The 42,598-nt window shown below is 52.0% G+C and carries 39 protein-coding genes and 1 pseudogene (1 of these 40 running past the window's edge); 24 read left to right on the forward strand and 16 right to left on the reverse strand.

Annotated features, from left to right (window positions below; translation table 11 throughout):
* Window positions 1-394: the 3' portion of a phosphomannose isomerase type II C-terminal cupin domain gene (locus GEI7105_RS0117930; RefSeq protein WP_017661813.1), read on the forward strand. Its footprint begins 35 nt before the window's first position; 394 of the gene's 429 nt are visible here — the last part of the coding sequence; its start codon lies off the left edge, out of view; its stop codon occupies window positions 392-394.
* Between the two features lie 119 nt (window positions 395-513).
* On the opposite strand, the gene GEI7105_RS0117935 is transcribed toward GEI7105_RS0117930, so the two are convergent.
* Window positions 514-1,383, reverse strand: coding sequence for an Npun_R2479 family HD domain-containing metalloprotein (locus GEI7105_RS0117935; RefSeq protein ID WP_017661814.1), 870 nt, complete (start codon window positions 1,381-1,383; stop codon window positions 514-516).
* Window positions 1,384-1,590: 207 nt separating this feature from the next.
* Between GEI7105_RS0117935 and GEI7105_RS0117940 the strand changes: the two genes are divergently transcribed.
* Window positions 1,591-3,204 carry a PQQ-binding-like beta-propeller repeat protein gene (locus tag GEI7105_RS0117940; RefSeq protein WP_017661815.1) on the forward strand — a complete coding sequence of 538 codons (1,614 nt, stop codon included), beginning with the start codon at window positions 1,591-1,593 and terminating at the stop codon, window positions 3,202-3,204.
* A 9-nt stretch (window positions 3,205-3,213) separates the two neighbouring features.
* Here the strand turns inward: GEI7105_RS0117940 and GEI7105_RS0117945 are convergent, their stop codons facing one another.
* Window positions 3,214-3,606 (reverse strand): RidA family protein, encoded by a 393-nt coding sequence (locus GEI7105_RS0117945; protein ID WP_017661816.1) that lies wholly within the window; start codon window positions 3,604-3,606, stop codon window positions 3,214-3,216.
* Window positions 3,603-3,797, reverse strand: coding sequence for a hypothetical protein (locus GEI7105_RS0117950; RefSeq protein WP_144053854.1), 195 nt, complete (start codon window positions 3,795-3,797; stop codon window positions 3,603-3,605). The genes GEI7105_RS0117945 and GEI7105_RS0117950 overlap by 4 nt, the downstream gene beginning before the upstream one ends.
* A 141-nt stretch (window positions 3,798-3,938) precedes the next feature.
* Between GEI7105_RS0117950 and GEI7105_RS0117955 the strand changes: the two genes are divergently transcribed.
* Window positions 3,939-5,387 carry an aminotransferase-like domain-containing protein gene (locus GEI7105_RS0117955; protein ID WP_017661818.1) on the forward strand — a complete coding sequence of 483 codons (1,449 nt, stop codon included), beginning with the start codon at window positions 3,939-3,941 and terminating at the stop codon, window positions 5,385-5,387.
* A gap of 134 nt (window positions 5,388-5,521) precedes the next feature.
* Here the strand turns inward: GEI7105_RS0117955 and GEI7105_RS0117960 are convergent, their stop codons facing one another.
* The 4 genes from GEI7105_RS0117960 to GEI7105_RS38610 form a co-directional block, all read right to left on the reverse strand.
* On the reverse strand, window positions 5,522-7,024 hold the full coding sequence (locus GEI7105_RS0117960) for a TM0106 family RecB-like putative nuclease (RefSeq protein WP_017661819.1): 1,503 nt from the start codon (window positions 7,022-7,024) through the stop codon (window positions 5,522-5,524).
* 212 nt (window positions 7,025-7,236) lie between these two features.
* Window positions 7,237-8,622 carry a Sll1247 family protein gene (locus tag GEI7105_RS0117965; protein WP_017661820.1) on the reverse strand — a complete coding sequence of 462 codons (1,386 nt, stop codon included), beginning with the start codon at window positions 8,620-8,622 and terminating at the stop codon, window positions 7,237-7,239.
* A 297-nt stretch (window positions 8,623-8,919) separates the two neighbouring features.
* Window positions 8,920-9,912, reverse strand: coding sequence for a ribose-phosphate pyrophosphokinase (locus GEI7105_RS0117975; protein ID WP_026097758.1), 993 nt, complete (start codon window positions 9,910-9,912; stop codon window positions 8,920-8,922).
* Window positions 9,913-9,990: 78 nt separating this feature from the next.
* Entirely contained in the window at window positions 9,991-10,140 is a 150-nt protein-coding gene (locus tag GEI7105_RS38610; RefSeq protein ID WP_158413226.1) for a hypothetical protein, read from the reverse strand.
* A gap of 4 nt (window positions 10,141-10,144) precedes the next feature.
* Between GEI7105_RS38610 and GEI7105_RS0117985 the strand changes: the two genes are divergently transcribed.
* From GEI7105_RS0117985 to GEI7105_RS0117995, 3 genes are all read left to right on the forward strand, one after another.
* Window positions 10,145-10,603 carry a GatB/YqeY domain-containing protein gene (locus GEI7105_RS0117985; protein WP_017661824.1) on the forward strand — a complete coding sequence of 153 codons (459 nt, stop codon included), beginning with the start codon at window positions 10,145-10,147 and terminating at the stop codon, window positions 10,601-10,603.
* 362 nt (window positions 10,604-10,965) lie between these two features.
* Window positions 10,966-11,571 carry an alpha/beta fold hydrolase gene (locus GEI7105_RS0117990; protein WP_017661826.1) on the forward strand — a complete coding sequence of 202 codons (606 nt, stop codon included), beginning with the start codon at window positions 10,966-10,968 and terminating at the stop codon, window positions 11,569-11,571.
* Window positions 11,572-11,695: 124 nt separating this feature from the next.
* The gene (locus GEI7105_RS0117995; protein ID WP_017661827.1) at window positions 11,696-12,895 is read left to right on the forward strand and encodes a glycosyltransferase; all 1,200 of its coding nucleotides are present in this window, start codon (window positions 11,696-11,698) and stop codon (window positions 12,893-12,895) included.
* Window positions 12,896-12,910: 15 nt separating this feature from the next.
* On the opposite strand, the gene GEI7105_RS0118000 is transcribed toward GEI7105_RS0117995, so the two are convergent.
* On the reverse strand, window positions 12,911-13,948 hold the full coding sequence (locus tag GEI7105_RS0118000; RefSeq protein ID WP_017661828.1) for an Npun_R2821/Npun_R2822 family protein: 1,038 nt from the start codon (window positions 13,946-13,948) through the stop codon (window positions 12,911-12,913).
* Window positions 13,949-14,236: 288 nt separating this feature from the next.
* Between GEI7105_RS0118000 and GEI7105_RS31155 the strand changes: the two genes are divergently transcribed.
* Together GEI7105_RS31155 and GEI7105_RS37530 are read left to right on the forward strand one after the other, a co-directional pair.
* Window positions 14,237-15,694: a hypothetical protein gene (locus tag GEI7105_RS31155; RefSeq protein WP_144053855.1), complete on the forward strand. Its 1,458-nt coding sequence runs from the start codon at window positions 14,237-14,239 to the stop codon at window positions 15,692-15,694.
* A 241-nt stretch (window positions 15,695-15,935) separates the two neighbouring features.
* Complete coding sequence (locus GEI7105_RS37530) at window positions 15,936-16,118, forward strand: hypothetical protein (protein WP_144053856.1); 183 nt, start codon at window positions 15,936-15,938, stop codon at window positions 16,116-16,118.
* Between the two features lie 410 nt (window positions 16,119-16,528).
* Here the strand turns inward: GEI7105_RS37530 and stpA are convergent, their stop codons facing one another.
* From stpA to GEI7105_RS0118030, 4 genes are all read right to left on the reverse strand, one after another.
* Window positions 16,529-17,830, reverse strand: coding sequence for a glucosylglycerol 3-phosphatase (gene stpA, locus GEI7105_RS0118015; protein WP_017661831.1), 1,302 nt, complete (start codon window positions 17,828-17,830; stop codon window positions 16,529-16,531).
* A gap of 541 nt (window positions 17,831-18,371) precedes the next feature.
* Window positions 18,372-19,502 carry a GNAT family N-acetyltransferase gene (locus GEI7105_RS0118020; RefSeq protein WP_017661832.1) on the reverse strand — a complete coding sequence of 377 codons (1,131 nt, stop codon included), beginning with the start codon at window positions 19,500-19,502 and terminating at the stop codon, window positions 18,372-18,374.
* A gap of 5 nt (window positions 19,503-19,507) precedes the next feature.
* Complete coding sequence (locus GEI7105_RS0118025) at window positions 19,508-20,794, reverse strand: aminotransferase class I/II-fold pyridoxal phosphate-dependent enzyme (RefSeq protein ID WP_017661833.1); 1,287 nt, start codon at window positions 20,792-20,794, stop codon at window positions 19,508-19,510.
* Window positions 20,795-20,991: 197 nt separating this feature from the next.
* Complete coding sequence (locus GEI7105_RS0118030; RefSeq protein ID WP_017661834.1) at window positions 20,992-22,083, reverse strand: aromatic ring-hydroxylating dioxygenase subunit alpha; 1,092 nt, start codon at window positions 22,081-22,083, stop codon at window positions 20,992-20,994.
* Between the two features lie 111 nt (window positions 22,084-22,194).
* Here GEI7105_RS0118030 and GEI7105_RS31160 point away from each other — a divergent pair, with 111 nt between their 5' ends.
* On the forward strand, window positions 22,195-23,367 hold the full coding sequence (locus tag GEI7105_RS31160) for an MFS transporter (protein WP_017661835.1): 1,173 nt from the start codon (window positions 22,195-22,197) through the stop codon (window positions 23,365-23,367).
* Window positions 23,368-23,564: 197 nt separating this feature from the next.
* On the opposite strand, the gene GEI7105_RS0118040 is transcribed toward GEI7105_RS31160, so the two are convergent.
* Window positions 23,565-24,122 carry a pentapeptide repeat-containing protein gene (locus tag GEI7105_RS0118040; protein WP_051044208.1) on the reverse strand — a complete coding sequence of 186 codons (558 nt, stop codon included), beginning with the start codon at window positions 24,120-24,122 and terminating at the stop codon, window positions 23,565-23,567.
* A gap of 200 nt (window positions 24,123-24,322) precedes the next feature.
* Between GEI7105_RS0118040 and GEI7105_RS0118045 the strand changes: the two genes are divergently transcribed.
* Complete coding sequence (locus tag GEI7105_RS0118045; protein WP_017661837.1) at window positions 24,323-24,883, forward strand: Uma2 family endonuclease; 561 nt, start codon at window positions 24,323-24,325, stop codon at window positions 24,881-24,883.
* Window positions 24,884-25,008: 125 nt separating this feature from the next.
* On the opposite strand, the gene GEI7105_RS0118050 is transcribed toward GEI7105_RS0118045, so the two are convergent.
* The gene (locus GEI7105_RS0118050; RefSeq protein ID WP_035493332.1) at window positions 25,009-26,595 is read right to left on the reverse strand and encodes a photosystem II high light acclimation radical SAM protein; all 1,587 of its coding nucleotides are present in this window, start codon (window positions 26,593-26,595) and stop codon (window positions 25,009-25,011) included.
* Window positions 26,596-26,654: 59 nt separating this feature from the next.
* On the opposite strand from GEI7105_RS0118050, the gene GEI7105_RS37535 reads away from it, so the two are divergent.
* The 4 genes from GEI7105_RS37535 to GEI7105_RS0118075 all read left to right on the forward strand — a co-directional run bounded on the left by GEI7105_RS37535 (window position 26,655) and on the right by GEI7105_RS0118075 (window position 28,770).
* Window positions 26,655-26,849, forward strand: coding sequence for a hypothetical protein (locus tag GEI7105_RS37535; RefSeq protein WP_144053857.1), 195 nt, complete (start codon window positions 26,655-26,657; stop codon window positions 26,847-26,849).
* Window positions 26,850-27,140: 291 nt separating this feature from the next.
* Window positions 27,141-27,530: a DUF1830 domain-containing protein gene (locus GEI7105_RS0118065; RefSeq protein ID WP_017661840.1), complete on the forward strand. Its 390-nt coding sequence runs from the start codon at window positions 27,141-27,143 to the stop codon at window positions 27,528-27,530.
* A 197-nt stretch (window positions 27,531-27,727) separates the two neighbouring features.
* Window positions 27,728-28,165, forward strand: a complete 438-nt coding sequence (locus tag GEI7105_RS0118070; protein ID WP_026097759.1) for a DUF4079 domain-containing protein — start codon at window positions 27,728-27,730, stop codon at window positions 28,163-28,165.
* 41 nt (window positions 28,166-28,206) lie between these two features.
* Entirely contained in the window at window positions 28,207-28,770 is a 564-nt protein-coding gene (locus GEI7105_RS0118075; protein ID WP_017661842.1) for a hypothetical protein, read from the forward strand.
* Window positions 28,771-28,824: 54 nt separating this feature from the next.
* Here the strand turns inward: GEI7105_RS0118075 and GEI7105_RS0118080 are convergent, their stop codons facing one another.
* Window positions 28,825-29,208: a calcium-binding protein gene (locus GEI7105_RS0118080; RefSeq protein WP_017661843.1), complete on the reverse strand. Its 384-nt coding sequence runs from the start codon at window positions 29,206-29,208 to the stop codon at window positions 28,825-28,827.
* Window positions 29,209-29,313: 105 nt separating this feature from the next.
* On the opposite strand from GEI7105_RS0118080, the gene GEI7105_RS0118085 reads away from it, so the two are divergent.
* The 10 genes from GEI7105_RS0118085 (at window position 29,314) to GEI7105_RS0118135 (ending at window position 40,251) form a co-directional block, all read left to right on the forward strand.
* Window positions 29,314-30,000 (forward strand): lecithin retinol acyltransferase family protein, encoded by a 687-nt coding sequence (locus tag GEI7105_RS0118085; RefSeq protein WP_017661844.1) that lies wholly within the window; start codon window positions 29,314-29,316, stop codon window positions 29,998-30,000.
* A gap of 407 nt (window positions 30,001-30,407) precedes the next feature.
* Window positions 30,408-30,950, forward strand: coding sequence for a cytochrome b6-f complex iron-sulfur subunit (gene petC / locus GEI7105_RS0118090; RefSeq protein WP_026097760.1), 543 nt, complete (start codon window positions 30,408-30,410; stop codon window positions 30,948-30,950).
* A gap of 89 nt (window positions 30,951-31,039) precedes the next feature.
* Window positions 31,040-32,029 carry a cytochrome f gene (gene petA / locus GEI7105_RS0118095; protein ID WP_017661846.1) on the forward strand — a complete coding sequence of 330 codons (990 nt, stop codon included), beginning with the start codon at window positions 31,040-31,042 and terminating at the stop codon, window positions 32,027-32,029.
* A gap of 415 nt (window positions 32,030-32,444) precedes the next feature.
* A complete protein-coding gene (locus GEI7105_RS0118100; RefSeq protein ID WP_017661847.1) occupies window positions 32,445-33,299 on the forward strand; it encodes an alpha/beta fold hydrolase in 855 nt (284 codons plus the stop codon).
* Between the two features lie 24 nt (window positions 33,300-33,323).
* Window positions 33,324-33,593 (forward strand): YciI family protein, encoded by a 270-nt coding sequence (locus GEI7105_RS0118105; protein WP_223307636.1) that lies wholly within the window; start codon window positions 33,324-33,326, stop codon window positions 33,591-33,593.
* Between the two features lie 230 nt (window positions 33,594-33,823).
* Window positions 33,824-34,411, forward strand: a complete 588-nt coding sequence (locus GEI7105_RS0118110; RefSeq protein ID WP_017661849.1) for a DUF1997 domain-containing protein — start codon at window positions 33,824-33,826, stop codon at window positions 34,409-34,411.
* Window positions 34,412-34,479: 68 nt separating this feature from the next.
* Window positions 34,480-35,793, forward strand: a complete 1,314-nt coding sequence (locus tag GEI7105_RS0118115) for an ABC transporter substrate-binding protein (protein ID WP_017661850.1) — start codon at window positions 34,480-34,482, stop codon at window positions 35,791-35,793.
* Window positions 35,794-35,908: 115 nt separating this feature from the next.
* Entirely contained in the window at window positions 35,909-38,023 is a 2,115-nt protein-coding gene (locus GEI7105_RS33665) for a pentapeptide repeat-containing protein (protein ID WP_017661851.1), read from the forward strand.
* A gap of 129 nt (window positions 38,024-38,152) precedes the next feature.
* Entirely contained in the window at window positions 38,153-39,400 is a 1,248-nt protein-coding gene (locus tag GEI7105_RS0118125) for a bifunctional sterol desaturase/short chain dehydrogenase (protein WP_017661852.1), read from the forward strand.
* Window positions 39,401-39,684: 284 nt separating this feature from the next.
* Window positions 39,685-40,251 (forward strand): Uma2 family endonuclease, encoded by a 567-nt coding sequence (locus GEI7105_RS0118135; protein ID WP_017661854.1) that lies wholly within the window; start codon window positions 39,685-39,687, stop codon window positions 40,249-40,251.
* Between the two features lie 349 nt (window positions 40,252-40,600).
* Here GEI7105_RS0118135 and GEI7105_RS31170 read toward each other — a convergent pair.
* A pseudogene (locus GEI7105_RS31170) lies at window positions 40,601-42,149 on the reverse strand (IS1634 family transposase).
* Window positions 42,150-42,598: the final 449 nt, after the last annotated feature.

Below are 42,598 nucleotides of genomic sequence, written 5' to 3' on the forward strand. Positions count from 1 at the left end.
TGCTACTCTTCCCGAAGCACTGACGGCAAGCGTCGCCGCCACCGAACTTCGCCCTTGGGGATCGTTTACGGTTCTCGAAGAAGGTTCCCAATATAAAATCAAACGAATCGAAGTGAAACCCGGTCATCGCCTCAGCTTGCAAATGCACCACCACCGCAGCGAGCATTGGATCGTGGTTTCGGGAACTGCTCGCGTTATTTGCGACGATAAAGAGCAGATGGTTTACAGCAACCAATCGACTTACGTTCCCCAGGGAACGAAGCACCGTCTGGAGAACCCCGGCGTAATTCCCTTGGTGTTGATCGAAGTCCAGAACGGGGAATATCTCGGAGAAGACGATATTATCCGTTTCCAAGACGATTACGCGCGATCGAACAACGGAAATGGTAAGTAATGGTTTGAAACGCCTCTTTTTGCAACTTCTTTAATTGAAACGTTGGAAACGAGTCCCCCAGAATCTTGAAGGTTCTGGGGGGCTTTCTGGAATTTACCCCAAGGCGACTCTTGACAAAATCAACGTTTTTTGATAATACCAGAGGGCGACATGGCTTGACTGGTATCGTGTTCGACGACGAAGACGTTGGCGTAGAGATTGGCGATAATCTGTTTGCCTTCTTGGGTGAGGGAGAGGTATTCGAGGGCGTTTTCGATCGCCGGATAAATCACGCCCCAATACTGTTTCGAGTGGCTGCGGCGCAAATCTCCTGCGTGCTGGTAGCCCAACTCTCGATTGAGTCCCGTTTCTTCGTACTCGTAGTACAATGCTCCTAACTTGTTTAAATATCGGGGATCGCTCAGTTGTCCGATTAAATCGGCCGCCCGCAACAAGCCGGGATAACTGGACGTATCTTCGTATCCCTCGACGTTCGGGGATTGCTGGCGAGTATATTCGATGTTGCGTTTGATCGCTTCGGCGACGATGAGGCGGTGTCCGCTAAAGCGTTCGTCGACAAACAACTTGCTGCGATCGACGTGGTAGGGGGCGAGACTCGCATCCGTCGCCCCAGGATCGAGGGAGACTAACTTACTCGTTCCCGAATCGAACTGGTTATCTTCGATGCGATCTTGACGACAGACGCCTTTCACGAAACCGATATCGCTGCAAACGAGGGAAATAATAAAATGCAGCCAGTCTTCGCAGGTGATTCCCCCTTCGCGGATGTGTTTTCCCCGTAAAATTTCTTGTCCGACTAAGGTTACGCCGATGGTATGTTCGACATTGTGGTAGAGGGCGTCGCTGTTGGCGATGTTTTCGAGTGCCATTCCCCCCGCCCAGGCGATGATATCGGCGTAATCGGGCTTATAACCGCCGTAGGTGCGATGATATCCTTCCCGCAATCGTTCGACAAAATTTTGAATCAGGATTTCGGTGGCGTTAAACATAGTCAGTTTAGACTTGCCCGAGAGTCGTAGGGTAAAACAGGTGGTCGTCTGTGGAAGGCTTGCCCTGACGGTCGCGAAGGATCGGCTCAATTGTAGCGGTTGCGATCGCCCTTGGCAATCCGTCTCGAACCCTCGATAACAATAAAGTTTCAATCGGGTTTCGATTTATAATCGATTTCCGAGTCGTACTGTTTCTTTTAGGTTGCGATGGGATCGACCCGCCGCGCGTTTCACAAACAAGCTTTAGGTTTTGTATTCGGTGCGATCGTCCCGCCGAGACTGTTGCGACGGTTCCGGGGAGACGCCCCCCGACTGGTGACGCCCGTTTCCCTTTCCGATACCGTGACCCAACAGGTGAACGGTTTGATTTCCGAGGTTCCCGTTGCCGTTCCGCCAGAAATCGAACTGCTGGTTCCGACCTATTTGGGCAATGCCCAACGCCGCTTTTACGGACGGGGAACCCCCCAGGGTTTGAACCTCCTCGATCGATTTTATCTCGGAAGCGGTACGAGTGTCGTGGGGGGCAGTACCAGTACTTGGAGCGGGGCGGGGTGGACGGGACAACCGACGCTCGTGCGCGATCGCGGTACGACGTTTCTAATTATCGGGGCTTACGACCACAGTTTGCGAAAGCTCGATATCGCGGGAAATCGCGTCGTTTGGCGATACGAATTCGACGATATTCTCAAAGGCTCGTCGAGTATTTATATCGACGAAACCGCCGAGGAAGACAATCGAGTTGTCGTGTTACAAGGCAGTCGGCGAGGGGTCAACAACTCTCTGTCTTCGAGCTTCGTTCCCAGTTTTCGCGCCGTGTCGTTTCGTACGGGACGAGAGCTGTGGCGGCTCGACATTCGTGCCACGGATAGCTACAGCCGCGATAACGACAGTTCGGCGATTTACTTAGGTAACGGCACGATTTTTAACGTCGGCGAGAATGCGATCGGCTACTTTATTAATAGTAGCACAAAAAAGACTCGAGAAAACGGCGATTTTGAAATGCCAGAAGTGTATCGAGAACTCCAGCTTTATGAATTTGAAGATGTGGGATATTACGGTGGAAACTTAGTCGCCGAATCCTCGCCGTCGATTTTTAAAAATCGAGTTTATATCGCATCGGGTGGCGGACGAATTTACGGAATCGATATCAAGACGCATCAAATCGTCTGGCGATTTCGTTCTGGGGGCGATTTAAACGGAACGATCGCCATTTCTAAAGACGGAAAATTATTTAGTACGCTCGATCGCGAAAAAATACCCGGTCGAGGGGGCGCGTTCAAACTCGACCCGAACAAAGCCGATCCCGATTGTGTCGAATGGTTTTTACCGACCTTAAACTTAGGATTTAGCGAATGGGAAGGCGGAATCACCGGTTCGGTGGCGTTGAACGACGAATATCGCGCCCCAGACGTTCCGCCGTTGTTTGCTACGAACGCGATCGATGGAAATTTATACATTGGCAGTCAAACTCAAGTCACGGGAGAAAAAGTCAAAGGTCCGTTTTTAGATCGAGACTACCAGACACCCGTTATCGTGTTCGAGAAACAAATTGGTGCGTCTATTTCGACGCCGATTTTTACCGATGGAAACCGTTTAGTCGCTGCGGGATACAACGGCGTTCGTTTGTTTCAAATCGATTACGAAATTGCTCGTGCTAGCGATGCGTTGGCGTTGCGGGGCGCTAGTGGCAATTACTATCGCGTTCTCGTCAAGGAAATCGCCCGGTTCCAACCGGGCGGTTCCTTTGAATCGACACCTGTGATTTGGGACGGTATCGTGCGAATTTGCAGCCGAGACGGATGGATGTATACCTTGGGGTAAATTGAGGACTTAATCCGAGTCAAACGCCTCGACTTCGACTTCAATTAACATTTGCGGGTCGATGAGCGATTTAACTTCAACCATCGTCGCGACGGGAGGGGTTTCTCCGAAGTATTCCTGATGGGCTTTGGCGAACTCTTCCCAGCGATCGATTTCGGTCACGAACATCCGCGTTCGGACGACGTGGCGACAGTCTACACCCAAGGCTTGCAACGCCTTGCGAACGCGATCGAAACAGCATTTGGCTTGGGCGTAGCCGTCACCGGGGGCGACAACCTCACCGTTATCGTCGACGGGGGCGGTTCCCGAAACGAAAATTTGCGATCCGACGCGAAGGGCGCGACAGTAGCCTACAACGGGTTCCCAAGGCGAACCTGAAAAGACGCGGCGAACTTCACTCATGGTTTTTGACGGCGAGAACGAACTTCGACAATTTGTCGGTTACCGCGACTGAATTCCATCGGGGCAGAGGTTTCGCGACAAACGACGTAGTGTCCGTAAAACTGGCTGAAGCGCCAAAACCGTTTGAGAATCGCTACGATCGCATGGGGACGGCGAAAAATGTCGGGGGGTTGGTTTGAGGATCTCAACACGATCGATCCCTCCACAATGTCGTTATGGTTATTGTCGGTTGTTTGTCAAAAACAGTACAGACACAGTTAGGATGAGTTGTAACCCGTACAGTTTTGAACGTACGATCTGTACTGGTGGCAAAACGTTTTAACTGTACTGCCGTGAATGAAATTCGTCCGATCGAACTGCGCGAGGGAGAGGTGTTATACGAGCGAGTCGCCGATCGCTTACAAGGGTCGATCGAAGCGGGAACCTTGCAACCGGGCGATCGCATTCCATCGGTACGAAAGCTCAAAGCGCAATTGTCGGTAAGTGCATCGACGGTACTCGAAGCCTATCGCCTCCTCGAAGATCGCGGCCTCGTCGAAGCCAAACCGCGATCGGGATATTTCGTCAAAGCTGCCCTGCGCCGTTTGCCAGACGAACCGACCCCTTCGATCTCGAACTGTCGCGCCTGTGCGATCGATTTGTCTTTGGCGATGCAAGTGTACGCGGCCGCCGTCAACGCCCCAAACGCCGTACAATTGGGGGCAGCAGTACCGAGTTTGGAGCTATTGCCGACGCGATCGCTCGATCGCCTGATGTCTCGAGTGCTGCGCCAACAGTCTCAAGTCGTTCACGAATACGGTTCGGTGTTGGGGCGTATCGAATTGCGTCACGAAATCGCGCGGCGACTCCTCGATGCAGGCTGTTCGGTGTTTCCCGACGAGATCGTCGTCACCAACGGCACGACCGAAGCGTTATCTTTGTCGTTACAGGCGGTGACGAAACCAGGAGACGCGATCGCCGTAGAGTCTCCCACTTACTACGGCTTGCTGGAAGCCTTAGCGTCGCTGCACTTACAGGTATTGGAATTACCGACGCATCCTCGGGAGGGAATCTGTTTGGACGCGTTAGAAACCGCGTTGCGATCGCGGGCGATCGCGGCGTGCGTGTTAGTGTCGAACTTCAGTAATCCCTTGGGAAATGTCCTCAGCGACGAGAAAAAGCAGCGTTTGGCAGAGTTGGCGGCGCAGTACGAAACGCCGATCGTTGAAGACGATGTTTACGGCGATCTGTCCTTTGAGGGATTTCGGCCGAAAGCGATTAAAGCGTTCGATCGCGGCGGATGGGTGATGTATTGCGCCTCTTTTAGCAAAACTCTATCCCCCGGATGGCGTATAGGTTGGAGCATTCCCGGCCGGTTTCAATCTCGCGTCGAACAGCACAAGCTCGCGAAGAACTATGCAACAGCGAACGCTCCGCAACTAGCGATCGCGGCGTTTTTGAACAACGGCGGTTACGATCGCCACCTGCGCCGACTTCGGAGTGCCTATCGAACGCAGGTTATGCAAACGACGCAGGCAGTGTGTGAGTTCTTCCCCCCAGGAACGAAAGTGACTCGTCCGACGGGCGGACATATTTTGTGGGTGGAACTTCCCGAAGGCACTGATTCGTTAGTATTGTACGAGTTAGCCTTCGAGCGAGACATTCACATTGCCCCTGGGGTCATGTTTTCACCGTCGGGTCAGTTTCGCAACTGTTTGCGTCTCAACTGCGCGTTTCCCGTTTCTCAGGAAATTTACGATGCGGTGAAAACATTAGGCATTTTAGCAAGCTCGATTTTATAGCACATATTTTTGATTGCCGCAATAAATGTTGTAAAACTTAACAATATTTCGTAACGTGACGAACAAACCAATAAAAATCTTACTCGTGACTTTGATAACCCTCGTTCTCGCGGGGTTGTGGGTAATGCTGATGGCTATGCCGACGGCGATGGGATAGCCGAAGGCGAGAGTGTCTGAAGATAAAACGGTTCGAGAAACTGTGCCAACCAGGTTTTGAGGTGGAACGTAGCGCGACAGTCATCTTCGTTATAACTGACGATCGCGTCGAGATAAGTGCGATCGCCCGTTTCGAGCCATTGATTGTACCAACAAATACACTGAGCGCCGTTGGCGTTAGCGTCGCGCCAGTCGAACCCCACCCACCGCGCGATAGGTTTGAGGGCGTAACTTTCCACCGGCAGCACCACCGTTTCCGTCACCCACCAATGCACGTCGATACAGCGATCGACGACCGGTTTCCAGCGTCGTGTCGGCGTGCGATACAGCTTCGCCAACCGTCGAATCGTTTTAACTTCGTAATCGCAAAAATGGAAAATCGGCGCGTCGGGATACGCCCAGAGTAAATCCAGAAAGTCGTGCCAAATGCCCTGTTCTTCCTCCGGGGTTTCTGCCAAAAAGCCAAAATAGCGTTGAGTTCCCGTCGCGCGATCGACCACCAGCGCCCCCAACAAAAAGTCTAAATCGATATCCGGTTTCGCCTCGATATCGAAATGAATTTCGACAGACGCCTCGGGAACGTCCACCCACTGCTTCCGTGCGGTTGTCAGCAACCGGTGAATTTCCCGAAGTTTCGGCGTCGCCTGGTTCGAGAACGTCGTACGCGCTTGTTGGCTGAGTTGTTCCCCGACGACTTCCCCAAACGCGCCTTTCAACTGCGACAGTTTCGCCACTGCCAGAGCTTCTAAAGTATCGATTCCCATCGATCGCAACTGTTCGTAGCGGTTTGGCGTCACTCCCGGCACCAGCGAGAGATGGTGTTGCGACTCGGCGATCCCGTGACAGCTCCCGTACCAATGACATAGATTGCACTTTTGTCGAGAGAGGAACAGTTCCGGCGTGCGGTGTTCCCGTAACGTGGCGATACAGTCGGTAAGAATTCCGTGCATTTCCGGAACCCGCTTCTCGAAATCCACCAAATGGGGTTGGCGTCCCCGTAATAACAACCACGCCGTCGGCGGCCAAACCCCTTGAACGAGAGACAGCACCAACCCGTCAAACGCCCCGACGATTTGATAGTCGAGTTTGGGGCGTTTGCCGAATTTAATATCTTTGGGAACGTAATACCAATTTCCGAAGCGCGAAGATCCCGTTTCCCGCACGAGCAAATCGGGTTGGCACAGTAGCGTCACACCTGGCGTCCAAGGGGCGCTCAACACGCCTCCGTAAATACATTCGACCCCTTGCTCCATCAACTCGAGGGTCGCTTCCGTACCGCCGAGCCAGTCGTCTCGCGACCATTGAGGTCGGCGATAGTCGTACCGTGCCAGCTCCATTTGGCGGTGTGCGTGGCTGTCCTGGCGCAGTTCGAGGAGAAAGTCGCTGACGGGGTCTTGTTGGCGGCGATCGCCAAAGACATCGAGATACGCCCTTCGATCGCAACGTTGGTAATACAGCAGTAAGTCGGCGCTAACGAGCATGATGGGGGGGCGATACAGTCTCGCGATCGTCTGCCGGGGTTTAGCACCCGCGACCCGGAGTCTTTTTCATTGTACTGTCTTGCGGCCGGAGGGGGAGAGAGGGAGAGGGGAAGAGGGGGAGAGGGGGAGAGAGGGAGAGGGGAAGAGGGGGAGAGGGGGAGAAACTGTCAACTCTCAACTGTCCTCACTGTTGACTGTTCACTGTTGACTGTTCACTGAAAAAGTTGGGTCAGTTCGTCGGAATCCTCGAAATCGTCGGTTGGAATGTCGGTGGGAATATCTTCGTACTTGATACGAGCGAACACGCGATATTCCTCCGACGCGCGAGAACCGTTGGCAGGTTTCGTTTTCACTTTGACCAAGCTGTATTCGACGTTTTCGGCGTGAATGGCGAAGGTAATTTTAAACAGCTCGAAGAAATGAACCACCCACTCGCATTCGTCTTCCGATAAATGCTCGTAGTAGCGAACCAGCTTGGCGATGCCAGTTTCGAGATGAACCCGCGAGTGGGGACTGACGAGAACGAGCTTGAGTAAAATTACCACGAGCGCCAAGGGATTGCCGAACGAGAGCATCCAAATAAAAATTGGCGAGGGTTCGATGCCGTTTTCCGTCGTCAGGGCGTCGATCGCGCGGTTACAGGTTCGCAATCTCAAGGCTTCGTCGACGGAACTGCCGTGTTTGTTGTGGTAAAAGCTATCGAGGCGATCGGACAACCGAAGCTTGAGGGTATGGGCTAGCTCCTTGTCCGTCCAAGAAAACACCAAATATTTTTGCAAGCTGCGTTTGAACTCGCGATAGCGTTGGTGTTCCGTTTGACGCAGAAAGACTTGAGCTAAGTTTTGATAGCTGAGGTTTCCGCGACGGGCGACGATGGTTTTGATAATCCGCAGGACGTCGTCTCCGAAAATGGTGGGGTTGGGATATTGTTTGTCGTCGTATCCCACCATTTGCGATCGCGTCGTGTACATGGCCAGATCGCGCTTGAAGCGATCTTTGAGACGTTGGGAGACGGCGCGAGCGACCTCTCGCTGTTCGATGGGGTTGTCGGGGTTCGAGTATTGGGGAACGAGGAGATAGGCGGTGTAGCGATCGCTCCATTTCGTCGGCTCGTCGTCTTGGCGATCGTCCTCGTACTTCGTGGAAAACACCTTCAAGTCTTGATATTCCGCGCCTTCGACGAATAGTCTCAGCCAAGCTCGCACCCGCTGTAATTTCGGCGATAGCGCTCGTTTGTGAATGGAGGGATCGTGAAACAGTTGGACGAGTTGGGGAATGAATCGGTGTTGTCGGTTGGCTTCCCAGTTGTTAAACAGGATATAGCAGGAGCGTTGGACGGTATAGCGGAAGTTGGTTTCTCGGTTCGCTAAGACGAGTTCTTCGAGAGATTGGAAGACTTCAGTGCTTTTGGCGTTACTGTATTCGATGAACAAGCTGCGAAATTCGGCGAGGACTTCATCGGGAGGCCAGGCGCGAACGATTTCGAGGAGGTAGTTGTAGATAATTTCCTGAGTTTGTTCGTAGAGCTGTTCGTCTGGGCGGTTTGTGGCGATAAAGGGGGTTTGGGATCGATCGTCCTGGCGATGCTTCCGAAACATAGTTTCTTCTCCCCGAGATTTCAAAAAAAAATTCCTCGCTATTTGTAGCGTAACCTAGGTCGTTACCTCGATCGAGAGGGTATTACCCCTATTAAAATACAAGCGAGGGCGATCGTTTTTTGTCATCGAAGTTTGAAAAAGTGCGATCGAAGTTAGATTTTTAACCGATCGCCGCTGCGAAAACAACTGCTGTACGTTTCGATCGCGCGAACGGTTTCGGGTCAGCATATCGCCAAACGAAATAGGGGCGAACTCTCGGCTCGCCCCCCATCTGAAACAGCTCCGAGTCGGTACAGCTTAGCGGAACATACTGCTGACCGAACTATCTTCGTGAATCCGCCAGATGGTTTCTCCCAAGACGTTGGCGACCGATAACACCGTCAGTTGCTCGAACTGGCGATCGCTCGGAAGCGGAATCGTGTTGGTTACGATGACCTCTTCAAACACTCCGCTCGACAAGCGTTCGACCGCCGGAGGCGAGAAAATAGCGTGAGTCGCACAGGCGTAGACTTGGCGAGCGCCTTCTTTTCTCAGCAGGCGAGCGCCTTCGGTAATCGTTCCGCCAGTATCGATCATGTCGTCGACCAACACGGCCGTTTTCCCGCGCACGTCTCCGATGACGTTGAAGACTTCAGCGACATTGTGGGCTTGGCGGCGTTTGTCGATGATGGCCAGGGGCGCGTCGTCGAGTTTTTTGGCAAAGGCGCGGGCGCGAGCGACACCTCCGACATCGGGCGAAACGACGACGATATCAGAGAGTTGTTTGCTGGCGATATAGTCGAGTAAAACTGGAGATCCGTAGACGTGATCGAAGGGGATATCGAAATACCCCTGAATTTGTGCCGAGTGTAAGTCCATCGCGAGAACGCGATTCGCCCCGGCTTCTGTCACCAGGTTGGCAACGAGTTTTGCCGCGATCGATTCCCGTCCGGCAGTTTTGCGATCGGCCCGGGCGTAGCCGTAGTAAGGTAATACGGCGGTGATTTGCCGAGCGGACGCGCGACGGCACGCATCGATCATAATGAGAAGTTCGACGAGATGGTCGTTGACCGGATTGCAGACGGGCTGGATGAGATAGACATCGCAGCCTCGAATCGATTCTTGAATTTGAACGTAAAGTTCTCCGTCCGCGAAGCGCTTGCGAACCATCGGACCGAGATCGATCCCCAGGTATCGCGCCACTTCTTGGGCGAGTGTTGTGTTGGCAGAGCCAGAAAATAGCCTCAGTCGATTATTATCGACAACAGATAGTAAGGAAGGCTGAAGCGATAGAGTTGCAGAACGGCTCACAGCAGACCCTCGACGCACGTTAGGTTAAGTTAAGGCAATATTATCATTTCATTCCCAAAACTGTAGCGAAAATTCAAATTAAACTCGATCGCCTTCCTCGATCGACACGACAGAAAACCCTGTTGAAGCGTCGATCGAACCGGATCGAATTTTTCGGGTTCGATCGCCGATCGAGATCGGCGATCGCTCCGAACGAGCCAGCAAACAGCCCATTGATGAAAGGAACATTACAATGAGTCTCAAGGATCGAATTGGCGAACAAATCAAAGCGGCGATGAAAGCGAAGGACAAACTTCGCTTAGAAACGGTTCGCTCGATTAAAAAGGCAATTTTGGAGAAAGAAGTCAGCGTTCGTCCGCAAGGACAGGAAGAGCTGACTCAGGAGCAAGAAATCGAGCTAGTCTCTCAACTGGCCAAGCAACGCCGCGACTCAATCGCCCAGTACCGGGATGCGGGACGAGACGATCTGGCCGATCTCGAAGCCCAAGAGTTAGTCATCTTGGAGGAATTTTTACCCAAACAACTGTCTGAAGCTGAAATTCAAGCGGTGGTTGACGAACAAATTGCCAAAGTCGGTGCGACGTCGCCGAAGGATATGGGAAAAGTGATGGGACCGCTGATGCAGCAATTGAAGGGACGGGCGGATGGAAAGACCGTTCAAGAAATTGTGAAGCACAAACTCAGTCAGTAGTTTTTGTCAGTAATTTTACTGGAATACGTGAAATTATCTCCTTATCGGATCGGTAATTTCCGTTCGATACGAGGTCGCGCTCTTTATCGTTTTTTTGATAGCATTGCTTTTAAAAGCAATGCTATTTTTTTATGTTCGCTCTGAACTGTAAATTAACTTATTTTATTTTTATTGAATATATTTTGAAATTAGTTTTAAAGCAATTTTATGCTCGAACTATCATAGTTTTAAAAACGATCGTCATCGATCGAGTTATGATGGATTGCGATCGCAGATACAAATAGCTATTCATGATACAACAAAAATAATAAAAAATGATTATAATACGAGTATTTTGCCGAACCAAAACAGGGGGAGTTGTTATGCCCGTTAAAATTAGCGATCGCTTCGTTCGGATCTTCAATTGCAACATTTATATTCAAGAAGCTGGAGAACAAAATAATCCAGTCCTCCTATTTTTACACGGAGCGAGTTTCAGTTCTCAAACCTGGCGAGAATTGGGAAGTTTAGTCTTTTTTGCCGAACGAGGATATCGCACGATCGCCATAGATTTACCCGGCTACGGACGCTCGCAGCGGCTGTTCGGTCGTCGCGACGATTTTCTAGAACAATTCCTCGAAACCGCCAACATCAGCCATCCCGTTATCGTCTCGCCGTCGATGAGCGGAAACTATAGCCTACCGTTTCTCGTGGAGCGTCCCGACAGACTTCGGGGTTACGTTCCCGTCGCGCCCGTGGGTATTTCTCAATTTAGAAAACGACTCGAAGGGATCGAAGTGCCGACGTTAGCCATTTGGGGAGAAGGCGATCGCATTGTATCAGTCTCTCAAGCGGAGATTTTCGTCGATCGAATGACGAACGTGCGAAAAGTCATCTTAAAAAATGCCGGACACGCCTGTTATATGAAAGCCACCGACGCATTTCATCGAGAACTCCTTCAATTCTTAGAGACGCTACCTCGAACGTAACTCACCGAGAAGTCCTGCGGTCGAGTCGGGGATCGCTTGGCCGACGCCCGAGCGAGAGTTTCCACAACGCGATCGAAGCCCGACACGGTACACTAAATCAGCATTGTGAGAGGCACGCGAAACTATGGAGACCGTCGTTCTAGGGCTAACCTTACTTTCACTACTCATTTGGATCGGCTTGCTCGCCGTTCGAGGACAGTTCTGGCGTTCTCACGTCCGACTGACCCCGATTCCCCTCGAGATCGACGATCTCCCGAGCATCTGCGCGGTCGTTCCAGCTCGCAACGAAGCCGAGGTTCTCCCGATCGGACTGCGATCGCTTCTATTGCAAGACTATCCCAACCCCTTTCGCGTCGTTCTCGTCGACGATCGCAGCACCGACGGAACCGCCAGCGTCGCCCAAAACACCGCTAAAGACGCCAAAGCCGTCGCCAAAGAAATGGGGCGAACCGCCCCCAGCTTAGAAGTCCTTACCGCCGAACCCCTTCCCCAAGGTTGGACGGGGAAACTGTGGGCGATGGAACAAGGAGTTCGTCACGCCAAACGCTACGCCCCGGACTACTACCTATTTACCGACGCCGACATCGAACACGAGCGATCGTCCCTGCGTCAACTGGTCTTTCACGCCGAACGGGAACGCCTCGATCTCGTTTCGCTCATGGTGCGTCTGCGCTGTCGCAGTTTCTGGGAACGCCTACTCGTTCCCCCCTTCGTTTATTTTTTCCAAAAACTCTACCCCTTCGAGTGGGTCAACGATCTCAACCGCAAAACTGCTGCTGCGGCTGGGGGATGTATCCTCATCCGTCGCCAAGCCCTCGAACGCATTGGTGGATTGAGTACCATCAAAGACACCCTCATCGACGATTGCACCCTGGCCCGCGCCGTCAAATGCGGCGAGGCTGGAAAACGCCACCCCATTTGGTTAGGACTGACTGAGAAAACTCACAGTTTGCGTTCCTACAACTCCCTGTGGAGTATTTGGAACATGGTCGCCCGCACCGCGTACACGCAACTGAACTACTCTCCTCTGCTACTGTTGCTTACAGTGTTGGGAATGGGTTTAACCTATGAAGTCGCTCCTGTAAGCTTTGTTTGGGGAATTCTCACAGGCGATCGCTTTATCGCGTTAACTGCTTTAGCCACGTGGTTGTTAATGGCCTTTTCCCTACTTCCCACTTTACATCTGTACCGTCAACCCCCCTTTCTCGGCATTTTATTGCCCGTTATCGCCGCCCTCTATACCCTCATGACTATCGATTCTGCGATTCGCCATTGGTTCGGCTTCGGGGGAAATTGGAAAGGGCGCGTGTATCCGCAATCCTGACAAAACGTCGATCGTTCAATTGACCAAACCGGGAATATAGTAGCGAATTTTCTGAAGTTTTTTAAGTCCAGACTGTATCGCTCGATTGAATTGAGTCGAGATCGACGGCGGCTTAAATTCTTTCGGTCGCTTTTCGGGTTCTTTGAGAAAGCGATAATGTAAGAAGATATCGCGATAGGGAATATCGACTTCTTCTCCCTGACAGAGCCGCGCGAACGCAGACGACGGTACGGTCATATAATGAAGTCGATGAACGGGTTTCATTCCCTGTTGGTTGTAGAGAACGTTATTGACGTTTACGAAAGCATCTGTCGTCGCGCAATTTCCCGTGCGATCGCGTCCGTCCTCACTTTGCGTATAATTGAACGCATTGGCGTCGCACCAGAGCGTGAAATAATTCGACAGCGCCGCATCGTCCCACCAAAGTTTCTCGTTAATCCAACAAATTTCGTTCTCTTCGACGAGACGCCGCTCCATTTCTTCGACGTCTTCCCACGAAATCAGTCCCCGTTTCGAGGCGAAGAAGCTCGCACAGTGAAGTCGGGGGCGTAGCTCGGATTCGGTATATTTTCCGATCGATTCGAGGTAGGGAATATTGAGGGCGGCGACGGGGGTAGGTTTTCGGTGTTCCCAATCGTCGAACACGAAATCATAGGTCTCGAGTTTCTCGAATACCCCATCGACGGGTTTCATCGCTAACGTATCGGCGTCGTAGAAAACGAATTTTTCAAAGATACCTTGAAACGCCGCATAGCGACGGTGATGGTGTCCGAGATACCAGGGCGATCGCGCACCGGGACGTTTGGCTCGCGGGTGGGACATCCACACTCGTTCGGCGAAATCATCCCAACGTTGTAGGGTAACTTCGTCTTCAAAGAGAAAAGCGTTCGGGTATTTTTCGAGTTCGGCTTTCGTCCGTTCGAGGCGATTGTCGTAGGGAAAAATGCAAATGGGAATATCGTGACTCACGTTGGTTTCAACGCTATTGAGCCAGGCGACCAGTTGATCGAAAACGGCGTCGTTCGCCAGCGTATAAATACCGCACGATACCATCGTTAAACTAACTTAGAAAATTTGAGGACTTGTCGCCAGATAAGCGTTGAAATTTGAGAACCGATGCGCTCGATTGGGGTAAACCGCCCTGAATGTCATCGTGTTGAGGATCGGGACGCGCGATCGAACTTGCGATCTGGTCTTATCATATCTTAGAGACTCCAGCGAGACTTGAAAGGTTGCCCGTCGATCGAGTAACGTGCAAAAGTAAACCCGCCTGAGAGCGCCAATTCTTCGAGGCGTCGGCGTCGATGGCGCATTGAATTCGGAACCTTGAGGCGAAAACCCGTGAGAAGAGCGCTACGAGAGAGTCCTCCCAACGAGACGCCGTGGAAAGGCGTTTGGCTGCGTTTGAGTCTCGCTGCAATGTTAGCGGGGGCTTCTAGTGCGATCGCCGGGAGCGTTTGGTTGGGAACTAAGTTAATGGTCGATCCCGACGGCCTCCACTGGCTTTCAAAACGCCTACCGACGTGGACGGATATCGCGCTCGACAGTTCCAACGCACCACAAACGCTCGACGAAATTCGCACTCGTATTCGAGCGTCGGGGCGGATTCCCGCCGAACCCGTGAGTTTGACGGCGGGATCGCTCGAGGGAGATCTTCTCTTTCCAGTATTGAAGGAGCGTCCGTCTCCCTGCGACGTTCAATGTCGCCAAATTGTAGAGCTTCAGGTTTACCAGCGGCTCTCGAACGAGAACAGCGTCGCCGATGGTTTGAATGGCGATCGCGGCTTCTACTATCTGGCCGATCGCGTCGCCGTGAGCGGTCCTCCCGAATCCTTTGCGATCGCGCCGTTGGTGGACGCAAAATCCGTCGCCCCAGGATCGACGCGGCCGCTTCCGCTGACGAACATCCAGCGATTGACGGAAAACGCGCCCCCAGAAGGGGTATGGCTCAACCTGATCGGCGAACGTCCGACGGGAGACACACAGCTAACTTACGGTCAAGTATTTCTCTACAACCGCGATCGCTATCATTTGAGCTTAATGCTGCAATGGAGCAGTCCCAGCGGACAACTCCCCTACTGGCAAGATTTTACCGGTGGGGGAACGGCGGAGTTCGTCGTCGAGCGCACGTTGGGTCTCGAACCGGATTTTGAAGTGTATCGCCTGCAACCGCGAAATTTCCTCCTCAATCCGGTACAACTACAACCGATTTCTCTCAACGAAGCCGCCCTAGACAGCCGGACGTATAAAAACGCGCTGTTACTGGCTCGGAGTGGGTTGTGGTCTCCCGCTCAGCAGATTTTGGAGTCGATTCGTCAAGAGAGCGGGACGCGCTGGACGCCAGACGCTCAGGCGCAATTGGATACGATCGCCTTTCATGCAGACGTAACGCGTACCCAAGCTCGGGCCTCTTGGGCGAGTCCCAACCAAAAGGTGTTGGCGGCGTTGTTAGACGGCCGTTGGACGCAAGGGTTAGAAACCTTAGAAGCTCATCTCGACGGCGGTTCGGAGATGGTACAGATGCTCGCCGCCGATACGAACCGACTGTGGCGGCGCATCGACGCGGCGGTTCGGGTCAATCCGACGGACGAGGACGCGATCGTCTGGGGGGTGTTAGTTTTAGCACTCCAGCAAGATCGCCCTCGCGCGATCGCCTGGTTGCGAGAGCAAGAAAACGTTTCTCCCGAAACCTTCGAGCGATGCGTTCGTCTGTTAAATCGATTGCAGCTTGGAAACCCTCAAGTCGATGAGGTTTGGGACACGGAGGAGGACGTCACGTCTGAAGTGGAGGAGTTTTAGGAGAGCAGGGGAGCTTCATCAGTGAAGAGTGAAGAGGGACAAGGGAAGCTGGGAAAAACCGATCGACCGTCTTCATTACTGTTTCCCGTTCCCGATTCCCCGTTCCCTGAAGATGCGATCGAGGTCACAGAAAGACATACGTACAATCACGTAAAACCGAAATTTCGATCGCACGGGCTCCTTTCAAACTCAAGGACAATAGAACTACCGACATCGGAGCGAGTTTATAAGGAGAGCGGTCGTGTCTGTAATAGATACTATTTTGGAAATCCTCCACAGCAAACAGTTGACGCCGGAACTCGAACGTCAACTCGACGCGATGCTGTGGTCTCGAGAGTTTGACGACTTAGAACTCGCAGCGTTGCAAGAATTGGAAACCTCGCTCGTGAACGGTACGATTCGCTTGGAGTGCGGCGATCGCTGAATTTGAGGGGATTTGCTGGAACCAAATCTATTCAGTATAATTACTTAGGCAAACTTACGCAACAATCTTTCCGTGACAATACGTAAATTTGCATTTCGTCATATGTCTTTACATACATAGCAAATCCTTACTATGTCTGCATTCTAGATAGTAAGGCGATTTGAATATCGTCTCGATCGCAACGAGACGAGACGTTCTGCACAAAATATTCACAATTCGATCGTTTAATTAAATTAGATCGAAAACAACCCGCCAACCCATATATAAAAGGCGGGGTGATAAACTAGCCCGTTTGATAAAGGGCAAAATTATAATTCGGCCCGATCTTTTATAAAGGGCTGTTTTATATCATTAAGGCTTGTTGTCTCAGCCCGGACGTCCTCGTCCGGGCTTGTTTCCGTCAGAGTCGATTAGGGAACGAGTCGGGTGCGTAACTTTTCCTGGCGGGCGTGGGCGATCGTTTGAAAAAACTCACTATATTCGGGATGTCCGCCCGCGAAAGCAATATTGAGAATCAGGGGATCTTCGCGATCTCGGGTATCGCCAGGGCCTTCGAGAACCACGGACACCTCGTCTTGCTCTTCGATTTTGAGCGGTTTGCGGTTTTTGACCTCGCCCCCGCTGCTATCGACATAGACCACCGTATTACCCTTGTGAAACACCTGTCCGATATCTTGAATCAGTTGTAAGAAATTGCGATCGCTCCCCCCGCGACGAACCACATAGCGATCGCCATCCCGTTCGACGGTACTGTTAACCGTATCGCCAATCCCCACTAACACGGGCATTTGATGAGGATCGAAGTGCGTTTTCACCAGGTCTAACAAATCTTCGTGGCGTTTGGGGGCGTTGCGAACGCTGAACTCTTCCCCGAGGGGATACTGTCCCGTGCGACGGTGGTAGTAGCGGTTGAGAATCGCCAGAACCCCCGCTTCTTTAATCGCCCCACGAATCATAAACTGAAAATCCGTGGTTCCCGAATCTCCTGCTTTGGCGAAGCGAACAATTTCCAAACCGCGATCGTCTCGTCCCAAGTTGGGGGCGTAGTGAACGAAGAACGAATCCGTCAAGCCCTTGCTCGCCGCCTCTTCGAGAAGTTCTTCCATCAACTGCTGCATCGCCTGTTGCAGCACCACATAGGTTTCGGGTCGATCTTGCAGTTGTTCGTAAAAAACATTGAGGTTCGCCGTCGGCGAGGCGATGTTATCCAAAACGGCGGCGTCGATGGAGGATCGGACGCGATCGCTCTCGATGGCCTCGGGACAGTCGTGACAGAACTGTCTTAGGCGATCGGCGATGCGCTGCGGAACCGTTTGTAAAAATGCCATTTCCGCTTTGCTGACGCCGGGATGGGAAACCTGGCCGTCTCGATCTTGCCATTGAACGCCACCGGCGGCCAAACCAGGAAGGTACAACCGCGCATCTCTCGCGTAAGACGCACTTCCAGCGGCGCGTTCGACGATACGGTTGACACCTCGCTGTCCGACGTGTTCGCCGTTCGTGAGGACGAAAAAGTGACCTTCAAAAGTTTTCGTCGCTTTGACGTAACCGAGATCGATAACGCGGGTGAGGGGGTCTTTAACGAGTCCCATACAGACACCATCGAGGTCTTGAATTACCAAGACGTTCTCGACGTTGACGAGGAGGCGAGCCAGCTTGTCTGTTTCGAGAGAAAGTGGCGTGGTGTGAAGTAAAGGGTGAGGAGATAACATGAACAGTGTGTTTGAGCGATTCTAGCGATACAGAGAACAACCGAGACTAAGGCAATTGTACGAGGTTGTCGGACGGCGGTGAAGTCGCGCTCCGTTGGGGTTGGTCTGACATGACTCGAGAGAGGGGCGTTTTAAGGAGTTCGATCGACGACTTCCAATCGCGATATTTTTTAGAGTTGGATATATTTTTTATTAAAATTTACGTTAACATTATGCTTTTGATTTGGGTCTTATGAAGTGGAGTTCATAAGCTAATTTTATACGGAAGTCAAATTTCAAGCATCGGTTTCTCTCAACTCTGCATCCCCCCAACCCGCATTCCCAAGAGGGGGGTTGGGGGGATAGAGGGACTTGTCAGATTAGGCAAAACCAGTATTTGAGATTCGGCTTCCGTATTACGATCTACACCATTTGTAGGGTGGGCAATGCCCACCGACCTCTCCATTTAGTGTAATTTTGGTCGAACTGCGTAAGTCCTAGTAGGTTTAGAGAAATTGGGAGTGTTGGGTTTCGCTTTTCTCCACCCAACCTACAGTTTTTTTTAAGGATTTAGCGGTTTTTCGTAAACGCGATAGGTTTTAAAAATTGTACCGCCCGAGGCTTCTGTGATTTTACGAGATGGGTAGTTATCTTCCCAAATCCAAGAAAGTTCAGCCCGTTTGTAACCGCTTTTTTGTCCGCCTTGCATCGCCAGATAGACTAACGCCAGCGGTACCATTTTACGTCGAAACTCCGGCAGGGCGCAGAGGGTAATCATCCGCGCGCGATCGATCTGTCGGCGGTACCACAAAAACTTAAGGATTCCCCACCAATTCAACTGTCCGTTAACGTGTTTTAGAGCGATGTTGTAATCGGGTAATCCCATAAAAAAGCCCACCATTTCCCCGTCGTATTCAGCAATAGGAAAAATGGCAGGATCGACGAGAGTTTTAAGTTGTTGAGCTTCTTCAAAAAACTCTTCTTCACTGCGAGGAGAGGAACTCCAATTGTTAGAAAAGGCTTGAGTAAAAAGCTGATAAATCTTGCGAACGTCGCGATCGAACCCTTCTCCTTTAAGATTCACCGGACGGAACGTCACCCCTGCTTTCAAGGCCACCCGATAGGCTTTCTCGAACTTATCCGACAACGGTTCCATCGGAAAGTCGTAGGCGTAAGCGTCCTTGGCCTTGACCCATCCTTCCCGTTCTAGTAACTGTGGGTAGTACGGGGGATTGTAAGGCATCATCAGCATCGGCGGCGAGTCGAACCCATCTACGAGAAACAGACAACTGTTGTGAGTAGACAAATTTATCGGACCGCGAACGGTTGTCGCGCCGCGATCGCGCAACCAAGACGAGGCCGCCTCGAGGAGCGATCGCCCCACCTCTGCATCGTCGATACATTCAAAATAGCCGAACAGTCCGATATTTCGGCTTTCTCGTTCGATCAGGCGGCGGTTGAGGGCAGCTACGATCCGGCCGACGGTGCGATCGCTCTCGTCGATCGCCAAAAATGCTTGAAATTCCCCGTACTGAAGAAACGGATTGTCTTCAGAGGGGGACAGTTGCGAGGCGATCGACACGCGAATCGGTTCGACCCAATGGCGATCGCCTGCGTACACCAAGCGAGACACGTCGAGAAACCGACGCAACTCTGCCGCTGTCGTCACAGGTTGGATGGTAACTGCCCCCATAAGCCTTACGCGCTTACCGTTGCCGTCGAAGAGACCATTGCCTCGCGAGTTTCCACCATCGCATCGACCAAGCGATCCATTTCCTCCTTCGTATGGAGGGCGTTAGCGGTAATCCGCAGGCGAGGTTTAGCGATGAACCAAATCGGCGAAATCCAAATTCCGTGACGGTCCATCATGTGGCGGGCGAAATACTTCGGATTGATGTCCGGGGGCAAGATTACCGGAATCACGTTCGTTTCGCCAATGACCTCGAATCCTCGTTCCACCAAACGCGATCGCAAATACCGGGTGTTGGCTTGCAGCGTTTGCACCAACATGGGATTTTTACGAACTTGACGAATACTTTCCAAAGCGGCCGCCGTCGTCGGAGCCGGAAGCGAAATCGTCCCGATCGAGGTAGGAGACACCGTTAGCAGGTCGTTGAGTTCGGGACTCGGGCTGCTGAGGGCAGCACCAGCGGATGCCGCGAATTTCGAGAAAGTCGTCATGATGACGGGAGCTATTCCGCGATCGATCGCGTCTTGCGGAGAGATACCGTAATACTCGTAAATCCCGCGTCCCGTCGGCCCGATCGCGCCGCTGGCGTGGGCTTCGTCCATCACGATAACACTACCGGGGTAGTTCTCCATCACATCGAGATACTCCGGCAGGGGAGTAATATCGCCGTCCATCGAGAACACCGCATCGGAAATCAGCATAATGCGATCGTCGGGTTTGGCGTAGCGTCGCAACTTCCGCGCCAAATCGTTCGTGTCGTTATGGCGATAGGCTTTCACGCGCACGTTGGGACTGTGGCTGAACGCTTTCCCCGAGCGGTTGTTGGCATGGGTAATCGCCGAAATAATGCAACCGTGGTTGAGAACGTCGCTCAGAATCAGGGTTTCCCGGGTGTGTCGGAATCCGGGAACGTTAATCGCCAGGTGACAGAAGGCATCCATCAACGCTTGCAAGGCCATCCACGCATTCAAAAACAGGTGCGTGTGGGGTAAGTGTTTGAACTCCGAAACTTCCCGCTCCAGTTGGCGGTGTAGATCGATGCGACCGCTCAACGCTTCACAGGAACTGTTCGAGGTTCCGTACTGCTCGATGGCGGCGATCGCCGCCTGCTTCACCTCGGGATTTTGAACTAAGCCGAGTACGTCGTTCGTGCAAAAGGTTAAAACCGTCAACCGTCGTCCGCTGACTGGCTCTTCAATGTCAACGAGATTCCCGCGCTTGCCATGACAGATATACTCATCGGGATACAACCCGTGTGCGTGTACCTTTGGCACGTATTCTTTAATAACTTGCACTAGCTTTCTCCCCTCACCGTTTGTCTAGATAGTTGATAGGCTGCGGTTTCAACATCTCAGTGTAATTTCCGTTCTGAAGATACCTGTTCTGTAGGTTGACAGGCAAGATTGCTGTCACGCCGCCGCGATCGCGAAATCGATCTGACCTTTAGAATAAAAAGTTTGTGTCGATCGCGCTAGTGACAGCCAGCACGGGGCTAGTCAGTCTCGGAGGTTTTTTCCTCCTGACTGCCGTTCTCGCCCGAACCCACCCAAACGCGATCGTATTGCGCGACGATCGTTCGTTGCAGGGCGATAATGGCGGGGTTAACCTCCACGTAGCGCCGTTGCGGGTTCGCCGAATAGTTACGCTGTTCACTTTCCATCATACCGATATCTTGGTTGAGAAATCGTTGGAACAGCACCTTTTCGATAAATAACGTCAGCGGAGTTTTCAGAGGGTTGAGAATCCAGTCGGGAAGGCGAACTTTCAGAAAAAACAGCGCAAACGACCGAGTTTCCGTCGGGCTGACGGGCAAGCGCATCAGATGGATCGACGAAATCCCTTCGAGGGTACTGTAATAGTGAGGGTAGCGATAGCGCACGGAAATCGTCCGGGTCGTGACTTCGTCAGCGCTGTCAGTCAGCCCCAAAAATTTCGCCATCTGTCCTTTGTAGGACACGCGATAACTGGCACACACACTGTCTTCGTCCTGTTTGAGATCCAGTAGAACCGGATCGAACCAGCCTTGGAGTTCTTCGTGAAGGAAGCCGTGGAACACATCCATCGCGTTTTCGTTCGCGATGGAAAAATGGGCGTGAAAGTGTCCCGTAATCGGTACCATCAACCAATCGTCGTTACCATATTCGGGAACCTCTGGCGGATCGCAGCGGTGAGCGAGTTCGGGATTTCCTGGAAACACCCAAGCAATACCGTACTGTTCGCGCACCGGATAACTTCGCGCTTTAGCGCAGGGAAGCTTGCTGTTGGGAGGAAAATAGGGAATGTTAACGCATTCGCCGTCTCCGTTAAACTCCCACCCGTGATACGGACACAGCAAATGACGACCCGAAACTTTTCCGTGGTGGAGTTCGACACCTTTATGAGGACAGGCATCTTCGAGCGCGTACAGTTGACCAGATTCGTCTCGGTACACCGCCATCGGTTGTTGCCATACCGTTACGGCTTTCACCTGACCGGTTTTAAACCGCTTCGACCAACCGAGGGGATACCAGTGGTCGGGGTTAATCCCGACGTCGCGCACTCGGTTTTGCACCGTCTGACCGCTTAAGGTCGTCGCCAATTTCATCTATGTTTCCTCCTGAAGATGTGGGACGCCAACACCCCAAGTTTCGATCGTACCAGAGCGATCGAGTATGTCATCATACTGGAGTTCTAGAAGTTTTCAAATTTAGCGCTTATGCACGCAAAGTTACGCCCAGAGTGGTTTAAGTTGTCCGTGGTGCTGGCGGGAGGATCGCTGACGACCATGTCTGGCGGCGTCATCGCCCCAGTTCTCCCCGATGTCATGGCACAACTCGAGATCGATGTGGCTCTGGGCGGCGTGTTGGGCAGCTTTCACTGTTTGACGCTGGCTCTGTTCAGTCCGCTGTTAGGACTGCTGGCGGATAGGTTCGGACCGTCCCGAGTTCTCATACCGTCACTTTTGTTTTACGGCGTGTTTGGTGTAGCGGGTGCTTGGATGACGGGGTTTTGGTCGTTGCTGGCGACGCGCGGTCTCCTCGGCGTGGCTTGTGGGGGGTTGGCCGCTTCCTGTTTGGGGGTGCTGGGGCGGATGTACGAGGGTGAAGCTCGCACCCGCATCCTCGGTGTAGCCACGGCAGTTTTGACTCTGACGGGTATTGTGTATCCGCTTCTCGGCGGCGTCGCGGGTAACGAAAACTGGCGATATGCCTTTTATCTCAACGGTATTGCATTTTCCTTGACAATTTGGGCAATTTATGTATTTGGGAAAAAGGTTCTCTCGCCGAAGTCGCAAGCCTCGAGGCCGTTGGGGGGTCAGTTGTTCGATTTGTTGCTACGTCCGAGAACGATGCGGTTATTACTGACGATGGGTTTGTCGTCGATCGCGATGTACGCAGTGGTGATTTACGCGCCGATTTATCTCGATCGCGTGTTGGGGTTGAGTCCGAGTCTCAACGGCTTGGTGTTAGCTGCCCGCGCCCTCGGTGCTGCTGCGATTTCGGCGTTCGGTGCCAAGCCACTCGCCAAACTCATCGGACTCGATCGCTCGACAGCGTTAGGATTCGGTTTGATGGCGGTCACGTTAGCCTCGATTCCCTGGATCGATGACTTTTGGGGAACGATCGTCGCCGCCACTATCTTCGGTGTGGGTTTCGGTTTAGTCCTCCCCAACCTTTACAATGCCCTGGCCAACGTTTCCCCCTTCGAGTTAAAATCCAGTGTTCTCGCAGTAGGAACGGGGGTCAGTTTTCTCGGTCAGTTCGCCTCTCCAATTATCTTAGGTGTCGTTCTCGATCGCTCTAGCTTGGAAATCGTCTTTTACACCGCCGCCGTTTTGACCGTTTCTGCAAGCTTTCTCTTGTTCGCTCCCGTGGGGATTCGGAGTTGAGGAGGCTTTTTACAGTCGCCAGTCGCCAGTCACCCGTCACCCGTGAGGTGATGAGGAGATGAAACGGACTGCTCGTCTGGGCCGTTTCTCTAATTGAGCGTCACACGAAAAACCCTGGAGCTTTGGCGAAGTCAACCCTAGAGTTTTTCGTGTGGCTGTGGCGATCGCGCGGGTTTCGCCGCCTCGAACATCGGCTGTTAGGCGGTGACGATCGCGCCGTGTTGCCGCAACTCTTCCTCGGTGTCGGCGGTGAGTCCGATGGTATGGACGAACTTCGCGGCGTTCACCAAGGCTTGACTCAACAACGTATCGTTGAGGTTCGCTTCCCGTAAGTCCGCCCGGTTGAAATTGGTTCGATCGAGTTGTGCGTCGACGAGATTGGCGCGGAACAGGTTCGCCTGACTCAAATCGGCAAAACTTAAGTTGGCGTGGCTGAGATCGACACCGCCTAAGTCTGCACCGCTCAAATCCGCTCCGCTGAGATTCGCCCCGCTGAGGTTCGCCCCGCTGAGATTCGCCCCGCTGAGGTTCGCCCCGCTGAGGTTCGCACAATACAGGTTGACGCCGATGAGAGTGGCATTAAACAGTGTCACGCCCAGCAGGTTGGCGCGAAACAGGTTTGCTCCAAACAGGTTTGTGCGGAAAAAGCTTGCGCCGCTTAAGTCTGCGCCGTTGAGATCGGCTCGGAACAAGTCGAGATCGCGGAAGTTCCGTTGTCCGGCAGCGTATTGTTCTAGTAATTCTTGGGCATCTATCATAAAGTTTCCGAAAGAAGCCTTTTAACTCGTTAGATCTCTATTGTGTCGGTTCGATCGCGTCTGTGGGGATACTGTTATCTTTTCTCAACAACCCCGCTGGAATTTGAGATTTCACATGGGGAAACCTCGAAAAACCGTCCGGCTTTTACAATAAATAAAGACCCCCTCGACTATGGGCGTTTGGGAGATGTCCAGATATGGTACGAGCATCGTCGGAACCGCTGACGCTAGACGCGTTTCTGCAACAACCCGAGACGACCCCCGCCAGCGAGTATATCGACGGGCGATCGATTCAAAAACCCATGCCCCAGGGGAAACACAGTACGCTGCAAGGAGAACTCGTCGCGGCGATTAACGCCATCGTTAAGCTGAAAGCTGTCGCGCGGGCGTTTCCCGAGTTGCGCTGTACCTTCGGCGGGCGATCGCTCGTTCCCGATATTGCCGTGTTTGTGGCGTCTCGCATTCCCCGCGACGAAAATGGAGAAGTGGCGAATCGGTTTTCCATCGCGCCGGATTGGGCGATCGAAATTCTCTCCCCGGAACAAAATCAAACTCGCGTCACGAAAAATCTCCTTCACAGCTTGCGTCACGGAACGCGCCTCGGTTGGCTTGTCGATCCCGAAGAGAAAACGGTGTTTGTCTACGCACCTGAGCGAGAAATTGAGGTGTTCGACGAACCCGATGCGTGGGTTCAAGTGCCGGATTTTGCCAGCGAATTTCGGTTGACGGTGAAGGAATTGTTCGATTGGCTGTTTTGACACTCTGTTGTAGCCCTGCCAGCTTTCGATCGATCCTTCTTGTCGCATAAGATCCCCGGCATCTCCAAGATGCCGGGGATCTGGTGGCGTTATGGCGTATCAGACGGGGTTTTAGGCAATCTGGCTTAACCCACACCAGCTAGGGATTTTTGAGGAGGGCGATCGCCCATCGGGGCGCTGAGTGCTTCTTCGAGTTCCGCACAACCCAACCGTTCTTCGAGAACGTCCATCACTTCCCGTCCGAAGTCGTGGGGATCGCGCTGCCATGCTTCTAAACAGACTTCGCCGAAAAACGATCCCAAGGGTTCGGGATTCCACAGCAATTTCCGCGCCGTCCACGGCATCATACTCATGGGATCGTAATCCGGTTTCAAAATGCCTTTATCGAGAGCGTAGTCTTCTAAGTGGGTGTGAGGTTGCAAGCCGATGAAGAAAATCGCCGGTTCGACTTTATCTCGACCGAAAATCCGTTCGAGTTCCCGGTGATAGGCGATCGTCTGACGGATGGTGTCGTAGGTTTCGTCAATGACGTTAAAGGAGTAGTTGACGGAGACGAGATCGTTGAATCCCGCCGCTTTGAGATCGCGGCAGTTTTGCAAGACGACGCGCAGGTTGTACCCCATCCGCATCTTCCGAACCAGTTCTTGAGACCCGCTGGTGATGCCGATCTCGAAGTAGTTCATCCCCGTTTTCACCATTAAATCGCACAGTTCGGGGTTGAGGTTGTCCGCCCGGATGTACGCAGCCCAATGTATATCCTCCATCCCAGAATCGAGGATTTTTTGTAGCAGTTCGATCGCGTCGTTAATGTAGCGACGGGCGGGGATAAACTGGGCGTCGGTAAACCAAAAGTTGCGAATGCCGCGATCGTACAGTTGCCGAATTTCTTTAACCACTTCATCGGCAGGGTTGACGCGAACTTGTTTCCCTTCGATGACGGTATAAACGCAGTAGCAACAGTTATGAGGACAGCCCCGTTTGGTTTGAACGCCGATGTAAAAGTCGCGATCTTGGAAGTAATAGTCGAATTCCGGCCAGATGCGGGCAATGTAATCGTAATTACAGGCCGTTTTTTCGATGGGGGTGGGTTTTTCGTGAATTAACCGTTCTCGAGGCGTGGTTTCTCCAGCGACGTAACAGCGTTCGTCTTGGAATTCTTGTCCGCGAACCAGGCGTTCGAGGAGGGTTTCTCCTTCTCCGACGGAGACGATGGTTCCTTTGGGTAGGCTGTTTCCCAGTTGTTCGTAAAACACGCTCACCGCCCCGCCGCCGACGACGCAACGGGCTTCGGGGTGATACTTACGGGCCTGTTTGAGACCTCCCCGAATCAGGCTGGTGTTGCGCCAGAGTTCGCCGTAGTAAGAGGCAGCCAGACGCAAACCGCCGAAAGCACCCCGAAGTTTCACGAGGGGATTGTTGGCGTAGTAAAACTCGAACGCGTTTTGCAGGGGGTTGCCGCCACGTCCGCCAACCGGGGCGTAAATTTGAATGTCTCGCCAGGAAAAGACAAGCAGTTGGGGTTTGAAATCGTCGATGCTGGCTTCGAGAGCGCCCTTGTAGTCGAGGGGAGGAACTGCGCCGAGGTCGAAAATTCGCTGGTCGAGATGGGGGAAAAGCTTGTGTAGGAAATCTGCTAGGTAGACGACGCCGATGGGGAAGATGGGATTACACGGCAGACGGACGTATAACACCCGCTCGATTTTCGTACTCATTTTGAAAACGCTTTTCACATATCTTTACTTTTTAAGATAGCACCAACTTTTCCTCGAGGGTGGCGATCCTCTGCCCTGACGAGGCGATGTTTTTGGCAGGTGAAGGGCGATCGTCCGAACAGATGGCGATCGTTTGGGATCGCAGGCGGTTGAGGGCGATAAATTGGAGAGAAACGAAAGTCTCGGCTTTGCGGCTAGCTGAAACGGGAAAAGGTCAGAGCGAACCGTTGTTAGGTCGAGAAAAGAGCGATTGAAAATCTAGAAAAAATCTTTAGAGCGTTCCGAAAGAAACTCAGACCGCGTAAAATGGTCTGCGGCAACCTTACTAACATTTAATTACCGCGATCCCAACCCACATCCGCGATCTAAGGCTCGATCGCCAAAAATCTTGCTGTTTTACGCAAAAACACCGAGTCGTTCGTTAGGGCGATCGCAATTTCTAACACTTGGTATTCGCTTTTACAGCCATCTGGGATCGCGAGGTGTTAGGCTTTCAGGTATAACAATCGATCGACTTTTGAAGAAAGCACGTTTCTCAAACAATCATGGCTCAGATTCTCGATCCCTTACCCAAAAACAGCGCTAATCCCCTTCTCTGCTGCTACATCAACGCGACCAGCCAAATCCAAGTCGCTCGCATTACCAATATTCCTAACTGGTATTTCGAGCGGGTGGTGTTCCCCGGACAGCGCTTGGTATTTGAGGCATTGCCCCACGCTCAACTCGAGATTCACACGGGCATGATGGCCAGTTCGATCCTTTCCGATACGATTCCTTGCAATCGCTTGACGGTTACAACTGAATCTAACGGTATTGAGGATTCTACCCCAAAAGAGGACACACACACTGTAAAGAATTGTGAAGATCCGTTTGGGGGAGGGTCGCAATCTTCGACGAACGGCGAGAAGGAACCTGCTTTAGCCTCAGTTGAATAATCGAAACCCTTTAATTAAGTATTCATTAAAGGTTTTATCGAAACGGTGTGAGGGAGTGTGAGCGTGTCGTCTCGATTGGAGACTCAGAACGACTCAAAAGGCAAGCGATCGCGACATCGATCGCGACGCCGTGCTGGATTGCAAAAGAACTAACAAGGTAAGATCCGAGGGAACCTCGCAAGTCAGAGGCGAAACCCTTGGATCTTCCTTCATTTTTATGGCTGTGGCGTATCGCCGCTTGGTCGATGGGGCTGTCGCTAACCGCCTACGTCCTCCTCGGAATAACCGGAGGCTGGATGTTCGCTACCCGAACTCAGAAAAAACCCCGTCCGAAGGGTTTGCGCCTCGCCCATCTCATCCTGGGGGGAACGTTGGTGACGCTGGTGTTGCTGTTGCTGACGATCGGGATTGTCGGAACCCTGGGTTACTACGGGAATTTAGGACATTCGGCGCATCTTCCGGCTGGGTTGGTGGTGGTGGCGTTAGTTCTGGTGTCGGTGGTCAGTGGGTTGCGAATCCACGCCAAACGCCCCGATATGCGTCGCCTGCACGTCGCGACTAACGTACTGTTGTTCGTCGCCTTCGCCGCCGTGTCGTGGACGGGGTGGAGCGTCGTGCAAAAATATTTGCCTTAAGTTAAGTTAAGTGAACTTAACGAGTTTAAGGTGCGATCGCCGTGTCTGAAACGCCAGTCTCCGAACCTTCTATTTTCCGCATTTCTCCGTTAATCCGCGCGACCCTCATCGGGTTGTATGTTGCCTTGACGGTTCCGCTTCCGTTTTTGGCGGAGGTGACTGAGGCGTCGGTTCCCCCCGCGTTGTTGTGGGTGGGAATTGCGATCGGGTTTGTGGCGTTGTACGGGGTATTGGGAGAACGGGTGGTTCTCGACGAGGCGGGAATTGGTGTCAGTTATCCTCGCTGGTTTCCTGGTTTTTTGCGGAAAGGTTGGTTTCTTCCGTGGAAGGAGGTTCGGGCATTGAAGCCTCGCAGTACGGGACAAGGGGGACTCGTGTATTATTTTGTGGGCGAGTCGGATCGGGCGTATTTGTTACCGATGCGCGTGGTGGGGTTCTCGAAGTTGGTGCAGCAGGTGGAGGCGAAAACGGGAATCGATACTCGCGACGTTCGCCCTTTGGCACAACCTTGGATGTATTTGATTTTGTTGGGGTTGACGCTGCTGTTGTTGGGGGTGGATAGTTGGGCGATCGTGAACGCGAGTTCGATGTCAGGATTGGGGTAATATCACCCCATCAGACACAGAGGAAGGACACAGAGAGGGTTGGAACCCAGAACGTTATCCTAACTCGTACCCCATATCGACCCAATAGTGCCAATCTTCGATGCACTGGCGGCGTTCTAAGTTGTCGTCGTCTTCCAAACAGCGAATTTCCGACAGCGGTACGGAAAATTCGTCTTCTTCCGTATCTTCGGCGTAGCGAATTTCTACGTACATCTCGCCCATGCACTCTTCCTCGGCTGCCATTGCGACGACTTCGACGATATCGAGTTTTTGTGGGTTATCGCGATTTCCCTGGGTTATCCACTGGGCGGAAAAGGGAAAATCGAGGCGATCGTCTAAGTAAACGTACCACCCCATCGCCTGTTCTTCGGGGGTGTAGGCATCGACGACGATCTCGTAATCGATGCGATGTTCTCGTTCCGTATTGCGATCGCCCATGACTCGACCTCCTCAACGGGTTTTGGCGGTAATTTTGGTCTGCCATTAGTGTAGACGAAACCTCGGTACGATAGGAGATGGCAACCCCCAGGATGCGAGACGAAGATGGCACGTGGCGATCAAATTTACGTTATCCGTCCGTTTTTTAACCTCGACGGCGTCTACGAACACCACGGAATCGACTGTGGCGACGGGAGCGTGATTCATTATTCCAAGCGGGAACCGGACGCGACGGTTCGACGGACTTCGGCGATCGAGTTTACGCAAAATCACTCGGTGTACGTGCGGGAGTATCCCGCTTGTTACATTGCGGAGACGGCGATACAACGGGCGGAAAGCCGCTTGGGAGAGCGTCGCTACAATTTGATTTACAACAACTGCGAACACTTCGCGACTTGGTGTAAAACGGGCATTAGCGACAGCAAGCAAATTCGCAACTTCGCACCGTTGCTGTCTCGCCTCGATCCGCAATCGCTTAATATTCCGATTATCGAGTCAGTTGAAGACGGACACCAGCAAGACGCCCCGCGACTGTTCGATAACGCTCTCGGCGAGATTAAGGTGGCGTGGGACGACGTACAACCTCAGTACAACCAAGCGGTGCAGGAAATGAAGGCTTGGGATGCTGTCGCCCGCAAAGCCCTCGAACGCGATCGCGAGGATTTAGCTCGGGCTGCACTGTTTCGCAAGCGAAAATACAAGCACAAAGCCGCCGATCTCAAACAACATCTCGATCGCCTCGCGGAAATGACGGAAATGTTGGTGCGCGATCGCCGAGATTTAACTCCTTAACTGTAAAAAAATATTAAATTTGCAGTATATATTTGGCTTGTACGCCCTATATGTGCTAGTCAATTTACCGGCACGAAACGAGATCCCCGTTCGCTGTCGCGCGTTCGAGCCGGGCGGATCGGATTTTGAAGTGTAACGTTGAGGTGAGACGCTCAGAGGCGATCGCGATCGAGGTGTCTCAACCGTCACAAAAATCCCCTCAATCCCGCACGGGCGTTTAACCCTGACGTGATAATATGAATAACTGTTACGCGCGACTCAGCATCGCGCTCTCGTGTATCGGGGTCTCGTGAGATGCGACCCTCACCAGCGTTACGATTTCCAGCGCGAAGCCTGGAAACGGCAACGATTAAACAACGATACCGTTTGTTAAGGGAAATCACATAACATAATACGCGAGTAGCTCAATGACTCAAGCTTCAGGACCTGCAGACGTCCCCTCCATGGGACGACGGCAATTTATGAACTTCCTCACGTTTGGGGCAGTCACCGGCACGGCACTCGGTGCGCTCTACCCAGTCGTGAATTACTTTATTCCCCCCTCGAGCGGTGGTAGCGGCGGCGGCATCGTCGCCAAAGATGCCCTCGGCAACGACATCCAAGCCAGCGAATTTCTGGCCAAACATAACGTCGGCGATCGCGTGTTAGCCCAAGGCTTCAAAGGCGATCCCACCTACATCGTCGTCGAAGGTGCTAACGCCATCAGCGATTACGGCATCAACGCCGTTTGCACCCATCTCGGCTGTGTCGTGCCTTGGAACGCTAGCGCCGAAAAATTCATCTGCCCCTGCCACGGATCGCAATACGATAAAACCGGAAAAGTGGTTCGCGGTCCGGCACCGTTGTCCCTGGCCTTGGTTCACGTCGATGTTTCCGAAGACGACAACGTGACGTTGACCCAGTGGACGGAAGAAGATTTCCGAACCAACGAAGATCCCTGGTGGACGTAAAAGATGGCGAGATGGAAACCCTCGTCATCTCGTCAACTCGTTTGCCCGAACACGCTAGCCCTCGAAAGAAGAGAACGTTGTCACAACCGATGAAATACAATCGTGCATTGGCGAGATGGCATCGCCGCGTTGCACCGTTAGCGAAAGGACTGCTGGTGGCGGTCGCGGCCGTCGCGGTGTTCCTGACCAGCGACCTCGTCGCCCCTCAAGCTGCGGCCGCTTATCCGTTCTGGGCGCAACAGACCGCCCCAGAAACTCCCCGCGAAGCGACCGGACGCATCGTCTGTGCGAACTGTCACTTAGCGTCCAAACCGACGGAAGTTGAAGTTCCCCAGTCCGTTTTACCCGACACCGTCTTTAAAGCGGTCGTGAAAGTGCCTTACGACACCAGTGTCCAACAGGTTCTCGGCGATGGAAGCAAAGGCGGTTTGAATGTGGGTGCGGTGCTGATGCTGCCCGAAGGCTTCAAAATCGCCCCTGAAGATCGCATTTCCGAAGAACTCAAAGAAGAAACCGAAGGGCTGTTTTATCAAACTTACAGCCCCGAACAGGAAAATATCGTTCTGATCGGACCTCTGCCCGGTGACGACCATCAGGAGTTGGTGTTCCCGGTGCTGTCTCCCGACCCCCGTACTGATAAATCTGTTAATTTCGGTAAATTCTCCGTTCATGCCGGTGGAAACCGCGGCCGCGGTCAGGTGTATCCTGCCGGAAACAATAGTAATAACGTCGCTTACAAAACTGCCAGCGGTGGTGTGGTGACAAAAATTTCGCCGGTTGAAGCAGGCGGTTACGAAGTTACGCTGAAAACTAACGACGGTGAAGAAGTCGTCGAAACGATTCCGCCAGGTCCGGAAATCCTCGTGTCTGAAGGTCAGCAAGTGGCGGCTGGAGAAGTCTTGACCACCGACCCCAACGTAGGCGGTTTCGGTCAAAAGGATACTGAAATCGTGTTACAAAGTGCGACTCGCATTAAAGGATTGCTGGCGTTCTTCGCCATCGTCATTTTGTCGCAAATTATGTTGGTGTTGAAGAAGAAACAGGTCGAGAAAGTTCAAGCGGCAGAAATGAACTTCTAAGACTGGTTCGACGCGACATTTTAATAACATCAAGGATTAGGGCGTTTCCGTGTTTTGGGGAAACGTCCTTTTTTTTGGCGCGTGAAGTGGAAGCGGGCGGAAAATATCCGATAAGTTCAAAGTTTTTCACCACAGAGACACAGAGGACACAGAGGTTCTGACTGGAAAATGAGAGACTTCTTTCAAACAGATATCGGGAAAACAGATCCCCGGCATCTCCCAAGATGCCGGGGATCTAGCTGTTTCTCTAGCTGTTTCGGAGGTCTCTGTGCATCGTTCCCTTTCCATCTCGGAAATAGGGTTTCTCCGGGCGAGGTCTCGATCGCTCTGCTCGAGAAATGGTATAAATCATTAACAACTGGTTAAGTGAAAATCTTTTGCAAACTTCTGAAGCTTTAACAAGTTTTATCAAACTGTGTCTGTCGAACAAAAAACTATTACTGTCGGTTCCTGGGAATGGTTTTACCGTGAAGCCAATCCCGTGAACCCACCACAAGTTCCGACTGTGGTATTTCTCCACGGTATCCCCTCTCTCGGCTACAGCTGGAGTGCGCTGATGCCGGACTTGGCCAGTCAGGGGCTTCGCAGTATCGCCCCGGATTGGTTGGGATTCGGACGGTCTAGCAAACCGGAACGGCGAGAGTTTCCCTACACCCCCGATAGCTTTGTGGCGGCGTTGGACGATTTTCTCAATACCTTGGAACTCGATCGCGTGTCGTTGGTGGTTCAAGGGTTTTTGGGGTCGGTGGGACTGCAATATGCCTTGAGACACGGCGATCGCATCGATCGCGTGGCCGTTCTCAACGCCCCCCTGTCTCCCGATGCCAAACTCCCCTGGATGCTGAAACAGATGAGTTTGCCCTTCATCGGCGACATGATGACCCAAGACCCCCTGTTGGTCGATCGCACCTTAGAAAAAGGCAGCGGTTTCGTCATCCCCGACAAAGACCTCGATGTTTACCGCCGTCCTTGGCTGAAAAGTTCTGATTCTGGGCGAGCCTTACTCTACACCCTCAAAAACTTGCAACTCGATCGAGCCACCGCTGAAATTGACAGCGGTTTCCGCCAGTGGACGAAACCTGCCCTCGTGGTTTGGGGCGTTCTCGATCCCTGGCTCTCCGTCGAACCCGCCAAAACCTTCGCCGACAATTTGGAGAACGGGAAATTTATCAGCCTCGAAGAAGCCGCCCACTATCCCCAGGAACATTGGTCGCAAGACGTGGGGAAAGCTTTGATACCATTTTTGCGCCGCCGTTCGACGGACAGTTAGAAACCACTCGCAAAGGATTCGATCGTGACGAAATATGTAATGTGGGGCAGCTACTGCGAAGATGCTCTAGAACGCCGAAAACCCTACCGCCAAGCCCACCTCGACGGTCTCAGCCAACAGAAGGAATCGGGGGTTCTGGTGACGTTGGGGCCGACGAAAGACAATACGAAAGTGTTCGGGATTTACGACGCCGAAGACGAAGCCACCGTTCGCCAACTGGTGGAAAACGACCCCTACTGGAAAAACGGCATTTGGACGGAATATCAAGTCAAGGAGTGGATTCAAGCGTTTTGACAAATGCCGTCACTCTACAAAATATTAAATTTCTGTAAACCGATCCCCATCTTAGAGTAGGATCGGAAAACACGGAAAGTTCGCCTGTATTCTTCGACGGTCAAGGGGTTGTTCGATCGCTTTCCCCCGCGATCGAACGCGCCAACCTTCTCAGACTCGGCGATTTTTTTTAAACAAATCTATAATTTAGTTAAGAACCGTTTCAAACTGTTGTTATTTTCGCGGATGTCATGTATAGCCGCTTTTTTGCGTCGTTACCTGTTGAAATTCCCGTTCCCGAGCAGCCCGTTCCCATCCAACATTACCTGCGCCAGCCTCAGCGGTTAGTCAGCGCCCTCGTCGATCCCTCTCGCACTGAAAAATTAAGTCCCGACTGTTTTCGGTTGAAAATGCGTCCGCTGAACTTTCTGATGCTGAGCGTACAGCCGACAGTGGACATGAAAGTCTGGGCTGAAGCGAACGGAACCGTACATCTGCGATCGCGCCGTTGTGAAATTCGCGGTGTCGAATACATCAACCAACGATTTTCTCTGGACTTGGTGGGACACCTCGAACCGCGCACCGAAAACGGTAAAACCACTCTTTACGGCCGGGCGAACCTAGAAGTGAAAGTGGAAATGCCGCCGCCGTTGTGGTTCACGCCCCAACCGATTATCGACGCCACGGGAAACACCCTCCTCACCAGCGTCCTGCATACCATCAAACAGCGTCTGACGCGTCATTTAATTGCCGATTACCGTTCCTGGGCCGGACAAGAACGGCAGCAGCAACGTCAAAACACGACCCTACAACTGTCTCCCAACGCACAAAGCAGCTAGACCGCCCGGTAAAACGTTAACGTGGTACGAAGTTGGATTCAGAAATGTTACCGCGATCTACACCCGCTGTGACCGACCGAGCCGAGGGACGAAAGGACTCCGTCCCGCTTGCGCGAACGCACCGCCAACGACCCCGTCAACGGTGGCTGCGATCGAGCCTCGCTCTCAGTCTCTGCGTCCTCACCGCTTGCCAGCAATCTCCGAAGACTCGTCCGCCCGAGGGCATCACCCGAAACAGAATTTATCTCGGGTCAGTTCTCGCCCTTCAAGGACAAGAAGAGGCTCTGGGAAGTCACATGAAAGCCGGACTCGAAGCGGCCTTCGAGGGAGAACGAGTCAAACAACGACAGGTTCGTCTCGACTTTGAAAACGACTTTTACGAACCGCCCACTGCCAAACTGGCGACCCAAAAGTTAATCGATCGCGGTGTTTTCCTCACGATCGGGAACGTGGGAACCCCCACCGCCGAAGTCACCCTGCCCTTACTGGCAGATGCAGGCGTTCCAGCGGTCGGGTTCTTCACCGGGGCGGGTTTGCTGCGTCAAAACAACGATCGCCCCATCGTCAACTACCGCTCCAGTTACGCCCAAGAACTCGAGGTAACGATCGACATTGCCTTGAATGCCGGACTGACCCCGGAGGACATTTGCGTCTACGTTCAAAACGATAGTTACGGCATGGCAGGATTAGCGGGATTGAAAGCTGCCCTCGATCGCGCTGGGGCATCGCCCGAGTTACTCGAAACCTACGATCGCGTCCTCAACACGACCGGAGACCCCCCACCGCGCAACAACCTCGGCCCCGTGGGCGTGTATCAGCGCAACACTCCCGAAGTCGCACCGGGTTACAATTCCCTAAAAGCCTGGGAACAAGAGACAGGACAACTTTGCCAGTTCGTAGTCACGGGGGGTTCCTACAGCAACGTCGCCCGCTTCGTCCAACACGCTCGCGAACGAGGCGAAACCTGGGTCGTGTCTGCCCTTTCCTTTACCGGTGGCGACGACTACCGCTTCGACCTCGAAGAATACGGCGTCACCGACGGTATCGTGATGACGCAAGTGGTTCCCCTCCTCAACTCGGATTTGCCCATCGTCCGAGAAGCCCGCAACGCCTTGGGAGACGAATTCGGGTACGTTTCACTCGAAGGCTATATCGTCGGGAAAATGACTCTGAAAATTCTGAACGACGTTCCTGGCCAGCTCACCCGAGATAGCTTTATGAAGCAAGTCGCCCAGTCTCGCTTCGACCTCGGCGGCATCGAAATCGACTTTACCGACAACGACAACCAAGGCTCCGATCTCGTCATTGTCAGTTACTTAACGCCCGATGGGTTTCGCGAACTCGAGACTACAGCATTGAAAGCCATGTTGGGACAGGATTAGGGGTTCAGTCACCAGTCTCCAGTGAGGAGAAGTCTCAGGTAGAAGTTTCTTCCTTATCACCCTTGCCTCTCCCCTCTTGCCTCTTGCCTCTTGCCTCTTCACTGTAAAGATCGCCATGTCCGATCGCACGCACGATAACGATATTCCACGCGCGATGCAACCTTCGGAGGAAACGCCTTCTGTTGCTCGGGACGAGGGGGGAAATGTAGAAGTTTCTAACGCCACACTTCCCCCTTCAGACTCTAAAAACAATTCCCAAGAAGATCCGATCCTCAAACCCCTTTCAATTCTCGATGCGAAAGTTGCCGATTTCGTCCGTTGGCTCGAAAACATCTCCCTCGTCAAACTCGCCGCCACCTTAAGCGAAGCCGCTTTGCTGTTTGCTCTGGTGTCTTACCTCGTCGGTATTCCCTACCGACGACAACAAACCATCAACAACGTCCGCAAAGTCATCTTCGACCGCACCGGTCAGGAACACAGCCAAGGGCGTATCGAAGCCTTACAAACTCTGAACGAACTCTGTGTCGGCAATCCTGGCATCGAAGCGAAAAACGCCGAATTGTCGGGTATCGATCTAACCAACTGCTATCCCTTGGGGTATCAACTCAACTGGGCGTTTAGAATGCAGATTTTTCAGCAATCTCGGGGAATGAACTTATCTAACTCGAGCTTGGCCGGGGCAAATTTATCTAAAGCTAACTTACAAGAAACGAACTTACAGGAAGCGGATTTAAGAGGAGCAAACTTAGCTGGGGCAAACTTAACCGAGGCCGATTTATCGGGAGCGGACTTAACCGAGGCCAATTTATCGGGAGCAATTCTCAACGGAGCGAATCTATCTGACGCCATCCTCGATCGCGCTGTTCTCAACGGCGCACAACTCCAACGGGCTAAATTTTCCGAAGCCAGCTTTGTGGAAGCCAAAGCACTCTGGGCGAACTTTCAAGGTGCCGATCTCTACCGCATCAACGGGCGATCGGCTAATTTCAACCGAGCCAACTTCGACGAGGCGGAACTGTACAAAGCAGACTTGAGCGGCAGTTCTCTCAAATTCGCCAGTTTGAAGGGAAGAACTAGTTTGCGAGAGACGAACCTACAAAACGCCGACTTGTGGGGGGCGAGGTTTCACGCCGCTTCTCAAGCCAAACGGGCTAACAACTGGCAAACAGCAACGCTCAAACCCAACTGGGAAAACCAAATCGCGGTCGATCGCCTGCCTCGCCTGCGCGCTAGTTTAATTAAACCTCAATCCGATACGAGTATTTTTCAAGCTTACGAACTCGGGATGCGACGGGCGGCGAACCGTCGCCTAGAGGTTTGGGGCGTCTCTTCCGCCTCGGGCGTCGAAAGCGAAGCCGAGACGATTCGCCGCCTCATTGACGAGGGAACGGACGCCATCGTTCTGGTTCCCGAAGACCCCGTCGTTTCCCTCGAGGCGATACGGGAAGCCTACGAAGCGGGCATCGTGGTGATTACTGTGGATTTTTGTTTCGACGAGGAGACGGCTCAAAACTACGTGTTTGCCTGTTACAACACTAACAGTGTCCGCATGGGTTACGATTCGGGGGAGTATCTGGTGCGGTGGGCCCGGAGAAACCGAGGCGATCGCTCCGAAGAACCGTTGAAAATCGGCCTCGTCGATGCCGCAGCTTACGATCGCTATTATCCCAACCTCGAAGGCTTTCTCGCCGCCATGGAACAGTCGGGGATCGAGTGGGAAGAAGTGGCGGCGACGGGGGCTATTTTACCCTCCGAGGTGGGTCTCGTCGAGGAAATGCTGCGCCAACATCCCGAAATCGAGATTCTCTGGGGTGGCTCGAACGCTGCGACGCAACTGGCGTTAACGGCGGTGGAAAATCTCGGGTTGAGCGATCGCGTGGCGGTGTTTGGCATTTTCGACTTGTCCCGAGACAACGCTCAACGACTGCTCGATCCCACCGATCCCCTGCAATCGATTATCGACCAATCCGGCGTCTTCATCGGCTATAACGCCGTCAAAACGGCCGAAGCGGTGTTGCGCGGCGAACGGTCGGAATACGAGTTTTTCCCTGTGGAACACCGTCTGCTGACGCAATCCGATCGCGATGCGGTGCGCGAACTCCTCGACGAAGCCAACAACATTCATTCGTCGAACCGAATTCAACGTCAACTGCGCGATCGCAACAGTTCTCGAATTCAGGAGTCGCTGTCGGATACCGAGGAACGTTGGGCTGAGATAGAAGAGCGTTGAATCGCGGTGGCTCTCGACCCAAAGTTTGACGGACGGTCGAACCATTTGAGGGAATTTTCCCTTTGAGACAGGCTGACAAAATTGCGAAATAATAGATCGCAAACTCTTGTAAGGTGAAAGTAAATCGTGATGACAGCAACCGACTGGGTGGCGATCGCCGTTTGGGGGATGAGTTCGATCGTCTGGGTGGAAATCGTGCGAGACTGCAACCACGCTCTCGCCCACGTCTGGCAACCGCTCGGACGATTGCACAACTGGCATCATCGGGTGTTTCGTCCCGATTTAACGCCGGTCAGCGAGACGATTTACCGTCAGGCGCAGTGGCGCAACGACCTCCCCGAATCGTTGGTGATGTTGACCGCCAGCGGGTTGTTTGGCGTGCTGGCGTTCGTGGTGTCTCCAAACGTTTTTTGGGCGGCGTTGGCGGGAACGCTGTATTCGCTTTCGTTTCTGTTTGGGGCGATCGCTCGGGGGATGGGTTGGCAATGGGCTCACGAACTGACGGATTTAACGCACCTTCCCGGGCCGTTTCAGTCGCCGCCGTCGCAGTTGTTCGTCAACCGTCCCTATCATTGGCGACATCATTTCGATAACCAAGATGCTTATTTTTCAGGAGCGTTAACGTTGGTCGATCGCGCGTTGGGAACGGCACTGTCGTTAAAAGGTAAAACCGTTGCCGTCACGGGGGCGTCGGGAACGCTCGGAACGGGGTTGTTGAAACACTTGCATCTGGCGGGGGCGAAAGTCGTCGCGCTCACGTCGAGCGATCGCCCGTTGACGTTAGACCTCAATGATGAGACGCTTAGCATAAAAACGGTAAAATGGCAAGTCGGACGAGAAACAGAACTAGCCGAACTGTTTGAAAAAATCGATATTTTAATTCTGAACCACGGTATCAATGTCGGAGGGGAACGAACCCCCGAGGCGATCGAGCGATCGTTTGAAATCAACACCTTTTCGAGTTGGCGGTTGATGGAACAGTTCCTCACTACGGTACGCACTAACCGCGATATGGTTTGTAAAGAAGTTTGGGTGAACACGTCTGAAGCGGAAGTCAGCCCTGCTTTCAGTCCTCTTTACGAACTCAGCAAGCGCACGTTAGGGGATTTGGTAACGATGCGGCGTTTGGACGCTCCCTGTATCGTTCGCAAGCTGATTTTGGGGCCGTTTAAGAGCAATCTCAATCCGATCGGTATTATGTCGGGCGATCGCGTCGCCAAGCAAATTGTGAAACAGGCCAAACGAGACACTCGCAATATCATTGTTACGATTAACCCGATAACGGGTATTGCTTTTCCAATTAAAGAGTTTTTCGTATCTTGGTATTTTCGCCTGTTCAGTCACGAGCGCAAAACCCCGGAATCCCAAGAGTCTTAAAAGAGTGAAAGTGAAGTAGAGTCGTTTTCGTCAACGGCTCTACTTTAAATCGCTCGAACAAAAAAATAGATTTGTTGGGATTTCAGGAAGGCGATCGCCAAAAGCGCGAAACGATTCCCTCCAATTTCGTGCTTTCTCTACTGACAACACTGCAAAATGTTGCCGAGACTCGGCCGGATATCGATAAAAGACTTCCTGTTCTCTATGACGTTATTGTGTAGTGCTATCTACATCACGAGATCGCACCGGCTGCATACAATTAAGGTAACGCCAGATCGATAGCCATGACCCGAGCGATCGCTTCACCGCTAAGTCTCGCAGAATTCCTAGAACGACCGGAAACCAAACCCCCGCAGGAATACGTTAACGGATCGATCTTCACGAAACCGATGCCCCAAGGTCGCCACAGCCGCATTCAGCAAAAACTCGTTGTGGCGATCGATGCTGTGACCGAACCGGAGGAAATCGCGCTGGCGTTACTGAACTTGCGATGTACGTTTGGCGATCGCTCGATCGTTCCCGATATCGCGGTGTTTCGCTGGGAACGCATTCCCCTCCTCGAAACGGGCGACATTGCCGATCGCTTTGAAGCTGCACCGGACTGGGCGATCGAAATCCTCAGTCCCGATCGGTCTTCAACGCGGGTTGTCAGTAATATTCTGCACTGTCTGAAGTATGGTGCAGACATGGGTTGGCTCATCGATCCCAGCGAACGACTCGTGCAAGTATGCGATCGCGATCGACGTTTGGTTTCCTTGGAACGAGAGAGCGATCGACTTCCCACTCCCGAATTTGCGGCGGAGTTAGCGTTAACCGTCGGACAAATATTTGGCTGGTTGCGACTTCGATAGGGGCATGACAGAAATGTAGGGCGTGTTCCGGCGTCGATCGAATCTTTCCAGTAGAATTGGGGTAAAAGAAGATCGATCTCCACATCTTTTAAGCCCACATTCCGCACTTCAACTTGTAGTACGCCAAGTAGCACGAGAAGGGGATGAAATTAGTCGGGAGTTGGTTAGGGATTAAGACCGAGAAAAAAGAAAAATTCGGGTAAAAATGACATCTTAGAGAAAAATCGGTTGAGGAATGGGCAAGTTAAACTGTTCCCACCCAAAAAAACGGCTCAAAATTGGTTTGGGGAATCCCCCCCCCATCAGGGAGATTAGATGTAATTTTAACGAGCATTAATCGAGTCTATCTTCAAGTTAGAAGATAATAAGCCTGACAAGATTTTGGGAAAAATTCAAGTAAATGTAGGCGCTCAGAGGTTAAATTAGAAATTTTTTTAACTCCCTGAGTTCGGAAGACATGAATCCCTTGAAAACATTGAAATATCCATCGGAGAGTTGGTCGATCGGTTAGACGACCTAACTGATTTTTGACCGTCCAGTTTTTAGCCGCTTCAAAGTTTTCCGAATTTGTCGTTGTCCCAGAGTGTAAACCAATAAGCATAAGCCCATAATGAATCCCAAAGCTTCAATCCGGTGAGGAGATTTAAGAAAAACGCTATCCGTTAAAAATAGCGGGTCTTTCAGAAAGCCAAAACCTCGTTCGACTGACTGTTGCTCTTTGTAGTTCGAGAGCATTGAATCAGCGGTTAATTCTTCTGAGTTTAAAACATTCGTCGCCAAGATAAATCGTCCGGCACTTCGTTTTTTATCTCGACTGAAGCTTCATCAATTGTGACGTTCGCTTTGACTTGATAGACCCCAGAATTTTCCGTAATTTCTAAATCGGTAATTTGGTGATACTTCGACTTTCTTAAAAGGCGAAATGCTGCTTTTTCGGCATCAGCGGCACAAGCAAATTCTCGAACACTTAACTCTCGGAGTTTCTTTTGGGCGGACTCACCATCTTTCTGGATTTTTTTCTCTAATTTTTTTAAATCTGATTCTTTCCTTTTTTGACTTTCGACTAATAACCATCTTTGCTCAACATCGGCATAGTTTTGTTGAGATTCTTGAAAACGATAACCCGTAAGTTGACTCGTTTTTAACTCGCTTTCCTCTACCGATTCTACTAAATTCTTCGCTGCTTTTACCGTCACGGGAACTCGACTCAACCATTTAACTTCCTTGGCAATTTGTAGATTTTCCTGGGTGTAAAAAGCACTATCAGCCACCGTTAAACTTTCAAACTGAAATTGTTTTTTAAACTCAACCATCGATCGACCAAATTGCTTTGAGTCTGAGTCGTTTCCCGAACCCATCTTCATCCAAAGTGGCACATCGCCATCTCCAGTGCAGATTAAATTCATCAGAAATTGCTTTAAATCCGGGCGATGGTCTCTTGAATATCCGTAAGTAATTTCAATCGTTCCCGATTCCCCGGAGTTAGGGTAGTCTCCATGAACGTGAAACGAACTTGAGTCGAGATGGTTGGAATTTACCGTTAATTCATACTTTTTTACCGTGGCTAAGGCAATGGCCACAAAAATTCGATTGAGTCCAAATCGATAAATTTTATCGAGAACCCTGCCCAGTCGATCGTCATTTAAATACTCGGCTTTAATTCCTTCTCCCAGTAGGTTTTCTACCGCCTTACTTTCAAAGAAATTCTTAAAAATATAAAGAGGGGATGACACTAATCCCATGCCATTTAAAATCATGGCTTTAACGACGAGACCCGCGCTAACTTTTTCCGTCTTTTTTTCTCCGAGTAAGTCGTTGACGATTTCGACAATTCCGATTTCGTCAATGATTCCCGCCACTAACCCCAAGTGGTCTAAATTTTTGACCTCTACCGACATAGTCTCTTCCTTTTTCTGATGGCTACATTTTTTGATGATGACAGAAAAGCTTGCCGGAAGTCATTCTGCATATCCTACTATTTTTGTCAAGTCAGTTGGCTCTTGAATGTTATTTTCAAGTCAAGGGGTCAGTTGGCTGAGTCGAAATACCTAATTCCTTTCCGATTCAATTTATACTACTTATACACTACATTTGAAGTGCGGAATGTGGGTTGCAAAACTAACACACAGCCAAAGCGAACTGTTCTAACCCGATTGGCGATCGCCATAGCAGAATTATTTAATTTGGAAACTAACTCTACAGTCAAGATCGCCGTATAACGAAACTGTATGACGGTATAGCAAGGCTATTTTCACATCCTCAAGAATTCGTATTTGCTGAAGTTAGCTAAGTCAAGGATATTCCAATATTTTTTGTATGTCTTGTTTTTAGAGCAGCAATAGATTGT

Source organism: Baaleninema simplex PCC 7105 (assembly GCF_000332355.1).
Lineage (GTDB): Bacteria > Cyanobacteriota > Cyanobacteriia > Cyanobacteriales > Geitlerinemataceae > Baaleninema > Baaleninema simplex.

Coding starts and splice junctions, on each gene's coding strand:
- stpA (WP_017661831.1), bottom strand. CDS start 17,830: ATGTTATCTCCTCACCCTTTACTTCACACCACGCCACTTTCTCTCGAA.
- GEI7105_RS0117940 (WP_017661815.1), top strand. CDS start 1,591: ATGGGATCGACCCGCCGCGCGTTTCACAAACAAGCTTTAGGTTTTGTA.
- GEI7105_RS38610 (WP_158413226.1), bottom strand. CDS start 10,140: ATGTTCCTTTCATCAATGGGCTGTTTGCTGGCTCGTTCGGAGCGATCG.
- GEI7105_RS33665 (WP_017661851.1), top strand. CDS start 35,909: ATGTCCGATCGCACGCACGATAACGATATTCCACGCGCGATGCAACCT.
- GEI7105_RS0117965 (WP_017661820.1), bottom strand. CDS start 8,622: ATGTTTCGGAAGCATCGCCAGGACGATCGATCCCAAACCCCCTTTATC.
- GEI7105_RS31160 (WP_017661835.1), top strand. CDS start 22,195: ATGCACGCAAAGTTACGCCCAGAGTGGTTTAAGTTGTCCGTGGTGCTG.
- GEI7105_RS0118135 (WP_017661854.1), top strand. CDS start 39,685: ATGACCCGAGCGATCGCTTCACCGCTAAGTCTCGCAGAATTCCTAGAA.
- petC (WP_026097760.1), top strand. CDS start 30,408: ATGACTCAAGCTTCAGGACCTGCAGACGTCCCCTCCATGGGACGACGG.
- GEI7105_RS0118085 (WP_017661844.1), top strand. CDS start 29,314: ATGGCACGTGGCGATCAAATTTACGTTATCCGTCCGTTTTTTAACCTC.
- GEI7105_RS0117985 (WP_017661824.1), top strand. CDS start 10,145: ATGAGTCTCAAGGATCGAATTGGCGAACAAATCAAAGCGGCGATGAAA.
- GEI7105_RS0118050 (WP_035493332.1), bottom strand. CDS start 26,595: ATGAGTACGAAAATCGAGCGGGTGTTATACGTCCGTCTGCCGTGTAAT.
- GEI7105_RS0118080 (WP_017661843.1), bottom strand. CDS start 29,208: ATGGGCGATCGCAATACGGAACGAGAACATCGCATCGATTACGAGATC.
- GEI7105_RS0118065 (WP_017661840.1), top strand. CDS start 27,141: ATGGCTCAGATTCTCGATCCCTTACCCAAAAACAGCGCTAATCCCCTT.
- petA (WP_017661846.1), top strand. CDS start 31,040: ATGAAATACAATCGTGCATTGGCGAGATGGCATCGCCGCGTTGCACCG.
- GEI7105_RS0118125 (WP_017661852.1), top strand. CDS start 38,153: ATGACAGCAACCGACTGGGTGGCGATCGCCGTTTGGGGGATGAGTTCG.
- GEI7105_RS0118000 (WP_017661828.1), bottom strand. CDS start 13,948: ATGGTATCGTGCGGTATTTATACGCTGGCGAACGACGCCGTTTTCGAT.
- GEI7105_RS0118110 (WP_017661849.1), top strand. CDS start 33,824: ATGTATAGCCGCTTTTTTGCGTCGTTACCTGTTGAAATTCCCGTTCCC.
- GEI7105_RS0117995 (WP_017661827.1), top strand. CDS start 11,696: ATGGAGACCGTCGTTCTAGGGCTAACCTTACTTTCACTACTCATTTGG.
- GEI7105_RS0118045 (WP_017661837.1), top strand. CDS start 24,323: ATGGTACGAGCATCGTCGGAACCGCTGACGCTAGACGCGTTTCTGCAA.
- GEI7105_RS0117990 (WP_017661826.1), top strand. CDS start 10,966: ATGCCCGTTAAAATTAGCGATCGCTTCGTTCGGATCTTCAATTGCAAC.
- GEI7105_RS0117935 (WP_017661814.1), bottom strand. CDS start 1,383: ATGTTTAACGCCACCGAAATCCTGATTCAAAATTTTGTCGAACGATTG.
- GEI7105_RS0118030 (WP_017661834.1), bottom strand. CDS start 22,083: ATGAAATTGGCGACGACCTTAAGCGGTCAGACGGTGCAAAACCGAGTG.
- GEI7105_RS0117960 (WP_017661819.1), bottom strand. CDS start 7,024: ATGCTCGTTAGCGCCGACTTACTGCTGTATTACCAACGTTGCGATCGA.
- GEI7105_RS0117945 (WP_017661816.1), bottom strand. CDS start 3,606: ATGAGTGAAGTTCGCCGCGTCTTTTCAGGTTCGCCTTGGGAACCCGTT.
- GEI7105_RS0118020 (WP_017661832.1), bottom strand. CDS start 19,502: ATGGGGGCAGTTACCATCCAACCTGTGACGACAGCGGCAGAGTTGCGT.